Source organism: Natronolimnohabitans innermongolicus JCM 12255 (genome assembly GCF_000337215.1).
GTDB classification, from domain to species: Archaea; Halobacteriota; Halobacteria; order Halobacteriales; family Natrialbaceae; genus Natronolimnohabitans; species Natronolimnohabitans innermongolicus.
In genome coordinates, this window is record NZ_AOHZ01000084.1 from 115,343 (window position 1) to 158,986 (window position 43,644).

Consider the following 43,644-nt stretch of genomic DNA (forward strand, 5'->3'; position numbering starts at 1 on the left):
CTAGCCGCAACATCCGGTGACAGTGGTATTCACATAAAACTTTCCAAGTGTGATTGCACTAGTACAACTACACTTGTTATGTGATCTCGAGCGGACAGAATGGACTCTCGGAGCTGTCTACAAACACTTGCTCTGGCGTTTGTCATCGAGCGTTTGGTTCGGCCAATGAGCATCGAGACGGTTTGAAACAACTTTCCGACGCAGTATCGGCCACTCGCTGTGACTGGGGATTTATTGATTTGCCCGTCGTTCCCACAATAATGTCAGCTATATACCACCAATACGGGGGAGATCACGCGTTGGTCGGACCGGTCACTGTGACAGACCTCGGTTTCGGAGTGGAATTTCCCACGACATCTGCTCGGGAGACGCAGGGCGTCTCTTTGCTGGACGCGGGTTACGAGATAGACGAGGGAAGCGTCCATGAAGACTGATCTACAAGCGTTCACTCGGTCCCACCAGATCACACTCTTCTTCCTCTTTGCAATCGCGTTCACGTGGACGATCCACGGTCTCGAATTTATTGCCGGTCTACCAACCCCGTTTGGAGTGTTAGGACCGTTAGTCGCTGCGGCATTCCTCACGTGGGTGACCGGTGGAAGCCTCCGGCAGTGGGCAGGCCAGGTGCTCATCTGGCGGACCGGTCTGCGCTGGTACCTGATCGCAATCGTCGGACTCCCTGTCGTCCTCGTTGCCGGTTCGACGGTGTTGTACGTGATTCTGACCGGCGACCCGCCACGGCTGGAACTGCTTCCTGGGAGAACGGGATTAATCGCCGGGTACTTTTTGTTTCAGTTCTTCCTCATGGGTGGACTCGAAGAGTTCGGCTGGCGCGGGTTCGCGCTGCCACGACTCCAGGAACGATATACCGCTCTCATTGCAAGTGTCGTGATCGGTATCGTATGGGCGGTCTGGCACGCGCCGCTGTTTTTCGTCCCGGGTACCTTCTACTCGCAAATCCACCCGGCGTTGTATCTCTTCCAGACGATCGGAACGTCGGTGATGATCACGTGGGTGTACAACAGTACTGGCGGCAGCGTTTTGCTGGCGATGCTGTTCCACGCTGCCAGCAACGTGAGCATGCTGCTCTACCCCTATGAAATCGATATAGAGGTGATCGAAACTCCACTCGCGGTAGACGTGTCGATGACGATCGTCTATCTCGTCGTTGCAGCTTTGCTCGTGGTCGTCTACGGTGGCAGGAAGCTTTCGACCCGCGAGACGATTCCCGGCACGGAGCACACTGGGGGGGTTTCAGCAAACCAGTCCAATACCTCCGAGACAGGGTAACCGATGCGCATCACTGAACGACTCGCTACAATCGCACCGAACCCGACGAATCCCTATTTTTTCGTCGTCATCTATCTCGGCTGGGCGTGGTTCTTCTGGGGATTCATTATCCTGTCCGGAGAGAGCGTCTGGACGTTTCCGAACGTGTTGGTATTCTATATTGGTGGACTCAGTCCAACAGTGGGTGGTATCGTCCTGACCCACCGGGTCGGCGGATGGTCAGGACTTCATGATCTCTGGGACCGGAGCGTCAATACTCGCCGAATCAGCCCCAGGTGGTATTTGATCTGCATTTTCCTCCAGCCCGCGATTACGTTACTAGCGGCAGGTCTCGTACTACTGCTCGGCGCGTCGGATCAACCATTGAATCCCTCAATAGCCGTGGAATCACTAGCCTTGCTCCTGACTTTCACGCTCCTTGCAGGCATAGTCGAAGAGATCGGATTGTCCGGCTACTTCGTCCATCGACTGCTCGAGTTCCGGGTCGTCGTCGCAGTCGGCGTGATCACTGGGGTCGTGTGGGCAATCTGGCACGTTCCCCTGTGGCTGATGGAGGATTACTATGGCGCGGCCACGATCGATCCAAATCCGTTCTACTTCTTTGGCGGAATGGTGTTTGTGCAGATCATCTACGTGTGGATCTACCACAACACAACCAAAAGCGTTCTCGCAGCGATCATCTTTCACACGATGGTGAACGCCACCGGAGAGATTCTTGGACCTGCGGACGTGGTAGAACGGTACGTGTTCTATCTCACGATCGTTCTCTGCCTGCTGATACTGATAGACGAACGGTGGGTCACAGTAGCGGATGTTTACGACATCCTTAGTTACAGGTGACGGGACTGGGAATTATCGAGCGAGAGTGAGCAATTCATCGATATCGTTCGATTCTGGTTTAATAGAATCGCTGGATGAGTTGCTCAATCGGCCACGAAAGCATCCATAGGAGCCACGTCGCATCGACGAGTACAAACGCGAGGGGAAGGCTGGCCAGAATGACGATCGTGTCCGCGCTCTGACGGAGAAATTCTCGCCGAATGGGCACGTCTTCGATGAGTAGACCACGCCACCACGCGTACACCATCATTGCGTCTCTGACAACGAGGAGCATCGCCATCGTCCCACCGAACATGACCCACGCCCACGGATTTTCGGGAAATTGTCCAACCGCTTCGCTCACAAACGGGATGAGAATGATCGGGACAAGGTACAGGAAGTTCATCCCGATGAGCGTAGTGTCGATGCCACGAAAGTTTCGGAGCAACTTGTGGTGCTCCCACCAGTAGAGGGCGACAACGAAGATAGAAATCACAAACGCAACCGTTACGGGCACCAGATTCGGAAGTGCCTGCCCGAAGGATTCCTCACCCCCGCCAGTGTCGAGAACGAAATTCGTCCCGAGAAGCGTGAACGAAAAACCAAACACGGCGAGACTGAACCGTTCGACACTTGAGAACAGATCAGTCTCGACTGGAGAAAGATCGTCTGGAAAGTCCTGTCCGTCAGTCGTGGTGGTCTCGTTGTTAGTCATGTGTTTCAATCAACTTACGTATTCCTTCAACAATCTGGCTGATCAATTTAGCTATTAGACAGCGAACAATGGTCGCAGACGCTGAAAGCATACGCCGATCGCAAGTTCTGGAAGTGTCTTGCGAAACCGACTATCTCGTGCTCCATTCGCGCCCTGCGTCAGCACGATCACTAGAATGTGTCACTTCCTGCGGATTACAATAACGCCAGTGATTCAAATTCCTCGCCGTGTGCACGCCCCAGACCCCCTCACAAGTCAGTCCCGGATTTCGAGATCGGCGAAAACGGCGAACCCCGTGACAACAAGGTCAGGCTCGTCGTCCGCTGTTCGTTTGTCCGAGCTCACAGAACGGCGGTCGATAGTGTCCGCGAGGATGGTAAGAACCTCCAGTCGAACGTCCCACTCCTGTGGAACTCGGATCTCCGTATCACCGAACACCGTGACAGATTCGACGATTGCCGGTGTCGACTGGATGTTTCCGTCACGGAGGTCAAGACGAGCGTCACCGAACACAGAGACAAGCTCTGCTCCGGTAAAGTGGTCGGATGTCACCCGGCGCTCGTCCGTTCCGAAGACACCTACCGCGCGTATCTCGTCGGCACTGTAGTCTCCGGCAAGCCGCAAGCGTTGTCGCCGTCGTGACCGATTCACGACGATGAGAACACCGAGGAGGACGATAAACAGCGGCCACCACGTTCCGATAGCGTCGTCAGAAATGAACCCGAGGTTCCGTACGAAAAACGCCCCAGCGATAGCGATGACCATGACGGGACCGACGAGATTTCGGAACTCGCTGCGAACGAGCGCCCAGATACCCAACAGGACGAACAACAACGGCACCCACTCCCAGAGCGCCTGTATTTCGAGAACACCGGTCGTGGCGAGCAATAGCAAAATACCGATGAGAATGACGATGCCGCCAGTGGTGAGCCGTTCCCAAAGGTTTTGTGTCATTAGTGAACCCTTTCCAGAGGATTGGCAATAAAATCAATGATATATAATTTAATAGATATATCGCTCTATACGTGTCTCATCGAATCTCCGCAGGTACCGAAGTAAACAGGGATATTCATATCACGCCGCCATGATGAAAGGGACCGTCACAAGCACCAGTTTTGGAAACTCCCACGAAAACGATTCTCCTCGTTACATTCGCACTATCTATTCAGCACGTTTCGGCTGATGTAGAATTCTCGCTTGTCCCGATCGACCACCTCGAGCCAGCGGTCTTCGGTAGCGTGGATCTCGATTTGCCCGTCCTCGATGACGAACTCCCAGGGCTGGGAGTTGTGACTCGATGGGNCCTCGAGCCAGCGGTCTTCGGTAGCGTGGATCTCGATTTGCCCGTCCTCGATGACGAACTCCCAGGGCTGGGAGTTGTGACTCGATGGGGCGAGAATTGCGTGCTGGAAGAGGAATCGTGCACGCTCCGTGAGCGGCTCGTCAGCTGGAAAATCCTCGGGATCGACCCTCCAGACAACGGTTGTCATATCATAACGTTTCATACTGTATCACTCGATATCCTATTGAGACTGCCGCTACAATACCCGTATTCAGCCCCCCAACTATCGATTGGCACCGACACGAGATACGCGGTGTGAGTTCCACACAGGTTGTTCGAACTGCTCATCTTTTATCAACAGGGCGTGAGTCTATCGAAGAAACCGATCGTCAGCTTGTTTTGATTGAATCGTCGACTTCGAGGCGGTGAGCCACCCAGTATCCGCGTCAGATGGAACGTCAAAGTCGGGCACAAATGGCTTAATATCCAGCAATGGTGTCTGATCGACGACATCGATGCCATTGACAGTCACGTTTCTATCTGTGATGGATTCTATTTCGACAACAGAGAGTCCGATTGGATTTGGACGCTGCGGCGCTCGCGTCGCAAAGACGCCCCGCGGTTCGTCATCAAGGAATGGTTCAACCTCCAGAGGCGCAGCATCGTCAGACTCATGAAAGTGATACAGTAAGATACAGTGCGTGAATCCATCGAGGTCTTTTAACCCATCCGCGTACGCTTTCTCGAGTTCGACGATCCCCTCTACAGCGGCATCTCCGACCGGTTGAATCGGCATTCCATCTGGTGATTCGAAAGGCGTTCGGATTTTCCCAATCGACTCGTAATGAATTGACTTTCGGACACAACCGTAGCTGAGGCTTCGAGTGAGAAATCAATTCGTGACCGATACGCGCCCTCGGGCTTGTTTAGACGCGTGAGATCAGTGGTGTCAGATCCTCACGGCTTGCTCGATGTTTCTGACGGCCGCCTTTAGGACGAGCTCTCTGAACTGGCCAAACCACGTTCTAGCCCGCAACGTCTCGCCGAACCGATGTTTCAGTGCGACGAAGATCGCCTCGGCGATCGACCGTCGGTGATAGACGTTCTCGTCGTGGCGAGCGTTGTGCGCTTTGTCGAGTGCGTAGAACTCTCGATGTTTGATTACCGGTCGAATTCCAGCATCCCTGAGTTCGTGCCGCAGCGCGTCCCAGACGTAACTTTTGTCGGCGGTGATCGTGGTCGATCGGGTGAGGTTTCTCGTCAGTACCTGCCGTCCGACCTGGGTGTCGTGCGGTTGTTTCATCGAGAAATGGATATCGAGGATGACGCTGGTATCGCAATCGACGAGTGCTGTCGTCTTGATGTCGTCAAAGTTGTAGCCGACGCGGAGGACGTAGTGGCGGCTGGCTTGATGGCGTTTGAGGCCGGTCGCGTCGATAGCCTGAACGTCGCCGAGGTCGTGCAATGAGACAGACAGCCCCAGTAACACCCAGGATATCGAGCAACCGGCGGTATGGCTGGTTCAGATACTCTCGGAGGCAATGGATCGATATAATCACCCAGTCAGCGTAGCCGCCATCACCCTTCTTGATCGCCGGCGCTTGCTCGCCGATGACAGCGTTCTGGGACAAATCGACGCATCGGTCGGTGAAGCGGGCGAGTTGAGACGGCATACTCGCCGCTTCCTCACTCAACGCCACATAATCCCGATCGAGACGGCAACTGAGCGGCGTCTAAACACGGCCCGCGCTGTGTATTCAGCAGAAACTGAACGTTCTGCTCAGATTCTGTCAGAAACCGCCTGCTGCATACAGAGATTGGATGCAGCATCCAACTTGCGTGAACCACAAGCACAGTAGTGACATACCTAACATCCTAAAGCCCGTGCCGCACCGGGAAGCACGGAGTCGGCGAGACAGTTCGAGAAGCCGATAGACTGCATGTGTGCCTCCAACGGTGGAGGGTTTATCCGGACGAAGTGCATTTATGGAGTAATGAGTTCGGCACCGCTGACAGACACCCTTCAGGAGACACTCGCAATTTTCGAGGAAGGCGGGGCGCCTCGGACAACGTCCGAGGTGGCCGAACAGTTCGACCTCGGTCGGCGGAGCGCCTATGAGCGACTGGAGCGCCTCGTCGATCACGACCGACTCGAAACCAAGAAAGTCGGAGGAAACGGACGCGTCTGGTGGCGACCAGCTACGGACGAAAGAGCGACTACACGAGATGCGGTAGAAAGCGAATTCGACGAGGTTTACGATCGCATCTCGGACGGCTTCTACGCCCTCGACGAAGAGTTTCGCTTTCGCTATCTGAACGACCACGCAGCGGACGTACTGGGGCTGGACGAGACGGCAATTGGTGCGGATATTCGTGACGAGGTCGTCCTCACGGAGGCGTTCGAGACCGCGTTGAACGGCGCTCTCGAAACCAAGGAGGCCGTGATCTTCGAAGACTACTACCACCCGGTAGACAGGTGGTTCCACAACGCCATCTATCCCTCAGAATCAGGCCTGTCTGTCTACTTCTACGAAATTACCGAACAGAAGCGACGTGAACGAGAACTGACCCGCTACGAAACGATCGTCGAAACGAGCCCGATCGGTATCACGATCGTCGGCAGCGACGGTGAGATACAGTTCACCAACGACCGTGCCGAAGAGATCTTCGGGCGGAGCAGATCCCGAATCAACGCGCTTAGCTTCGACGATCCGAGGTGGGACGAAGTCGACGAGGACGGCGAACCGCTCTCGCGTGAGGAGTTGCCCTTCCTGCGGATCGTGGAGTCCGGAGAACTACTGCTCGATCAGGTCAGCGGCGTGTTACGTCCGGACGGGGAACGCGTCTGGATCTCCGTCAACGGGGCGCCGGTCTACGACGATCGTGGAGAGATCGAGAGCGTCGTGTTCAGTATCGAAGACATCACTAAACGCAGGGAACAACAACGCGCTCTCGAGGAGAGCGAACGTCGCTATCGGACGCTCGTCGATCACTTCCCGAACGGCGCGGTCGGCCTGTACGACGAGGATCTCACCTACGACATCGTCGGTGGTGAACTCCTCGAGGACCTCGGCTTCAACCCGGATGAGGTCGCGGGCACGACGATACACGATCGCTACCCCGACGAACTCGTCGACCGGATGGAACCGAACTTCCGCGATGTCTTCGACGGCGAGTCGAGTTCGTTCGACATCGATCTCGGCGACCGAGACCTGCTGGCGCACACGCTTCCTGTTCGGAACGCCGACGACGAGATCTACGCGGGGATGCTCGTCGTGCAAGATGTTACCGAACGATGGGAGTACCAGCGCCGGCTCGAGGAGTCGAACGAACGGTTAGAGCAGTTCGCCTACGCTGCCTCCCACGACCTCCAGGAGCCACTGCGGATGGTGAGGAGCTACCTCCAGTTGATCGAGAACCGGTATGGGAATGCGCTCGACGAAGACGGTGAAGAGTTCCTCGAGTACGCTGTCGACGGCGCCGAGCGGATGCGCCAGATGATCAACGGACTGCTCGAGTACTCGCGCGTCGACACGCGTGGCGATCCGTTCGAACCGGTCGATCTCAACGATGTCCTTGATGACGTTTGCGAAGACCTCCAAATGCGGATCGACGAGAGTAACGCCGAGATCACAACCGACGATCTCCCGTGTGTAGATGGCGACGACGGCCAGTTGCGCCGAGTCTTCCAAAACCTGTTGAGTAATGCGATCGAGTACAGTAGGGACGAACCGCCGCAGGTCGACGTTTCCGCCACGCGTGATGACGACCAATGGATCATTTCAGTGCAGGACAACGGTATTGGGATTGATTTAGATGAACAGGAGCGTATCTTCGAGGTATTCCAACGACTGCATACACACGAGGAACACTCGGGGACGGGCATCGGCCTCGCGCTCTCCCGGCGGATCGTCGAGCGCCACGGCGGCGAGATCTGGGTCGACTCTGAGCCCGGCGAGGGAGCGACGTTCTCGTTTACCCTGCCGGCTGTCGATACCTGAACAGTCTGTGCTGAATTTCCATCGTCGTTGATGCATATTCGGAGAGTGCTGTATTCGCGCCGTGTATGCAGCATCAGCTCAGCAGACTATCGTGACACTGTCAGTTCGGGGCTGGTGCATACAGAGCATCGATTCAGCAATCGCTCAGCGTTCGTTTCCATACTGCTCAGTCGTGCTGAGTCCGAATCCTGGCAACGCTAAGAGCGATAGTGGTAAGCACTCCAACACCGGCCGCCATCAGTAGTATTGTGGCTATTGGTGAAGTCGTCATATCAAGTGCATCGAGAAACCACAGCAACGCCAGCGCGGTTAGAGCAAATACGCCCGTTACGTCAGTAGCGTCAGAGGGTACGTCCTTATCGTCGTACCCCCGGGAATGGCGACGGTATCGGTAGGTCACGACCACAAGTGCCGCCAATCCAAACACGAATAACGCACCCGTTGCGGTCGGTGATTCGGTAATCATGGCAGTATTTTCAACATACAAGTTTTTGAAATAACCGAATCGAATGTATTACTTCTGGCTCTGCCTAACTTGGTGAATCACTATTAAGCCTCTGACGACATCACATGCACTCTCGCACAACACATTCCAGAACTCGCCTATGTGAGATACGCGCCCTGTATTCAGCAGAGACTGAACGTTCTACTCAGATTCTGTCAGAAACTCCGTGCTGCATACAGAGGATCAGTGCAGCACGACGACTCTATTTGTTCCACTCCGAAAGTAGTGAACCATCTGCTCACTACACGTGCCAACCTTTTGCTCTGCGTGCGGTCGCGAAGCGACCGCACTCGGCAAAACGTTGATGAAAAGCACTCCTCCCTCCCCTACGGGTCGGTCGCTCGCGGTGGGTGCACACTCGTTGCCCTGTACTGGTCGTTAGATTGCTTGGTCAAGATTGTGGACGATACACCCAAGAGCGAGTTCACGGAACTGCTTCCACCAGCGTCGTGAACGGACGAACGCGCCGTACTTCCGCTTGAGCGCTGAGTTGACTGTCTCGGATTGACTCCGTTGGCCGTAGAGGTCAGCGTCTAAGCGTGCGTTCCATGCCTTGTGGTGCGATGTGAACTCACGATGCTTGATTAGTGGGCAGATCTCGTGTTGACGGGCAAGCCGTCTGATTTTCTGGTCGTCATAGCCTTTGTCACCGAGCAGGATGTCGATAGCTTCTGGATTGCGCTTGATCAATGACGGAGCGATCTGGCTATCGTGTTTTCGTGTCGTCGTTACGTGGAGATCAAGGGCTGCGTTCACTTTGGAATCGACTAGCAGTGTTACTTTGAGTTGCTGAATCGTGAGTTTGGCTCGTTTCGTGTAGTGTTTCGAGCCGTAACTGCGGTCGAATCCCGAAGCATCGATTCCCGCAACGCCGTTGGTCGGGAGCAGTGAAATAGAGAGATTGAAAAGTACTCGCCAGACGGCCATATCGAGTCTATCAAACGCCTTGCACAGTGTTGATGGGGCAGGCAGTTCAGTGAGATCGATCGCGTTCCGAATACGGGGCATCTCGATGAGTTCGTCGAGAAGTGTTCGATACGTCGTATCCATTCGAACTTTGAGACAGAGGAGAACGATGTGCTGATGGGGCGTGTAGCGTTGCTTCGAGAACTTCGAGGAGTATCGGGCTACAGCATGTTGCGCTAACTGAAATGCTTCCTCGACAAACCGGAGCAACCGAGACTTTGGGAGGGTCTGCATCTACTCACACTACCGACTGAACCTGTAACTCACTAAGGATTTCAACAGAGCCTGTGCTGATGGAGCGTATACCGTTGCTTCGAGAACTTCGAGGAGTATCGAGCTACGGCACGTTGCGCTAACTGAAATGCTTCCTCGACAAATCGGAGCAACCGAGACTTTGGGAGGGTCTGCATCTACTCAAACTACTGACTGAACCTGTAACTCACTAAGGATTTCAACAGAGCCAACGAGAAATAATTACAGTCTATCCCCGTAGACTGAATCGAAGCGAGTGTACACCGCTGCAAATGCGATAAAGACAGCAATTGCTCCGACACCGACACCAATCCATTCTCCGTATGGTACACCGTATTCTAACAGACCGATAGCGAGCCGTTCTCCGACAAATGCCATCATCATGATGACGCCTAATCCGAGGAGAAAACTCACAACGAAGTTTCGTTCGATGATATTCTGTTCCATATATGATATTCCTCGTGAGGAGTAATAGGTTTTCCCCTCCTAACGCTCAGTTCGCATGTGTAGTGTGCAGTAGATTCACGTGGATACATCTCTAAAAAAGAGGGTTTCAACAGAGCCAAAGAGACGTTTCTCGAGACGACCGAACGGAGTTGCCTGACCGTCTACGAGTGGCACTCGCCGACTGACTGGCGGAGCGTAGTCGTGACAGGCGAGCTGAACGAACTCGGCGAGCGGATCGACTACGATGTCGAACAACTGTACTACGAGTACGCCGATTCCGGTATCTTCCCGGACCGATCACCCGGTTCGAAGCGTCGTCGTTGTCGATCACGACCCGTGCGGAGGGCGACGATCCCGTCGATTTCAGTCTCGACGGGCGAACTCCTCTCGGCGACCGACCTCGAGGTGTCGATTTGCGAGCGTATCCTCTCTGTACTGGTCGGACCCGACGATTCCGCGATCGATCGATGGCGGCGTCGCTACCGAGCCCAGTAACCGGAAAGGACCTGTTTGGAACCGACGGGTGAGACACCGCTCGCTTATTTGCCCCTCTCCGTCGTAGTGAACCGAGATTCGAGACACCAGTCTCGAGGAGACCACGTGACACAGGTATTCAGATCTCCAGCAGGATACGTACAGGGTCGAAACGTTATTAACGAACTCGGCGAGCACGCCGCAGACCTCGGGGACAGCGCCATTGTTCTTGGGGACGAATTCGTTCTGGACCTCGTCGGCGACCGGGTCCATGACAACCTCGAGTCTGCGGGATTCGACGTTGCACTCGAGGAGTTCAACGGCGAGTGCTCCGAGAAGGAAATCGAGCGCGTCGCCACCGTCCACGAGGAGTTCGGCGCCGATGTGATCGTCGGCGCTGGCGGCGGGAAGGCGATCGACACCGCGAGAGCCGCTCGCGAGCACACTGGTGGCGCGCTCGTGTCGCTGCCGACGATCGCTTCGACGGACGCCCCGACGAGTTCCGTCGCAGTCATCTACACTGAGGACGGCGAGTTCGTCGAGTTTCACGTCTACGAGCGCCATCCCGAACTCGTCATCGTCGACACCGAAATCGTCGCCCAGGCACCGACCCGGCTGTTCCGTGGCGGCATCGGTGACGCACTGGCGACCTGGTTCGAGGCCGACGCAGCACACCGGTCGGGCGCGACGACGATCTTCGACGCGCGATCGACGCGCACGGCCCAGCAGATTGCCAGGCTCGCCTACACCACGCTGCGGGAACACGGCCGCTCGGCGGTGGATGCGGTCGAGAACGACGCCGTCACCGACAGCGTCGAGGCCGTCGTCGAGGCGAACACCTTGCTCAGCGGGCTCGGCTTCGAAAGCGGCGGGCTGGCTGCCGCCCACGCGATCCACAACGGGCTCACGCAACTCGAGGCGACCCACGAGGCGACACACGGGGAGAAGGTCACCGTCGGCACGATATCGCAACTCGTCCTCGAGGGGCGCGACGACGCGTTCGTCGAAGAGGTAGCCGGCTTCGCCTCGTCGGTCGGACTGCCGACGACGCTCGGCGAAATCGGCCTCGAGGATCCCGACCCGGACGAACTCGAAGTCGTGGCGGAGGCGGCCTGCGCGGAGGACGAGACGATCCACAACGAACCGTTCCCCGTGTCGCCGGCGGACGTCCGCGACGCCATCGTCGGTGCCGACGCGATCGGTCGACGTCTCTCGGCAGACGGGGGCAGATGACAGGTCCGGCGATCGAGTGGTAAGCGACTCGAGCACCCGAACCAGCACTACTCGAGGGTCCGAGCCGTCATCACTGGAACCGTCGCGTTCGGAACCACTCGCTGGGAGACGCTGCCGACGACGAGGCGTTCGACGTCGGATTTGCTCTCGGTACCCATCACGACCAGGTCGACGTCGTCGCGGTCGGCGTACTCGAGGACGACGTCGGTCGGGTGGCCGGTTTCCACCACCGAGATGGCGTCGATCCCACGCACCTCGGCTCGCGTTGCGACCGCCGACGTCGTCTGTTCGCCGTGTTCTTGGAGCGCGTCCTGAAGCGGTTCGCCTTCGGGGTCCACCTGCGGCTCGACGGCGTACAGTGCGTGGAGCGTGGCGTCGCAGGCGTCGGCGACCGCGAGCGCGTGGTCCGTCGCCGCGGCCGAGCTACTCGAGCCGCCCGTGGCCAGACAGACCCCCTCGATCGAACGTCTCGACGTCGCGGATCGTTTCCCAGGCCGCCCCGTCCGGACGGTCGCGACGGCCTCGAGACCGGCCTCGCTGGCGTCCGTCGCGACCGCTTTCGAATCCTCCTCCCGCCGTTCCCGTTGCTCGTCGGTTCCCCCCCCTTGCGGATCGACGGCCGACAGGCTGTGGACCGACGCCTCGTACGTACGCGCGAGGTCGAGGCCGGCGTCGACCGCCGGTTCGACGCCCTCGCTCCCGTCGGTTGGAATCAGGATCGTGTCGCACATGGTTCCCTTCGGCTGGGAGAAACAGACGCCCTCGAGACGGATAGAGTACAACAGATACGGTTTGGTGTCCGTCAGTTCCGGCGCAACCGCAGGACCGGACGTGGTCGCGCCGGTACATCGGGACAGCATTCCGTATGAAACGGTTCATACACTGCTTGCAGCAAATCTGGCCAGGGCTGGCAGCTGTTGCAGGCCTGGCCCGTTGCGTCGGGATCGGTGTGCAATGACCTGCTGTGGCTACTGTAGCTCGTCGCCACGCGAACGGCCAGGGAGGCTCCGGTCGGCCACCGGTGTATCACTGAAGCCGAGAGTTGTCGTCGGTGAACAGACGCCTCGAGCGACGGGCGAAAGGACGATTTCCCCCTCCGTGGTAGGGCCCGTATGGTCGAGACGGAGTGGCCCGAACTCGAGGGAACAGAACTGGAGTACAGCGGACAGTCCTGGGAATGCACCGGCACCGTCGAAGTCGGAACCACTGGGAACCAGCTGTCGGTCGAGGCACGGGAAGGAAACGACGTCCGCGGACGCACAGCGATGCTCCAGTTCACGCTCGGCGACGGATCGCCATCGCTGAACCCGGGGAACCTGGGATCACACCACGCCGGTCTCGAGCCTGCGGGCGAGACGTACCGCCTGCGCGTCGCCGACGACCCTCGTACCTACCGGTACGAACTACAGGGGATCACGTACGAGTGAGGGCGGTCGCGAACGGCCGACGTCCAGCCCCGACCGGCAGAACAACGCAGTCACGGACACGGACCCACACCGCGGCGCGCTCCGTCGGGAGCGTCTCCGATGAGCCACCAGCCGCCAGCACGACTGCTGCAACGAGCGCTCCGACTACCGGTCGACGGACGACCGACGGATGCTCGACGTAGTCGCCATCCCGGAGCTGCTCGCCCAGGTGCTCGTTGCCATCGCCACCGGCGGGCTGATCGGCCTCGAGCGTGAGCGACAGCCAACCCGGAAGTTCGCGGGGCTGCGGACCCTGGCGCTGCTGTGTGGCGCCGGTCCGCTCGTCGTGTTCGTCGGCCAGCAGGAAGGACAGCCCGCTGCCGTCGCCATCTATCTCGCGCTGGCGGCGGCACTGGCAGTCGCAGTCGCGACGGTCCGGTACGCCACGAGCGAAGCGGAGGAGGAACTGGGGTTCACCACGTCGGTGACCGTCTTCCTCGTCGCTCTGCTCGGTATCCTCGTCGGCTACGGCCGGTACTTCGAGTCGACGTCGATCGCGATCGTCCTCGTCGTCATTTTGGCCGAGAAAGAACGGCTCCACGGCTACGTCAAGGGCATCACCGACGAGGAGTTGCGGGACTCGCTGACGCTGGGTGCGCTCGTGTTTATTCTCTACCCGATCGTCCCGGCGGAACCGGTCGACCCCTACGGGGTGTTGTCCCTGCAGGAGGTGTTGCTGTTTGGCATCTTCGTGTTGCTGATCGAGTTCACCGCGTACGTCTCGATGCGGAATCTCGGCGGCTCGAGGGGGCTCGCAGTGACCGGGACGCTCGCCGGCGGGGCGAACTCGTTCGCGACAGCGGGCGTTCTCGCCCGGTTCGCGTCCCAGTCCCGGGAGGCGCTGGATCCGACGTCGGCCGCGTTGCTGCTCGCGACGGTCTCGATGATCGTCCGGAACGCGGGGATCGCCGTCGTCCTCGCGACGGCCCTGTTCTGGGCGCTCTGGCAACCCGTCGCCGCGATGGCCGTCCTCGCCGTCGGCGTGGCCGCCGTGTTGTGGCATCGGGGCGACGTCGCCGCGGAGCTCGATCTCGAGCTCGAGTCGCCGCTCTCGCTGCGTTCGGCCCTCCAGTTCGCCACAGCCTACGCCGCGATCCTGGTCGCCTCGGTGGGTGCCCAGGCGTGGATCGGTGACCTCGGCCTGTACGCAACCGCGTTTGCGGGGGGACTCGTCTCTTCGGCCGCCGTCGCCGTCAGCGCGGCGACGGTGTTCAACGACGGCGGCGTCGGCGTCGAGCAGGCCGCAGGGATGGTCGTCCTTGGAATTGTCGCGAGTCTAACAGCGAAGATCATACTGGTCGAACTGCTCACGGACCGAATGCGATGGCGGGCCGCCGCCCCCATGGCGGCCATCGGCGTCGTTGGCGTCCTCGTCTTCGTTCTCACGTGAGGGCGCTCGAGAGTATCACTCCTCCATCTCGCCCACCGGTGGGTCACCGACGGATCAGGAGTCCCTGCCGGCCTCGGCTTCGGGGTCCGGCTGCGGACCGCCGCCGGTCTGTGCTTCGTGGGCGTCGCCCCAGCCACCACCGTCGACGACCTCGAACAGCTTCCGCCAGTTCTCGTCGGTCTCGCTTTCTGGGAGCTGGTCGCGAAGCTGCTGGAAGTCCGAGGCCGGGACCTCGGACTCGACGAGGCCGATGACGATTCGTGCGTGGTAGGCTGCCTCCGGGGGACCGGTTCGGGGTCCTTCGCGCTCGTCGACGCGGTCGAGAAACTCCTGCCAGTCGAACCGCTGGTCGTGCTCCTGGACGGCGCCCGTGAGGTACCACTTGCTCTCCACCGGGAGCGACGCGGCCAGGTCCTCGGCTGCGCCCTCCGGAATGCGCTCACCGAGTGTCATGAGCGTCGCGCGGATCGCCCGGACGGTCCGGCCGGTGTCCGGTAACTCGAGACGGTGCTGTATTTCGCCGGTGAACTCGGCGAAGTTCATCGCAGTCGCTCCGACGCCGGGTAGGTACGTCAAGCGACGTGGGACCGGTGAGGACGGCGACCAGTCGACGACGGTCGTGGTGGCCGCACTGTCACGCGCGGTCGCAACTGCGGTTCACAGTCTCGTCGAACAGGAGCTGCAGGCAGAGACGTCCTTCGCGACGAGTTTGCAACAGCGCGTCACCCTTCTCGAGGCGTGCTGATCGTCGCTATTCGACGTGATCGGCGAACCAGTCGGCAGCGACGTCGGCGACCTCCTCGAGTTCACCCTCTCCTTCGAAGCGGTGGCCCGCGCCTTCGACGACGTGGTGATCGTTCTCGCTGGTGAGTTGCTCGCGGGCTTCGCGGTTGAGCTCGAGCACCTGCGTATCGTCACCGCCGACGACGAACAGCGAGGGTGCTCGCACGTCGGCGAGTACCTCCGAGGCCATGTCGACGCGCCCGCCGCGGGAGACCACGGCGTCGACGTCGTCCTCGGGTCACGCGGCCCCGCGCAGAGCGGCCGCTGCGCCCGTGCTCGAGCCGAAATAGCCGACCGGGACGTCCCGCGTCTCCTCTCGGTTCCACAGCCACTCGGTGACCGCGACCAGCCGATCGGTCAGCAGCGGGATATCGAACCGATTCTCGCGGTGCTGGTCCTCGCGCTCGGTCAACAGGTCGAACAGCAGGGTACCGTGTCCGCGATCCCGGATGACCTCCGCGACGAAGTTGTTACGGGGACTCTTCCGGCTCGAGCCGCTGCCGTGGGCGAAGACGACGATCCCCGATGCATCCGGCGACGTCTCGAGTGCACCCTCGAGTTCGACGTCGTCGACCGGGATCGAGACGGGATCGTTCGGGTCCTGGGCCATGTGGCCTCCGACCACGCGAGACGTCTTGATGCCAGGTGGATGCTCCGAGTCCTGACCGCTACTGCGGATCTCGATCGCTACCGACGCTCGACCAGTGCGTCGGCCTTGCTTCGGACGCGGACCGGCTCGAGGCCTTCGGCGAACGACACTGCTTCCTCGAGTTTGGACTCGGTCTCGGCGTGGATCGTGTACAGCCGATCGCCGGGCTCGACCTCGTCGCCGACCGTTCGGTGGACGACCAGTCCGGCCCCACTGTCACGCGGCGCGCCCGCACGCCGTGCGAGATCGGAGAGTGTCCTGTTGTCGACGCGACTCGTAACTCCGGCCCGATCCACCCGGACGGTCGTCGACTCCTCGCCGGGTTCGAGGTCCGTCGACTCGACGTCCGGATCGCCGCCCTGAGCGGCGACGATCGATCGGAACTGCTCGAGTGCGCGGCCCGACTCGAGGATCTCGGTCGCGGCGGCGTCGACGTCACAGTGCTCGAGCAGCATCTCGGCGAGCCGCAACGACTTCAGCCGGAGCGACTCGGGGCCGTCCCCCTCGAGCACGGCGAGAACGTCACGTGCCTCGAGGACGGGCCCGACGCCGCGGCCGATCGGATCGGTCCCGTGGGTGATCGCACAGCTGACGTCCATCTCGAGGTAGTCGCCGACGCGCCTGAAGTCGTCCGCGAGTCCGCGGGCAGCGACCAGACTTTCGACTTTCGCCCCCTCGCCGTAGGGGATGTCGATCACGACGTGACTCGAGCCGGCGCTCTGTTTCTTCGAGAGCACCGAGGCCATCAGCAGTCCATCGGGATCGATCGACAAGGGGTTCTCCGCGCGGATGATCTCGTCGTCGACGGGTGAGAGGTCGACGCCGCCACCCCAGACGAGACAGCCGTTGGTTTCCTCGACGATACGCTCGATCTCCGCGATCGAGAACTCGACGTTACTGAGGACCTCCATCACGTCCGCGGTTCCGGCCGGAGAGGTCACCGCCCGCGAGGAGGTCTTGGGCATCGTCACGCCGGCCGCGGTGACGATCGCGACCATGATCGGCGTCACGCAGTTGCCCGCCACACCCCCGATCGAGTGTTTGTCCGCGACGACCGGCCGATCCCATTGTAGTCGCTGGCCGATGTCGCCCATCGCCTCCGTCAGGTGTTTCGTCTCGGCCAGCGAGAGGCCGTTCGTGTAGACCGCAGAAACGAACGCACTCAACTCGACGTCCGAGAGCCGGTGTTCGTGGATATCCCGGACGATCCGCTCGAGTTCCGCCCTCTCGAGTTCGACGTCGTCCAGTTTCTTCCGAACGCACCGGACCGACGGCGGCGTCCCCGCGAGCGTGACCCCGACGGCACCGTGTACGTGGTGAAGGGGTTCGGTCACACCGACGGTACCCGGCTCGACGAGTTCGTCGGTCCGCTTGACGATTCCGGTCATCGTCTCCCCCGCCCACGAGAGCAGGACGCGATCGAGCGGATGCGCCCCCAGTTCCTCCGCGTCGATCGTGTTCAGCAGGACCAGCGGCCGACTGGTGCCGATGTCGATCGAGGTGGCCTCGAGTTGCATTCGTTCGCCGAGAGTCACCGTGGGGACAAAAAGCGACCGACCGGGCGGCCTCGAGAGTATCGAACGGAGCCGGGTAGCGGTCTCTTCGCCGGGCCTACCTGTTATATGACCTCTCGTCGAGTGGATACCCTCGAACGGATGGCTCGTACATTTGCCGACCGAACGGACGCGGGCGAACAGCTCGGCGAGGAACTCCGCGAGCGGGGGATCGACGCGGATCTCGCCCTCGCGATTCCCCGGGGCGGACTGCCGCTCGGGCGCGCCGTCGCCGACGCGCTCGAGGCGCCGCTCGACGTCGTCGTCGCGAAGAAGATCGGCGCACCCGGAAATCCGGAGTACGCGATCGGTGCGGTCGCGAGCGACGGTAGCGTCTGGCGAAACGAGCAGGCGTTTCGCGGCGCCGCCGCCGACGAGGAGTACTTCCAGGAGCAACGCGAGACTGAGGCCGAAGCCGCCCGGAAGAAGGCCGAACGCTACCGGAGCGGGGGGTCCCCGCCCGACCTCGCGGGCAAGACAGTGGTCGTCGTGGACGACGGCGTCGCGACGGGCTCAACCGCCAGAGCCTGCCTCTCGCGTCTCGAGGCTTCGGACGCCGACCGGGTCGTCCTCGCGGTCCCGGTCGGTCCGCCGGACACGATCGCGGACCTCGAGGAGCAGGTCGACGAGGTCGTCTGTCTCGAGACGCCAGCCGGTTTCCATGGTGTCGGCCAGTTCTACCGAAATTTCACACAAGTTTCGGACGAAGAAGCGATGGGGTACCTCGAGGGGTGACGAGCCCCACCTACCCGATCCGGGATCGGCAACCGATTCCGATCCGTCGGTGTCGCGACGAGACCGCCCGGAGTCGGCTGGAGGGTCAGCGGAGGGCCGCGACGAGATCGGTCGCCGTTCGGACGGTCTGCGCTGGACGGTCTGCTATCCATCGGTGGCGGTGGGATCACGACGGAGGACGGTCCCACCGGTAAACAGGAACAGCAACCTGTATCAGTCCTCGTCGGTAGCGGTGGAGCCTTCCTCCAGTACAGTTACGTCGAACGTGTCGTGCCACAGGTAGCGTCGACCACCCCAGACGAACGTCGGACGTGCGATTCCCGCGAGGGCGAAAAGCGGAGCGAGAAGCAGTGACGGAACAGCAAACGCCCACGTTCGCCGATCGACGCCGAGCGAGCGGTACTGATCGCGTGCAATGTAGGTGACGCTGAAAGCGACGAGCAACGGGGCGACGATACCGGCCGCTGCGACCGCCAGGAACAGCCCCAGGATCGCGAGTGTCCGTCGCGGCGCGAACCGATAGAAAATCGTGACAAACCGCGTGATCCGCTCGTAGGTGACCCGGGGACCTCCGGGGACGCGCACCTCGTTGACGAGTTCCCGGGAGGCAACGACCTCGTCCGTGTACTCGGCCAGCAGGGCGTCGTCCGAGACCGTCCGCCGAAGGTCGGCGACGTAGCCCTCGAGGTCGATCTCGCGGCGGTCGAACGTCACGCCGCCGCCCCAGGTGACCCAGTTCGTGCGGTCGACGACGAACGAAGCGACGACGATACACAGCGGCTCGAGCAGTTTGAACGGGTATTCCTCGCTGAGAAACAGCGGAATTGCGGTCACCGTCCCGTGTTCTTCGCCGAGACGTTTGATCGTCGCCAGCCAGTCGTCGTCGCGCTCGACGTCGTCGTCGGTCAGGACGATCCGATCCTGGGAGGCGTGCTCGAGCGCGAGGGCAACAGCGTTTGCCTTCCCCGAGCAGCCCTCCGGCTCGCCGGCGACGAGCAGGTCGGCGTTCTCGGGAAGCTCCGTGCTTGCCACCGGATCGTCTTCGTGGTCACAGACGACCAGCAGTTCGTCCTCGGACTCGAGTTGGCGAGCCAGTTGCTCGCACGACCGCGTCCACTCGAACGTCGGCAAGATTATACTCGCCATCGACCCGCCGTACACCGGCTGTCGGGCTAACGATTGGGGGTACGTGTCAGAATCTGATACGGATCCCTGTACTGGCGTGCCAACGCGACCGGGGAACGGGCGGCGGTCGCGCCGAGCGTCGATACGCCACTCCGTCTCACTCGGTTTCGTACCACTGATCGAACCGCTCGGATAGCGAGTCGGAAACGTCCGTGAGATAGGCCGTCCCCCACAGGGTCACGATCACCGCGCCGACGGCGTTGAAGCTCAGGTCGACGATCGTATCGTTGATCGGGCATCCAGTCAGCGGACGGCGCCGAAACAAAAGTCGCCCAACCCAGCGACTTCGCCGTCGACGGCCAACCATACCAATTCCTCGGCGCCGACCATCGTGGCTGGAGCGATTCGATCGTCGAGCAGAAACAACTCGGCTGGGCTCCTGCCTTCGGCAAGGAACTGTTCTTCCATCTCGAGGAAGCAGGCTTCTCACATCACACGATGATCGCGACGGGGCTGTTCACGAAACCGCGTGATGCTTACGGAGAGAACAGCGACGGAGAGGGCTTCGTGGACTACAGCCGCATCGACGAGCCGGATACTCATGTAGCGGGCGGGGTTTCGGAGTTCGGTTCGGAGCAGAAACTCCGGTTCGTTGTAGAGAACCGCCGTCGGTACGAGCACCTCGGTCGTGGCGTTTTCGGTGAGCGCCCGCTCGTACTCGAACAGGGTCAGGGACATCGGCGTTCCGCCGGTGATCGAATAGGACCGAATCGCGTCGGCGATGTCGTAGTCGATGGCCTCTCGTGCCTGCCGGAACGAAAACGGTTGGAGATCGATCTGTCCCGTCTGCCGTCCGTACAGCGGACTCTTGTGAACCAGTACCTCCGACCCCATAGTGTTGATACTCGATCCACAGAGGACGAGCATCGAGTCGGTCGATCGAAGTTGTTCGTCGACGAACGACTGGACGTACGACGGGATCGAATCGTTCGCTTCGACGGGGTAGGGAAACTCGTCGATGACGACGATCCGTTTTTCGTCGGCGAGTTTCTCCCCGAGGTAGTCGAAAGCGCCGTCCCAGCCGTCGACGCGGGGTATCTTGTCGCCGAAGTGGTCGGAGATTTGTTCGACGAACTTTTCTCGCTGTCGGTGTCTGGCCTCTTTGGCTGCGAGGAAGTAGACGTGTGGCCGACCGCGACAGAACTCCGTGAGCAGTTCGATCTTTCTGACTCGGCGCCGTCTGTAGACGACCTATAGTAGTGTGAAACAATTCACACACCGATCGCGACGCCGTCCTGCGATTGGGTGTACATTGGCTTTCACTGATTACTATAGCAATCGTGACCGTCGGCGTCGTCTGCTATCTCCAGAGCCTCGAGTTCGCTGCGCCGATTGTAGGCGGTCATACGCTGGGTACTGATTATCGTGTTAATGACTCATGCATTGTGCTACGAGTCGCGCATCGAATTTGTCTCTCAGTTCTCATCGATGCTGAACGTAGTGTTCCATCTCGTGAGTGTCCGCAATTCTGTCCAGACCGTTCAATCCAATGCAATGTTTTACGATACTGGATACCATACTGGTCCTACATGTGTTCGCTCGAAGTCGATCCGCTGGATCCGCAGGTACTCGAGCGCAATTACGATTACGCGCAAAAGAACGTCCGTCTGCTCGCGATGTGGTACGGATGTGACACCGAGCGGATGGTTCATCTGCTAGCTGAGAACGGTATCGACCTCTCGAGGAACGATCGTCGACAGTTTGGAGCAGACTATCAGGCGTTTCGCCAGCAGTTTCACGGAGAGTGTTACTGATTAGGTTTCGACCAAGACACGAGCGTAGTGCATCTTGGTTCTACTTCTGGATTATTGAAGAGAGAGCCTGAGCCTTGCGTTCGTCTTTGGTAGTACTTTTCAAGTGGGATCCACGAGTACTCGCCCCTCTATTAATAGGTACCTATTCAAGCATTGAATGAACAGTCACAATCTCAGCAGTAGGTGCCTATTCTTCTCACCGAGTGATCGCCGTTCAAACGTACGCAGAGTACAGCGGATTGCTGAGAGGGAACCAGTCGCGGTCGGTTGCGTGTACGAGTTCTGTCGTCTGTCGACCGCTACCTAGTTTTTGAACGCTATCGACGCGTCTTGTTTCCGGGAGCCAATATTAATAGTCACCTCAGGCACAATATGTAGGGCTGGCCCGATAGCTGCATTAGTACGAGTACTCATTGCTGAATAGGTCCCTTTTGCAAAGTAGCTGCAATAGGTGCTGATGGTTTGATCCCTGAACTGACTTGTGTAGCTACTGGTGAAACAGCACCTATTGAAAAATAGTTACAATAGGTTGTTGAACTGGTCTGAGTGAGTCAGTCAGTGTTGTGATTCGCCAGTAGTTGCTTCTTGATGGCTAGGTACAGTAGGTAGAACTCTGTAAATAGATTCAATAGGTGAAGTAGGTTCCTTGGGTTAGTGTGCTGCTGTTTCTCTCTGCGAATAGCTACCTTTTGCAGATCGTGGTTAACTTGCTCCTATCAGAATTGCTGTAGACGTATGCCACGGCGCCAGTTTCACTCTTTGATCGTGAACGAGACTTCTTTTCTCGCGCTGATCCTCATCTGCAATCGCGACGACCACGGACAATAGGTGCCTGTCTTAGAATACCTGTTCTACCTATTGCAGCTACCCAACCTATTTTGTCTACAGTAGGTAGAATTAAGATGATTGGATCGCATGCAGTCACCAACGGCTGACATCAAAGTAATCGTGACAATAGGTGCCTACTGCACTCCTCTCGAAATTCCCATCCACCAATGAGTACATCAACGACCGACCCACGCGCTGTCAGCGTGGTCATCCTGAAAGGCGGTGTCGGCAAATCAACGACCTCGATGAATCTCGCGCGCCAGCTCGCCGAGCACGGCGAGACGCTGTACGCGGACCTCGATCCGAACGGCCACGCGACCAATGGCCTCGGTTTCGAGGAGGCGTACCAGGGTGACATCAACTTGGGCGACGTTATCCTCGAGGGCGACGCGACGCCCCACGATCTGATTCGACCGACCGATCACGAGTTCGATCTACTACCGTCTTCGAACACTCTCGAGGACGTCGAAAAGGATCTCGCGGGCGCGATGCAGGGCTCGGCCCGGATCAAGTCGAAGATCGTCGACCCGCTGCTCGGCGACGAGTACGACTACGTCGTCTTCGACTGCCCGGCGTACCCGGGGATGCTCAACAACAACGCGCTCGTCGCGACGGGTAACGTCATGATCCCGATCGAACCTGGCTCGAGCGCGATCGGTGGCTACAAGCGAACCATGGAGCGACTCATCGAACCGGCTCGGGAGTACATCGACGTCGACGTACTCGCGGTCGTCCCGAACAAACTCGGCGACCGGATCGACCAGCAGACCGAAGACCGCGAACTCCTCGAGAACCTGAACACCGCGACCTACGAGGTCAACCCAGGCCAACCCCTCCAGGAGGCGGTTCCGGAGTTCGCCCGGATCACCGGCGAGGAGTTCGACGCGATCGACACGGGCGAGCGGCGCCCTCCCAAGCCGGGAATTCGTCACCGGTCGGCGCTGTCGCGCTCGCTCCAGCATGAGCAGCCGCTCCAGGATTACGATCCGGAGAACGATCAGATCGCCTGTTACGAGGAACTCGCCGAGATCGTCGCGGCCGGAGGGATCGAGCGATGAGCAATCCGTTCGACGATCTCAAAGAAGACGGACTCGAGGAGGATCCCGAAGCGACCGAATCGGCGGATGACGACGGTGAAGCGGAACCTGAATTGGAACCGACCCCCGTCGACGCGGATGAGAACGCATCGGACGCTGAGCCGGAACCGACCACGGCTCCAGGTCCAGACTCGGACCTGGAACCGGAAACTGCCGGTTCGCCATCGGATAGCGACTCGAGTTCGATCGACGAGGAACCCGATGCCCGTCCGGACGAGCGCGACGTCGCGTCCGGGGAGTCGGATCCGGCGGAATCCGGACCGGCGTTCGAATACAGCGACGTCCAGCAGAAACCGTTCTACGCGCGCGAGGAGACGGTCAACCAGTTCGAGAACGCGATCCGGACGACGATCGTGCCGAACCTAGCCGAGGCGTCGGTCCTCGACGAGGAGACCCGCGAGATCCACGACGCGGTGCTTCGCCTCGCGAACGAAGAACCCGAACGCATCGCTGAACTCGTCCTCGAGGAGCGCCGGCAATCCGGCAAGCAGTAACGCCGGATCCGAATTCGTTCGGTGAGTCTCGGAAATCGAACTCGGCAACATGCCGTTCTCGGCGCCGATACCGCGACGGAGCGGGTGCTCTCCCGACTCGAGTGATCGACCACGCGAATATGTTCGTGAGATTTGGCTTCGCCGAGCGGCTGTTTCTTTCGCGTGTCGGAGTCAGGCAGCCCTAAACTGAGGCGGCGAGTCGATTCTGGAAGTTCGACTCGAGCCTCGTAGGTCGGCGACCACACCACTACCATGTTCTCGACAATCGATCCCCAACATGGTATTCCCCTGTCACAGGTTATGCTGACAACTCATCAAATCTACGGCGTTTGAACACCTGGTACTGTCTATAGTAGCCAGTGAAAGTCAGTGCACACCCGATCGCAGGACAGCGTCGCGATCGGTGTGTAAACCGTTTCACTGGCTACTATAGTTTAGCACCTCAACTGAGCACTCAGCTGAGACCTATCGGTTGAGTGATTGGTGTGGTCGTTGGATAGTGTCTAGTTAGGCCAGTTTGAGAAGCGAGCAGGTCGTGGAGTTAGTTTGGGATGGTGTTCACAGACTTGCTCAGCGAGTGCTACGCGGCGGAATTTGATGAATGTTGGGAGCGAGAGCGGACGGTGGCGGCCGATAGGGCGTTCACCGTCCGGTTTTACGCGACCGGTTGCTTGCTTCGCGATATGAGTGATTCTTCGCTCACTCGGTGTTAAACGCTCCCATCAATCAATTTGGACTGGATACCTCGGCTGGCTGACAGCGTTCCAGACCCGCTGACGTCCACGAGAACTACGCTCTCTTGCGGCCACTTGGAGCGTTTTGCGCTCCAATGGTCGTTGAATCGAAAATTTGCCTCGATACCAGAACGCGACGCGTTCTGCGGACGTCGCAGCCGTCGCTGGTCGCGGTTGGTGAAATTCCTTGCAGAATCAACGGCGCTCGAGTGTGCCTATTTAATACAATACCATTTGTTACAAACACTTCCTTAATATCATACCCTTTAGATGGCGAGCCACTGGTCTAGATACTGTGTTTCTGAATATTACTGCCGACAAATCTGGTCTTTCCGAGTCCGAGTTCCCGTCGGTAGTGATGATTATCTGACTTTCTCTCTCTCTCTCTCTCTTGATTAGGAATGGGAAGCTATCCCGACTATACCGATCTAGACACTTCGAGAAGTGGTTTCACACGCTCAAAATGTGGACCGATCGCTTCCACAGCTCGTGGGTTGGCAGTCAAGCGACCTTTGGGAGTGAATTGAACAGATTACACACTACTATATCATACAGTTGCCTAATAGTAATAGCTTTGGTAAAAATTGCCGGGGGTGTTAAACTATATCATGCTAGCACTGGCATACAATAACACACATCAGTTGTTTTTCGATACGCAAACCAGATGATATATTCCTGTACAAATCCTTGTAATTCATGTGCGACTGAACCTCTCGTCGTCCCGACTCGCCGTCGTGACGACCGGTGGCAAGAACGATACCGTAACCACGATCAGCGCGGCCTGTAGTGGTATCGCTGGTTTCGCGTCGTCGGCATCAGCAGTGGTCGGAGGCGTGACGGTGATACCGATGCCGATATCTACAGACACGACACGGACAATTGAGGCGGAGCTATCGAATTGCGGTAAGAACTCCGGTGCTGGTGTGAGCAGGTGCATAGGCCGGCACCATCATTGACAGCACATCGTCGTGTAAACCGGCGGCTCCTGACCTACGCACACATGGTGTGTTCCCGAGTTGTCGAAGTGACGAACTGCGAGATGAACACGAAATCATGACAGAACAATCACCGATACTCAACGCAAAGCACGTCGACCATTCCTACCGGGACGTCTCGCTCCTCGAGGATGTTTCACTATCGAGCCAGCCGGGTGAGGTGGTCGCGCTGATCGTCCCTAACGGGGCCGGGAAGTCGACGTTAATCGGCATCCTAACCGGGCTTTTCGAGCCGACCGGTGGTACGATCAACTACAACGGACCCGATGCTGTCCGACAGATTGGCTACCTTCCCCAACACCCAGCGTTTTGTTCGGGGTTTACAGTTTGTGAGATCCTTTCGTTTTACGCGTCACCCGTCGGTGGCGACGAGGTTGACACCTTAGCACACCTCCGACGTGTCGGTCTTGCGGACGCTGCCGACCGGAATGTCGATGACCTTCCAGGAGGAATGACACGCTTGGTCGGCATCGCCCAGGCGACGATTGGCGAGCCCCCGGTTGTAGTCTTGGACGAGCCAGGAAGCGGTCTAGACCCAGGAATGACGCGCAACGTTTACACTGTCGTTGAGTCAATCACCGAGACTGGCGCTGCGGTCATGTTGAGTTCACACGACCTCGCGCTTGTTGAACGCCACGCCGATAGAATCACTTTGGTTGATGAAAGCCGGGTCAACGAGGCCGGGGCGCCTACGGAGGTTTGTCAGCGACTCGAGGCTGACTCGCTATTCGAGGTTTTTGAAGCGTCGACAGCAGCCGAGGCCGGTACTGTTCGTGTCCAAGGCGATACAGCATGAGTGAGAAAACCGAAGCGGATGACGGGATGGCTACCGGCGCGACAGCAGACGCTAACGTTACTGTCGCTATTGATACTAAACAGACTCCCAGTGCAGTCCGTCTCTTGCAGATGATCGTCGCTCGTGAGGTTCGGACCGTCGTCCGAACCCGTACGTTCCTCCTATTCGGACTTACGCTTACCGCCGTCTTACTCGGTGTTGCCTGGGTCAGTGGCGGTCTGGATGCGGGATACGTCCCGACGACCGTCGACATGCTTACTCCCCTCGAGTTGCTCGTCCCGGTCATCGCTATCGCCTTCGGTTACCGGGCCGTCCTCGGTGACGAACGCCGTGGTGAATTAGATGTCCTCGAGACCTACCCGGTCAACGCCTGGCAGATCGTTTTGGGTGTCTACCTCGGGCGGGCCGCTGGCCTTGTTGTTACTGTGCTGGTACCGCTTTCAATCGTTGGCGCTGCGGTTGGACTGAGTGATACTGACGGGTCTTCGATATACGCGACCCACAGCGGCGTCGATTCGCCGATCTTGTTCGTCCGGTTGATTGTCCTCGCACTCCTGCTCGCGCTGGTTGTCCTCGCGGTTGCGATCGCGATCTCAGCGGTTGCAAGTGCCGCACGGAGTGCCTTGGCGCTCGCTGTTGTCGCACTTATCGTCTTGCTTGTTGGTCTCGACCTTCTGTTGGTCTACGGGCTGTCGACTGGTTTCGTCTCCGATTCGGCCTTGTTGCAGATAATCGCGATTAGTCCGATCAGTGCATTTCGGGGACTGGTCCTCGAGAGTGTTGTCATCGTCGCTGCGGGAACCGGACCACAGACCGCAGCGCCGGTCACGAGTATTCTCTCCCTCTTCGTCTGGGGGATTTCGTCCCTTGCGGTCGCTACTTGGAGTGTCAGGCGTTCCTGACATATCGTCTATATTTGGAAGTCGACATATAAGTAGACGGAGGGTGGAACCCGCTCGGGCCGTGGGTACTGTCTCCGTATCCGTCCGTCCTAAAGTACGCATAGATCGGAATACAGAATATTGCAGGTTGGTTTTCGCCGACTACTTCCTTGGGCTCATGGTATAGGCCTATTCCGGGTACTGTGTCGAGTCTTATTGCTGAGTACACCCAACAGATTGAGAATCCTTTGATTAATATCAAAGTCCTGACGCACATCCGTGAGACCATGGTGTCTGGTTGAATGATAAATCGACAGTTACGCGGTGAACGTTTGTACTCGCCGCTGCCTACAGTTGCCACTCACCATCGGTTTCCACTCGACCGAACGATAGTTGTGCGATCGACGTGAAACAGCCCGAGATGTTACTACACCAACCTGTCGCTCTCATCGTTGGTTTCGTCTACTATACCAGAATAAATACTGCAGATAGATTAGAAACGAGACACATGGTGTGGTCAAAATCGACTCGGCGGTCGTTCTTTCTGGTTGTTGGCGCAGCGAGTGGTGGCGCCCTCGCTGGCTGCCTTGCTGACGACGAGGAAAGGCTTCCAGACCCAATCGCAATTGAAGACGACCATAGTTGTCCAGTCTGTAACATGGTGATCGTCAACCATCCTGGACCGGCAGGACATGCCTTTTACCCCGACGATTCGGAACTCCCCGAGCCAGACATTCAAGATGGCGTCGTTCCGTACTGTGCGAGTACATGTGCCTACAACTATTACTTCGAATACGAGGAGCGCGGTGATGAGCCTCGAGTGATCTATCTAACGGATTACTCGAAAGTTGACTGGGAGGTCTACGAGGATGGTAATGAATACTATATTACGGCACATTTCGAGGAAGATGTCCACACGGATGCGCGAGACCTCACATTCGTTGTCGACAGTGAGGCATTAGGTGCTATGGGCCAGTCTGTGATCGGTTTTTCCGACACTGGAGACGCCGAGTCATTCGCCGAAGAGTACGGTGGTGATCTCTACGACCACGATTCGATTGACAGGGAACTGATCGAGAGTCTGGGATTCGTGTGATCACACAGGTATCGACCATGCAACGACACGTCATCCCAACAACTACGGAGAAATACGAACCATGCGAAACGTAACTCTCGCCCTGATCGCGATTTTACTTACTGTCGGCGTCCTCGTAGGTGTGGGTGTCTTCACCCTCGAGGTCGATGCGGACTCTCCTGGCCCAGTTGAGTTCAACGACACCGTGCTAATGGGTGTCTCTTTCGACGACGAGATCTCTGACCCGGACGTCGACCTGCCCCGGACGCAGGTATTTTACTCACAGTATCGCTACGTCGTCGGCTATCACGGTGCCGAGTGGTTCGTCAATGCACAGCGTCAGGAGGGCCACGAACAGCGATTTGGCTACCCACTCGCGGTGTACGTGACTGATTACAGTGGAACCGACCTCGAATTGTCCGACGAGGGCTATCCACGCCCCGATGGTGAAGTTACCTGGACCGATGCCGAATTAGCCTGGTTCGTCGTTGACAGCGACGCCCGGACGCCCGACGGCGAGACGGTCGTTCCGTTCTCGAGTCGCGACGATGCCGAAACGTACACGGCGGACTACGGCGGCTCTGTGGTGTCTTGGGATACCCTCCTCGAGTACGAGTTCGACCTCGATGACGCTGCAGCTGTCGGTAAGCGAGTTGACGAGCGCCAGGCCGATGCGGACCGCCTCGTCGAACAGCGCCGTACAGTCGCAGACCGACCTGTAGAGACAGTTGTCGGCGAAAACGAGACGATACAGGAGGCGATTTCCCGCACGCCGACGAATGCGACAGTTCTCGTTCCCGAGGGAACCTACGATGAACTGATCGAGGTCGACCGACCTGTTACCCTCCAAGGAGAGGGGGATGTGTCGATTCGAGGTGACGGTGAGAGTACCGTCATGACGATTCGTTCTCCGGATGCTGCCGTTCGGAATTTCGAGATTACGGATGTGGGTAACTCGACCAGTCCCGAGGAGCAAGCGTCTGTTACCGAGAACGGGACCGAAGATGGCGACGCCGTCCTCGAGATGGCGTACGCGGGCGGTGACGCCGGTGTCTACGTTGACGACGCACCGCGCGTTCTGGTCGAGGATGTCTCGATCGAGACACCTTCTAACGGCGTCATGCTCCGTGATAGTCCTGAGACGGTCGTTCGAAACGTCTCGGTCAAGGGTGGCGATGAGTGGGGAGATGCTTACATGGGCGTTATGTCGATGCGGTCCGGTGACAGCGTGATCGAAGAGTCGACATTCCGCGATGGCCGTGACGGTATCTATACCCACCGCTCACATGGAGTGGTCTTCCGGAACAACACTCTCGAGGGCAACCGGATCGGAGTCCATTTTATGTATACTGGGGAGTCGGTCATCGCTGATAACGTCGTCAGAGACGCTGAGGCGACGGGGATCCATGTCATGACCAACCCTCACCAGAACGCGGTCGTCGGGAACGATGTCCGTGACAGTCCCACTGGAATTCGAACCGAGGGTTGGAACTCGTACGTCGCACGAAACGTTGTTGTGGATACCGACCTCGGGATGACAACGGAAGCCGGAAATTCCATCTACGAACATAACGTTCTCGTGAGAAACGAAATCGGGATGCGTGCGAGCCACTTTCTGCCGGCTAATCGGGTCCTAGCGAACGACTTCGTAGATAACGACCTTCACACGCAGGCACGTCAGGGAACCTTACGCATTTGGACGCACGACGGTGTGGGTAACTACTGGCACGGTGCGGTCGGTGATGTAACTGATCGAACAGCCGATGACGGCGAGGTGGTGGTGTTCGATCGGCCCTACTCGGCGACGGATACCATTGATAGCCGACTCCACCGAGTCGGTGGCACACCCGCACTCGCACACGCACCCCAGTTCGATGAACTGGCTGCGTTCGAGGGTACCGTCTCGGGGATGCGCGACGCGAGCGTTGTCGATACGGCTCCACGCTGTGAACCGGCAAATCCTGATCTCCTTGCGGCGGCAGGCCTCGAACCGGCCGAGTACGTGTGCGGTGCGTCGACCTCCTGATGGAGTGTCTGCCGCTCTATAGTCCAGTTTCACTGTAACGAGTTATATACTGATCACGACGCTATTCTGTGACCTGATGTTACACACTGATCGCAACGCTGTCTGCCGATCAGGTGTGCAGTGACTATCAGTGGCTACTATAGGACAAGGGGGTGTTCGGTTTCCACCCGGATATCCTCTTTTTCAACACGAACGGTGATGGTGTCTTCGTCGTGTCCATCTGCTTTGACAGCGACAGTCACAGGTATCGTTTTATCGCTCGGATCCGGCCTGACTGTTATTCTCTCGGTGTTGAATTTCATTACTTTTCCACCCTTGAGAGTGGAGTCAATGGTGAGTGTGTTACTCGATTCTTCGAAACTGAGCGAGAGGACGGATTTGCTGTCGGCTGTGTCGATAGCAGCTGTGTGACCGACGCCGATCCTCGAGGCTCCGTCGGTTTCGATGACGGCGGCAAGCGAGGCGAGTCCAGCGAGGCTTGCAAACAGTCGACGGCGGCTCAGCTTCATCAGTATCACCCTACTGCCTTCAGTTGTGTTCGATCGATGGTCTGTCCTCGAACGGGTTTAGTAGAGACAAATATCATGAATAATATGTCGATGGTACCATAATAAAGCTATTCTGGTCTATTAGTCGAAATCTGAGCGTTCCCTTTTCACAATTGTACTAGCACATTCTACGAACGAACCAAAAGTTGTTAGATAACACAGTCAGTATATTTGACTGCACTATGTCGGAACAGGACACGTACCAGTCGAGTCCACAGCCCATTCTGGGAGCGTGTGGCCACGTAGACGGAGGAAACTAGTATGCAACGCCGAAAATTCATCTTTGGTTCGACCGCCGCAGGAGCCGGGTTGTTGTTTGGTACCGGCGCGTTCAGTGCGACCGGAACTGCGCACGGGGTTTCGATCCAGGCTGGTGATAGTGACCTCCACGTCGAATTTAACGACGAATACGAGGGTGATGCTGAGGCGTACGTCACCGAGGATCCCCTTGCGCTCGAGTTTGAGGTCGGAGACAACGAGTGGATCCGATTCGACGACCTTCTTCGCGTGACGAACACGGGGACACAGTCTGTCGTCGTCTATGTTGAGGACCAAGAGTGGCTCGGCGACGATGCGGACGCCGTGCTCGATTATCGGGTCGACGGTTCTGTGGTGGGTGAAGACAACGGCATCACTCTCGAGGACACGACAGGAGACAATAGCGAAACACTCACGATTCTTGTCGATGTGACTGGTCACGATACCGTCGAGGACGCTCTCTCCGACACGGACGGGGACGACATCTCTACCGTTCGGTTTGTAGCCGAATCCACGGATGCTGACAGTGGTACCGGTGAGGAAGAATCCGACGAGGGTGACGATGGTGAAGACGAGGATGAAAAACCGGGTGACGATGAAGACGGATATCACCTCAAGGTCGACGCCGCTGACAGCGTCACAGTCGGTTCGGACACCACCTTCGATGTCACTGCGACGGTCGAGGACGCCGGTCACGGTGGCGGTGAGGCGACGGTTACACTCGACATCGAAGGTGACCAGCTGGATCCGCACGAGGAGACGATCACCGTGTCGGAAGATGGCGAGTCGGATGCCACCTTCGAGATACAGACGGTGTACGATGACCTCGAGGAGGACAACACTGAGTTCGGCCGCCACGGCGACTTCCGGTTCGACGGGACTGACTGGACGGTGACGATCGACTACGCCGGTGAGACCGATGACGTTGGAGGGACACTCGAGGTCGAGGATGCGGCGATCGAGTGGTATAGTCCAGATGGCGACAAGAAGTGTCCGGTCTGTAATATGATGACTGAGATGTTCGATGGCTGGCACGCCCAGGTGACCCACGTCGACGGGACGCGAACCGAGTTCTGTTCGACCGGCTGTGTCGTCAGCTACGTCGTCGACTATCANTGGCACGCCCAGGTGACCCACGTCGACGGGACGCGAACCGAGTTCTGTTCGACCGGCTGTGTCGTCAGCTACGTCGTCGACTATCAGCAATACGACGGGCTCCACATGGATCTCCCCGAGGCCGAAATCGAAGGCGTCTGGGTCGTCGACTTCACCGAGCGACAGACCACCAGTGGCACGGACCTCATCGACGCACACGACGCCTATTTCGTACTCGACTACGGGACAGGGAATAAATTCGCCACCCCGATGAGTGGCAGTCCGCCAGCGTTCGCCAGCAAAAGTGATGCCGAAGCCTACGTCAACGGGGAACTGGACGAACTCGAGGATGTCGACATGAGCAACGTTTCCGAGGACGATATCGTCACGATCGACGAATTCGACGACGAAATCGCAAACGAATACAGGGGTCAGTACTTCGACAGCTAGCTATCGTCGGCTACTGTGAACCAAACAGACGAAATACGGTGTCCAACACGACACAGTCCCGATCCTGAAATTGTTTTGTTAGCAATACCATGGATGACTTATCCCGGCGAACGGTTATCGCGAGCTGTACTGCTACCGTCGTTTCGACCATATCTGGGTGTCTCGACGAAGCCGATCACGATCCCGTCAGTGAGACGGTCGAATTACTGTCTGTCGACGCCGCCGACAGCGTTACCGTCGGTTCGGACAACACCTTCGACATCACTGCAACGGTCGCAGACGGTGGGCAGGGTGGTGGAGAGGCAGCGGTCACACTCGACATCGAGGGTGACCAACTGGGTCCACATGAAGAGACGGTCACCGTGCCGGAAGATGGCGAGGCAGAGGCCACCTTCGGAGTACAGACGGTGTACGACGACTTCGAGGAGGACAACACTGAGTTCGGCCGCCACGGCGACTTCCGATTCGACGGGACCGACTGGACGGTGACGGTCGACTACGCCGGTGAGACCGAGGACGTTGGAGGGACACTTGAACTCGAGGATGCGGCGATCGAGTGGTACGACCCGGACAGCGCCAATATCTGTCCGGTCTGTAATATGATGACTGAGATGTTTGACGGCTGGCACGCCCAGGTGACCCACGTCGACGGGACGCGAACCGAGTTCTGTTCGACCGGCTGTGTCGTCAGCTACGTCGTCGACTATCANTGGCACGCCCAGGTGACCCACGTCGACGGGACGCGAACCGAGTTCTGTTCGACCGGCTGTGTCGTCAGCTACGTCGTCGACTATCAGCAGTACGACGGACTCCACATGGATCTCCCCGAGGCCGAAATCGAGGGTGTCTGGGTCGTCGACTTCACCGAGCGGCCGACTGAAAGTGGCACGGACCTCATCGACGCACACGACGCCTACTTCGTACTCGACTATCAGACCGGAGATAAATTCGACACCCCGATGAGTGGCAGCCCGCCAGCGTTCGCCACCGAACGCGATGCTGAAGCCTACGTCAACGGGGAACTGGACGAACTTGAGAACGTCGATATGAGCAACGTCTCTGTGGGAGACATTGTTACGATCGATGAGTTCGATGACGAAATCGCAAACGAATACCGGGAAAAATACCACGATGAGTTCTAACCACAAAAATACTGTGTTGTACTTATGAATCGGAGAGCACTCCTGTCCATCGCTGGAATCGCGGCAGCGACGTCTGTGGCCGGGTGTCTCGTGGAGGATGACCAAGGAGACGAGCCAGTTGACGGAAAAGAGCAGGTTCCTGATATTTCTGTGCCGGGTACGGTGACGATGCTCGAGGCTCCGAGGACAATGACGGTCCGTGACGACGCCGAGTTCTCCCTCGAGATACGACATGATGGCAAGGAAGACCACGAGACAGCGATCACTGTCACGCTTGGTGCCGAGGAACGAACCGAGAGAGTATCGATTACTGGCGGGGAGACGGAACGCCTCTTCGTGACGATTCCCGGAACCTACGACACCGTCGAGACGGGTGGTGTCTCGCTCGGTGACAATGAGTGGACGGTCTCGTCGGCGACGATTGAGGACGAGACACATGGTACGCTCACCGTTCAAGATGCACCAGTCGAGTGGTACCAGCCGGACAGCGAGAAGGCCTGTCCGGTCTGTAATATGCTAACGGCGATGTACGAGCCCTGGGCTGCTCAGGCAACCCACCAAGATGGCACTCGAATCGAGTTCTGTTCGATCGGGTGTGCCGTCGAGTACTGGCTGCAACCGACCGTGCACGACTCCTATATGTACGACGGGAAACATAGAGGTACTTTGGAGAGCGAGCTGGTAACCATCTGGGCACCCGACTTCACCGATGTCGATCTTGAGCCAGTCGACGGGAGTTCTGCGGACCATCCTGGCTGGGACGAGTTTATTGACATGCGCGAGGGCTACTTTGTCCTCGACGGTCGGACCTTTCAGAAGTTCACGACTCCGATGCCGGGCGGGAGCCCACCCTGCTTCGCAGAGTACGCTGACGCGCTTGCGTACGTCGAGGGTGACTTAGCGGGAGTCCCCGACGACGTCGATATGGGAAACGTCTCCGAGGACGACATCGTCCTCCTCAAGGAACTCGCCGATTCCGAGGCCGGAAAACTGTTCCGTTCGGATTATCAGCAACGGTGACTGTCGTGACGAGATCTGAGATCCCCTGCGCATGATGACCAGTCCACTCCGCCGATTCGGCCAGTTTGCCGTGTTGATCGTGATCTGTTCGCTCGCGATCGGACAGCTACTTGGACAGCCGATTTTGCTCGGCTATGTAACGTCTGGAAGCATGGAGCCGACGATCGGCGCTGGAGACGGGTTCGTTGCTGTTCCCGCGGTATTGACTAATGACGTCGACACAGGTGATGTCGTCGTCTACGAGTCACCTGCCGGTGACGGACTGGTCACCCACCGTATTGTCGACGAGACCGAAGAGGGGTACGTTACTCGCGGTGACGCGAATCCTGTGACCGACCAAGCCCAGGGTGATCCGCCACTCGAGGGGGACGATGTCCTCGCTACGGCCCCACAGATCGGTGGGACGATCCTCACGATTCCCGGACTGGGAATCGCGGCGACAAACGCAGGGGCGGTGGCCGAGACTGCCCAGTTGTGGTTGATCGATCTCACCGGACTCGATCAGCTTCGTGGAACGACGGCGCTCCCGGTCGCACTCCTGGTCCTCTCACTCGTCGGCTACGCGCTCGAGACGGCCCGTGACCGTTCCTCACCGGAGAGAGACAGATCTGGCGACACTGTGGCTGCCCCTTCTAGACTGGCCCTCGGGCTTGCCCTGTTTGTCGTGGTCGTCGCGTCGGCAGCGATGCTCGTTCCAGCGGGCGGGGAGACGCTTACGGTTGTCAGCTCCGATCCGGCACCGGACGCCGAACTCGTCACCGAACCCGGCGGGACGGCCCGAACGTCCTACCACATCTCTAACGATGGGTTCACGCCAATCGTCACATATCTCGAACCCGTTGACGGTGGTGTTTCCATTACGCGCGATGTGGTGTCCGTTTCGGGACGTAATAGTGAGGCTGTTGGAGTTACAGTTGAGGCTCCCAAAGCCACTGGACACTACGATCGAACGGTCATCGAGCGCCGGTATCTCCAGGTTCTTCCGCGAGGTGTGATTGATACGTTATACGCGATTCATCCGTGGGCCCCGTTCGTCGTGATCGTCACCATACTTGGTAGTGTGGTGTACGCATTCGGCCGCCGCTTCGCTGGCTACCAGAATGTTCGAACAACTCGAAAGCAGAACGTTCGCGAATACGTGGGTAATCGATAAGACATCTATGAGTAACAGTGACGATAGTAACCGAGATGCTGACGAACTGTGGACGAACGAGACGATCTTACGCGCGCGAGTTTTCCTCATTGACCGCCGGAAACTCGCTGTCGTGGTGGCCGTTTGTCTTCTCTGTCTTGGTGGCTGGATGATGTATGCGGGGTACGCCGCTTCTAGTGAACCGACAGAACAACGGACGACAGAAATATGGTCGATGACTGGCACTGTTTCCCATGGTGCGACCATTGCCGAACCGACGACGGTCTACGGAGACGATGATAACGCCGAAGTGACTGATCAACCTGTTTACTACAGGTCAATCTCTCCGACTGCCAACGGTAAGGTCGCTGTTGAGTACGACGCAGAGCAGGCATCCGACGTCGAACTCGTGATCGATCTCGAGGTCGTCACACGGGCAGTCGACGGCGGGACCGTCTACTGGGACGTCTCTGAGCCACTCAACCGTACTGAGCGAGATGATGTCGAACCTGGTAATACCGTCGCTGCCACGTTCGAACTCAACGTTTCTCGGATTGAAGAGCGAATCGACGCGATCGAAGAAGAACTCGATGCGAGTCCTGGTGACACCGAGACGTACGTCGATGCGACCATTTCACTCGATGGTACGATCGAGGGCGAGCAGATATCGACTACTCGCCAGCAACGGATCGATCTCTCAGTCGACGAGTCAACGTATAGCTTCGACGATAACGGCTCGTTCACTGAGAAAGAAACCGACACTGAAACGGTCACTACTACCGAGTCAAAAAGGCCGATCTACACGGCCGGTGGCCCACTCCTGTTTATGCTCGGCGTCGTCGGTTGCGGTGTCACCTTGTGGACTATTCGTCGTCCACCATCCGAAATCCAACACCGCTGGATCGACTATCGTAACGCCCGCGAGGAGTTTGATGCAGTGATCGTGCGAGCAAATCTACCACTGGTTGAGGACCGAGTTATTATTGAGGTTCTTTCACTCGAGGAACTTGCAACTCTCGCTATTGACGTTAATTCGACTGTACTCGAGGAACAAGACGATAATCGGTATACTGTCTACCATCAACACTGTACGTACGTGTATGAGCCACCACAAGAGCCGTGGAACCAATCTAACTCGGACTCAGACGCGGTTTCGAACTCAGAAACGGACACGATGTTGGTCGAGTGGGACCAACACGAATCTGACACAGACACCATGGACGAACCGTAGAGTGGCACCGGAGCGGGGCGCTTTCCTCGTCGGCACCGCATTACGATACTATAGCAACACCTGTATTTAACTAATATCCACAGGAATGTTCAATTCTGTCGATAAGTGGTGAAAACCGCTGTTCAGAGCAACTGAATCGGCTGGGTCGTGGTCATAGGACAAATCACGAGTTGCGGTATCGGCACAGCTGACGGCTGAATCCCATAACAGTTATCGATACTATTCTCTGCATAATTATAACCCGGATATTACTACTGGGCTTATCTAAAGGCGGATGACTATAGTGCCAACTGAAACGAGGCACGCACTGCTCGGACAGCTCACGGGTCGTCTTCCGCGGTGCTCACTTCGTGGCGCGCCGCGCGTCTGCCGGGCGCGCAGGTGAGCAGTGACGGGCAGTGGCTCCGATACATGTCTTCAGATCGATAGAGGAAGTGGGAGCTGGGAGTCTGAAGTCGATGAACGTTCCCATAGTCAGTACGAAGAGGACGAACGCTACCGGGAACAAGAGGCGCTTTTGCGTCGGAGGCCAAGACGAATTGCAGAGACGGCGATGGGATCTGCGGGAGGTGACTCTCGATCTGAGCCTTGCGCTCGTGTTTTCGCTGGCCCTACAGTCATGTGTGTGGTGCTGATACTGCCGGACAACACGCGTTGCCGATGGTCACGACGTCACGGTCTGCTCCGACGGTGACGGCCGAATTCGAGCGACTGACTTCGAACCGTTCTGTCCGGCAGGATCAGTAGCAGCATGCAACGCAGAGGCTTATCCGTCCGTCCCCAGACTGTACCCGTATGGATGGTTCCGACACCGACGCGGCGCTCGAGTTTCACGGTGCCGATACCGGAACCCAAACGGACGCGCGCTCTCGGATCCGCGACTGGCTGTTGCTCGAAGGTGACCGACGTACCATCGCAGCAGGTCTCTGTCTCGCCGTCTTCGTCTCTTCGGTGCTCCTGAACGAAGCGGGCGTAATCGCGTTCACCAACGACGACTCGATGACACGACTCGCCAACGGGATGATCGCGGGAACGCTCTCCGTCGTCACGCTCGTCGTTACGATCAGTCAGGCGATCCTCTCCCGCGAGTTCGTGAGCGCCGACGACGCTCGCGAGAAACTTCAGGGCGTGCTCGACGTCCGCGAGAACGTCGCGACGCGGGCGAGCGTTCCGGCGAGTCCGGCGTCCCCGTCGCGACTGCTCGAGTTGCTCGTCGATACGGTCGACGAGCACGCAACAGCCCTCGAGGACGCTACGTCGACAAGCGATAGTCCTGAGCGTCGAGAGCTGCTCCGCCAGTACACGAGCGCTCTCGACGAACAGACGGCGCGAACCCGGCGACAACTCGAGCGGACGTCGTTCGGAACGTTCACGGCGGTGTCGGCGGCGATCGACTACGACGCGCACTCGCAACTCTATCTCGCTCGACAGCTCAGGAGCAGGGAAACCGATTCGGGCTCGACGGAGACGACCGCGGCGCTCGACGGGTTGATCGACTCGCTGGAACTGTTCGTCGTCGCGGAGGGTCACTTCAAGACGACGTACCTGCAGCGTGAACTGACCCGATTCTCGCGGCTGACGATCTACTGCGGTATCCCGGCGGTTCTGGCCGCGTTGCTGGTCGGATTGATCTACGCCGACGCCGGCGGGCTGACGATTGGTGCGACCGCCGTTCCGTACGTCGTCAGCGCGCTGCTCGCCGTCGTCATCTCGCCGATCGCCTTGCTGGCGTCCTATCTGCTCCGCAGTGCGGCCGTTACTCGCCGAACGGCGTCCGTCGGTCCGATGCTTCCGTCGAAGGAACCCGACGCTGGTCCGTTCGACGTTACTGACGGCGAGTGACCGACAGCGCAGTCGCCTCGTTCGCGATCCGTTATCTCAGATTTATTCCCCTTCCTGACCGTGCAGTCAGTAACCTTTATGCCGATTGCTGACTGACCATTCAGTCAAGGACGCGAACGAATAATTACAATCATACGAATGTATGACTGTCCGTGTGACACGGGCCGATCGCTCGTCTGGTCGACGAAGACCGCAGGGTCGCCGCAGCGTCGTGGCTGTCTCTCACCCCTTGATTCGGCTCACCGTCGGCTCAGGTTGGTGGGGACGGACGGCATTCGTCGTTCCAGTTTTGACAGCTGATTCGACCAGGTTGCGAAGGAACAAGACTTACTACTGACTAACCATTCAGTTAGTGTATGGCCCAGCAACAAACGCCGAAAAATCCGTGGCTCGCGGCCGGGTTGACGCTTCTCGTGACGGGGCTCGGACAGCTGTATCTCCGGCGATGGATGCGCGCAGCGGCGTGGATCGCACTCCTTGCGCTCACGGGCTGGCTGTTCGTTCCGGGGACGGCACTCGCGGATCCCGCGGCCGCCTCGTTCGTGGATCTCGCGCCGCTGTTCATCGTAACGGGACTGAGCGGTTTCGACGCGTACGCCGTCGCTCGCACCCACAATCTCTCCCTCGAGGTCCGGGCGGAAGAGCGCTGTTCGTCCTGTCGAGGCGAGCTGGAGCAAGGGCTGTCGTTCTGTCCCTGGTGTGCCGAGGACCTGTCGCAGACGTCGCCGCCCGAAGGCGATTCGACGGCCGACGCAGCAACGACGACGGACGACCGTTGACCAGTGTCAGTCGCGGTAGACTTTTGTCGATGATGCGGCGATAGTGACGGTTGTTGCTATCGAAGCGCGTATCAGGCGGATTGTTCGGGGAACTCGACTCGAAGCTCCTCCTCGAGAAACGCCGCTAACTGTCGTCGCACCTGCGTCGCCGATCGATCCGGACAGCAGTCGGCGAGCGCCTCGATCTGTCGGCGACAGGCAGCTCTCGACCCCGTCGTCTGTCGTTCGTCGGCTCGCTTCTCGCCCGTTTCCGTTCGGACCCACAGCCGGTAGCCGAGCTCGGTTCCGTGCTCGGCCAGCCGTCGGCACAGGTCGTCGTCGAGTCCGACCTCGAGGGCCGCGAGTTCGGCCGCGCCACCGGTGAGCGCGCCGAGTCGCCGTCGAACGTCGGGAGCGGCGTCGAGCGGGTCGACGTCGTCCTCGGAGACGATCGCGCGCCCTTCCTGGGCCCGCCTGGTCGTCCGAACGAGAACCGCGAAACATCGCCTGACGTGCTCGCTCGAGCCGCCGGCCGAAAGCAGGGTTTCGAACGCCGTCGACTCGAGTAGATCGCCGCGGAGGACGTCGCGCGTCGGATCGTACTCACCGTCGTGCGATCGGTCGCGCCGGATCGCCTCCCGGTGAACGTGGGTCTGGAGCGACGCGAGCTCGAGGGCGGCGGCGATCGGGACCGCCCGGTCGGTCGACCGGGGCTCGCTGCTCAGACCGTCGACGAGTGCCAGAAAGACGTGTCCGTGCGTACGCGGGCGACCGACTGTCACCGGGCCATCGCGATACTGGTCGAACTCGGTCGTCGCTGGGAGCTGATTCTGCAGTGCGTCCTCGATCTTCGTTCGCCGCTGACTGATCGTCTCTCTCATGGCTGTGTCTGCCGGGCGCTGCGATCGTCCCGCAGTCGAGTACCGATGGTCGCCGATTCGCAATCCCGTTATCGTTCGATCAGGTAGCAGTAGTATGAAGTCTTTTGCTTTTTCGTTCGACCACCGTTCGTCGGTCGTCGTTCGTCTCTCCGATTTGGGAGTGAGTCGAGTCCGTCTCATCCTGCATATTGCTGCAGTGGAACACCGACGTGGTATACGCTATCCAAAAAATAATAAATATGGTAGTTACCCGATAATGTATGAATTCAACTCCACTCTTCGGTCAAATAACCACTACCTATTCATCGTCGGTACTGGGATACGAAACCCTCAAAATACCCCGATAAAGGCTAGAAAATTGGCATCTGCATTTACTACCTCAGTCGTGCTGTTCTACGGCGAGACACCTGCTATTTTCTCGTCTGCACACGGAATCGGGAGTATTGAGGTGTAAGATGGTCGATCAGGACGGCCTACGCAGTTGCACCGATTCAAAACAATAAAAAATTCATCTATCTAAATAGACTTACACTAGAGAGTGATATGTGATGCTTCGACCCGGTGATTATCCGATTAATCTATTTACCGATCTCATCGGGGGTCGAATTTAGCAACGGTTAAGTTGGTCCGCGATAACAGTTGACGTGCTGGTCAACGCCAGCGCTTGCAGCACGGTCAGCTACTATCCAGTGACCGTCGACTGCCGAACATTGGCGCAACGCCGGCGCACACACGCCGGCAATGGCGCCCGAGGCGCACCTGCCCGAGGCGCACCTGCTATTTGTCCGTCGTCCGCTCGTTCTCGAGCCGTCGGTGACCGTCCTCGATTCGCACTCGAGCGAAACCGTAGCCTTCCCCCTCTCTCAGCGCTGGTAGCGTGAAAATGGTAACGAGAGCAGCGATGATCGACCGATAGAATCGATTACGAGAGAGTGACGACGGGTCCCGTCTACTGCGGTTCGAAGCGATAGAAGACGCGTTCTTCGTCGGTCGGGCCGTCGATCTCGACGACCTTCAGCGAGACCGGGTCGCCGATCTCGAGGTCGCCGTACGAGGCGTCGTCGATTCGGGCGGAGAGCGTGACCGGGCCGAGGTCGACGGCGGCGACGACGAACGGGACCTCGTGTTCGCTCAGCCCCAGCGGCGCGCCGCCTCGGACTTCGGAGAAGGCGAACAGCTCGCCCTCGTGGGGGAGGTCGACGTACTCGAGGTCGTCGCCGGTGCACTCGGGACAGACGATTCGGGGCGGGAAGTGCAGTTCGTCGCAGTCTCGACACTGCGTCGTCGTCAGACGTCCGTCCCGGAGATTGTCGTAGAACTCGTGGATCCGGGTCTGGTCTTCGGTCTGGAGTTCGTAGAAGTCGAGCAGCCGCGGAAGCTCGACCTCGTCGGGAACCGAGACGCGCTCGCGGTCGGTGTCGCCGTCGTTAGTGTCTGAATCAGTCATCGTGGATCACGGTCTAAGACCATCACGCTGTGGACCGAGCCGCTGCCGCTCAAATTGTGGATGAGGCCGGTCGTGGGGTCGTCTANCCTGCCGATCGCGCTCGACGTCGCCCTGGAACTGGCGGGTGACCTCGAGGGCCTGGGAGACGCCGGTGGCGCCCAGCGGGTGGCCACAGCCGAGCAGGCCGCCGCGTGGGTTGACGGCGACGTCGCCGTCGATGTGGCTGCGGCCATCCTCGATGAACTGGCCGCCTTCGCCGCGTTCGCAAAAGCCCAGTTCCTCGTACTCGATGATCTCGCTGATCGAGAAGCAGTCGTGAATTTCGGCGATATCGATCTCCTCGAGGGGATCCTCGATGCCGGCCTGCTCGTAGGCGTTTTGCGACGCCTTGCGGGCCTGTGGCCAGCCGCTAAAGGAGGGCAGGTTGTTGATCGAGTTGCCGGCCATCGAGGACTGGCCGCTGCCGGTGATCCAGGCGGCGGTGTCGGTGACCTCGCGCGCCTTCTCCTCGCTCATGAGGATCACGCCGGCCGCGCCGTCCGTGATGCCGCTGCAGTCGTAGAGGTTCAGCGGTGGAGCGATCTCCGGCGACTCGAGGACGTCCCCGGGCTCGATTTCGGACTGGAACTGCGCGAAGTCGGTCTTCGCGGCGTTGCTCTTGTTCTTGGCGGCGACCAGCGAGAGCTGTTCGCGGGTCGTACCGTGTTCGTGCATGTGGCGCTGGGCGTACCACGCGAAAAACGGCGGTGCCGCCAGCCCGTTGACGCCGTCGAACTCGCGGTCGAGAACGTTCGCCATCGAGGACTGCATCTCGGGCATGTACTCGCGCCCGAGGTTCATCTTCTCGACGCCGAGGACGAGCGCGGTGTCGAGCTGTCCCGCAGCGATGGCGAGCCAGGCGTACCGCAGCGCGGCCTGGCCGCTGGCGCAGGCCAGTTCGGTCCGGGCGGTCATCTCCGTGACTTCGATGCCGAGCAGTTCGGCCACGAGCGGCGCGACGTGGGTCTGGTTGACGAACCGTTCGGGCTGGACCGCGCCGACGAAGAGGCCTTCGACGTCCTCCGGGCCGACGTCGGGTACGGCGTCGAACGTCGCCTTCCCGCCCTCCTGGGCGAGGTCCTTCCAGGTCGCATCCCGTTCGCCCCAGTTGGCGTGTCCGCCGCCGACGATCGCGACGTTACGCGTCGTAGCTGGCACGGTTACTCACCCTGGAAGTCGGGTTCGCGGTTCTGTCTGAACGCCGTGACGCCCTCGAGCATGTCGTCGGTGGTTGCGAGCACCGCGAAGGCCTGTTTCTCCATCCCGAGCGCGGCCTCGAGGCTGGCCTCCTGGCCGTCCTGGATGACCTGTTTGGCGGCCTTGAGTGCGACCGGCGGGCCGGAGACGAGGTCGTCGACGATGTCGCCGACGAGGTC

Annotated in this window: 38 protein-coding genes and 7 pseudogenes; 23 read left to right on the top strand and 22 right to left on the bottom strand. The window is 58.9% G+C overall.

Annotated features, from left to right (window positions below; all coding sequences use genetic code 11):
• Positions 1–423: 423 nt before the first annotated feature.
• Positions 424–1,290 (top strand): CPBP family intramembrane glutamic endopeptidase, encoded by an 867-nt coding sequence (locus C493_RS18060; RefSeq protein ID WP_007260932.1) that lies wholly within the window; start codon positions 424–426, stop codon positions 1,288–1,290.
• A gap of 3 nt (positions 1,291–1,293) precedes the next feature.
• Entirely contained in the window at positions 1,294–2,130 is an 837-nt protein-coding gene (locus C493_RS18065) for a CPBP family intramembrane glutamic endopeptidase (RefSeq protein ID WP_007260933.1), read from the top strand.
• 58 nt (positions 2,131–2,188) lie between these two features.
• Here the strand turns inward: C493_RS18065 and C493_RS18070 are convergent, their stop codons facing one another.
• The 4 genes and pseudogenes from C493_RS18070 to C493_RS18090 form a co-directional block, all read right to left on the bottom strand.
• Positions 2,189–2,824 carry a TMEM175 family protein gene (locus tag C493_RS18070; protein ID WP_007260934.1) on the bottom strand — a complete coding sequence of 212 codons (636 nt, stop codon included), beginning with the start codon at positions 2,822–2,824 and terminating at the stop codon, positions 2,189–2,191.
• Between the two features lie 255 nt (positions 2,825–3,079).
• Positions 3,080–3,778: a LiaF transmembrane domain-containing protein gene (locus C493_RS18075; protein WP_007260935.1), complete on the bottom strand. Its 699-nt coding sequence runs from the start codon at positions 3,776–3,778 to the stop codon at positions 3,080–3,082.
• 698 nt (positions 3,779–4,476) lie between these two features.
• Entirely contained in the window at positions 4,477–4,956 is a 480-nt protein-coding gene (tsaA, locus tag C493_RS18085; RefSeq protein ID WP_049889466.1) for a tRNA (N6-threonylcarbamoyladenosine(37)-N6)-methyltransferase TrmO, read from the bottom strand.
• Positions 4,957–5,055: 99 nt separating this feature from the next.
• Positions 5,056–5,779 (bottom strand): annotated as a pseudogene (locus tag C493_RS18090) (IS5 family transposase).
• 321 nt (positions 5,780–6,100) lie between these two features.
• Between C493_RS18090 and C493_RS18095 the strand changes: the two are divergent.
• Positions 6,101–8,107 (top strand): PAS domain-containing sensor histidine kinase, encoded by a 2,007-nt coding sequence (locus C493_RS18095; RefSeq protein WP_007260939.1) that lies wholly within the window; start codon positions 6,101–6,103, stop codon positions 8,105–8,107.
• A gap of 166 nt (positions 8,108–8,273) precedes the next feature.
• Here the strand turns inward: C493_RS18095 and C493_RS18100 are convergent, their stop codons facing one another.
• The 4 genes and pseudogenes from C493_RS18100 to C493_RS18110 all read right to left on the bottom strand — a co-directional run bounded on the left by C493_RS18100 (position 8,274) and on the right by C493_RS18110 (position 10,277).
• A complete protein-coding gene (locus C493_RS18100) occupies positions 8,274–8,573 on the bottom strand; it encodes a hypothetical protein (protein ID WP_049889469.1) in 300 nt (99 codons plus the stop codon).
• 417 nt (positions 8,574–8,990) lie between these two features.
• On the bottom strand, positions 8,991–9,812 hold the full coding sequence (locus C493_RS18105; RefSeq protein WP_007260940.1) for an IS5 family transposase: 822 nt from the start codon (positions 9,810–9,812) through the stop codon (positions 8,991–8,993).
• A gap of 53 nt (positions 9,813–9,865) precedes the next feature.
• Positions 9,866–9,988: pseudogene (locus C493_RS22820) on the bottom strand (IS5/IS1182 family transposase); the annotation flags it as partial.
• 64 nt (positions 9,989–10,052) lie between these two features.
• Complete coding sequence (locus C493_RS18110; RefSeq protein WP_007260941.1) at positions 10,053–10,277, bottom strand: hypothetical protein; 225 nt, start codon at positions 10,275–10,277, stop codon at positions 10,053–10,055.
• Between the two features lie 600 nt (positions 10,278–10,877).
• Here C493_RS18110 and C493_RS18120 point away from each other — a divergent pair.
• On the top strand, positions 10,878–11,984 hold the full coding sequence (locus C493_RS18120; protein ID WP_007260943.1) for a glycerol dehydrogenase: 1,107 nt from the start codon (positions 10,878–10,880) through the stop codon (positions 11,982–11,984).
• Between the two features lie 47 nt (positions 11,985–12,031).
• On the opposite strand, the gene C493_RS18125 is transcribed toward C493_RS18120, so the two are convergent.
• On the bottom strand, positions 12,032–12,715 hold the full coding sequence (locus C493_RS18125) for a universal stress protein (protein ID WP_007260944.1): 684 nt from the start codon (positions 12,713–12,715) through the stop codon (positions 12,032–12,034).
• Positions 12,716–13,096: 381 nt separating this feature from the next.
• Between C493_RS18125 and C493_RS18130 the strand changes: the two genes are divergently transcribed.
• Together C493_RS18130 and C493_RS18135 are read left to right on the top strand one after the other, a co-directional pair.
• Positions 13,097–13,411, top strand: a complete 315-nt coding sequence (locus tag C493_RS18130; protein WP_007260945.1) for a hypothetical protein — start codon at positions 13,097–13,099, stop codon at positions 13,409–13,411.
• A gap of 169 nt (positions 13,412–13,580) precedes the next feature.
• On the top strand, positions 13,581–14,840 hold the full coding sequence (locus tag C493_RS18135) for an MgtC/SapB family protein (protein ID WP_007260946.1): 1,260 nt from the start codon (positions 13,581–13,583) through the stop codon (positions 14,838–14,840).
• 54 nt (positions 14,841–14,894) lie between these two features.
• Here the strand turns inward: C493_RS18135 and C493_RS18140 are convergent, their stop codons facing one another.
• The 3 genes and pseudogenes from C493_RS18140 to C493_RS18155 all read right to left on the bottom strand — a co-directional run bounded on the left by C493_RS18140 (position 14,895) and on the right by C493_RS18155 (position 17,789).
• Complete coding sequence (locus tag C493_RS18140; RefSeq protein WP_007260947.1) at positions 14,895–15,383, bottom strand: DUF2267 domain-containing protein; 489 nt, start codon at positions 15,381–15,383, stop codon at positions 14,895–14,897.
• A gap of 208 nt (positions 15,384–15,591) precedes the next feature.
• A pseudogene (locus C493_RS18150) lies at positions 15,592–16,233 on the bottom strand (dienelactone hydrolase family protein).
• A 77-nt stretch (positions 16,234–16,310) separates the two neighbouring features.
• Positions 16,311–17,789: an AMP phosphorylase gene (locus C493_RS18155; RefSeq protein ID WP_007260948.1), complete on the bottom strand. Its 1,479-nt coding sequence runs from the start codon at positions 17,787–17,789 to the stop codon at positions 16,311–16,313.
• A gap of 138 nt (positions 17,790–17,927) precedes the next feature.
• Between C493_RS18155 and C493_RS18160 the strand changes: the two genes are divergently transcribed.
• Positions 17,928–18,560 (top strand): phosphoribosyltransferase, encoded by a 633-nt coding sequence (locus C493_RS18160; RefSeq protein WP_007260949.1) that lies wholly within the window; start codon positions 17,928–17,930, stop codon positions 18,558–18,560.
• Positions 18,561–18,773: 213 nt separating this feature from the next.
• Here the strand turns inward: C493_RS18160 and C493_RS18165 are convergent, their stop codons facing one another.
• From C493_RS18165 to C493_RS18170, 4 genes and pseudogenes are all read right to left on the bottom strand, one after another.
• Positions 18,774–19,706, bottom strand: a complete 933-nt coding sequence (locus C493_RS18165) for a glycosyltransferase (protein ID WP_007260950.1) — start codon at positions 19,704–19,706, stop codon at positions 18,774–18,776.
• A 136-nt stretch (positions 19,707–19,842) separates the two neighbouring features.
• Positions 19,843–20,010, bottom strand: coding sequence for a hypothetical protein (locus C493_RS23265; protein WP_007260951.1), 168 nt, complete (start codon positions 20,008–20,010; stop codon positions 19,843–19,845).
• On the bottom strand, positions 19,989–20,153 hold the full coding sequence (locus tag C493_RS23155) for a hypothetical protein (protein WP_161606914.1): 165 nt from the start codon (positions 20,151–20,153) through the stop codon (positions 19,989–19,991). The genes C493_RS23265 and C493_RS23155 overlap by 22 nt, the downstream gene beginning before the upstream one ends.
• A gap of 126 nt (positions 20,154–20,279) precedes the next feature.
• Positions 20,280–20,906: pseudogene (locus C493_RS18170) on the bottom strand (AAA family ATPase); the annotation flags it as partial.
• Positions 20,907–21,274: 368 nt separating this feature from the next.
• Here C493_RS18170 and C493_RS18175 point away from each other — a divergent pair.
• The 8 genes and pseudogenes from C493_RS18175 (at position 21,275) to C493_RS18210 (ending at position 30,425) form a co-directional block, all read left to right on the top strand.
• Positions 21,275–21,499: a hypothetical protein gene (locus C493_RS18175; RefSeq protein WP_007260954.1), complete on the top strand. Its 225-nt coding sequence runs from the start codon at positions 21,275–21,277 to the stop codon at positions 21,497–21,499.
• Between the two features lie 995 nt (positions 21,500–22,494).
• On the top strand, positions 22,495–23,385 hold the full coding sequence (locus tag C493_RS18180; protein ID WP_193787912.1) for a ParA family protein: 891 nt from the start codon (positions 22,495–22,497) through the stop codon (positions 23,383–23,385).
• Positions 23,382–23,918, top strand: coding sequence for a hypothetical protein (locus tag C493_RS18185; RefSeq protein WP_007260956.1), 537 nt, complete (start codon positions 23,382–23,384; stop codon positions 23,916–23,918). Before C493_RS18180 ends, C493_RS18185 begins: the two co-directional genes overlap by 4 nt.
• Before the next feature lie 551 nt (positions 23,919–24,469).
• Positions 24,470–24,700 (top strand): annotated as a pseudogene (locus C493_RS23920) (IS6 family transposase); the annotation flags it as partial.
• Positions 24,701–25,705: 1,005 nt separating this feature from the next.
• Complete coding sequence (locus C493_RS18195) at positions 25,706–26,443, top strand: ABC transporter ATP-binding protein (RefSeq protein ID WP_007260958.1); 738 nt, start codon at positions 25,706–25,708, stop codon at positions 26,441–26,443.
• Positions 26,440–27,345 carry an ABC transporter permease gene (locus tag C493_RS18200; protein ID WP_007260959.1) on the top strand — a complete coding sequence of 302 codons (906 nt, stop codon included), beginning with the start codon at positions 26,440–26,442 and terminating at the stop codon, positions 27,343–27,345. The genes C493_RS18195 and C493_RS18200 overlap by 4 nt, the downstream gene beginning before the upstream one ends.
• Before the next feature lie 385 nt (positions 27,346–27,730).
• On the top strand, positions 27,731–28,420 hold the full coding sequence (locus C493_RS18205; protein WP_206537599.1) for a nitrous oxide reductase accessory protein NosL: 690 nt from the start codon (positions 27,731–27,733) through the stop codon (positions 28,418–28,420).
• Between the two features lie 61 nt (positions 28,421–28,481).
• Complete coding sequence (locus C493_RS18210) at positions 28,482–30,425, top strand: NosD domain-containing protein (RefSeq protein ID WP_007260961.1); 1,944 nt, start codon at positions 28,482–28,484, stop codon at positions 30,423–30,425.
• Between the two features lie 137 nt (positions 30,426–30,562).
• Here C493_RS18210 and C493_RS18215 read toward each other — a convergent pair whose 3' ends face one another.
• Complete coding sequence (locus tag C493_RS18215) at positions 30,563–30,934, bottom strand: hypothetical protein (protein WP_049889475.1); 372 nt, start codon at positions 30,932–30,934, stop codon at positions 30,563–30,565.
• Positions 30,935–31,153: 219 nt separating this feature from the next.
• Positions 31,154–31,984, bottom strand: a complete 831-nt coding sequence (locus tag C493_RS23930; protein ID WP_241430918.1) for a hypothetical protein — start codon at positions 31,982–31,984, stop codon at positions 31,154–31,156.
• Positions 31,985–32,122: 138 nt separating this feature from the next.
• Here C493_RS23930 and C493_RS23935 point away from each other — a divergent pair, with 138 nt between their 5' ends.
• The 7 genes from C493_RS23935 to C493_RS18250 all read left to right on the top strand — a co-directional run bounded on the left by C493_RS23935 (position 32,123) and on the right by C493_RS18250 (position 39,922).
• Positions 32,123–32,776 carry a nitrous oxide reductase accessory protein NosL gene (locus tag C493_RS23935; protein ID WP_449289431.1) on the top strand — a complete coding sequence of 218 codons (654 nt, stop codon included), beginning with the start codon at positions 32,123–32,125 and terminating at the stop codon, positions 32,774–32,776.
• A 611-nt stretch (positions 32,777–33,387) separates the two neighbouring features.
• Positions 33,388–33,918, top strand: coding sequence for a nitrous oxide reductase accessory protein NosL (locus C493_RS24315; RefSeq protein WP_449289432.1), 531 nt, complete (start codon positions 33,388–33,390; stop codon positions 33,916–33,918).
• A gap of 90 nt (positions 33,919–34,008) precedes the next feature.
• Positions 34,009–34,938, top strand: a complete 930-nt coding sequence (locus C493_RS18230) for a nitrous oxide reductase accessory protein NosL (RefSeq protein ID WP_161606915.1) — start codon at positions 34,009–34,011, stop codon at positions 34,936–34,938.
• Between the two features lie 34 nt (positions 34,939–34,972).
• Positions 34,973–36,091 (top strand): signal peptidase I, encoded by a 1,119-nt coding sequence (locus tag C493_RS18235; protein ID WP_241430920.1) that lies wholly within the window; start codon positions 34,973–34,975, stop codon positions 36,089–36,091.
• Positions 36,092–36,098: 7 nt separating this feature from the next.
• A complete protein-coding gene (locus C493_RS18240; protein WP_007260967.1) occupies positions 36,099–37,301 on the top strand; it encodes a DUF5305 domain-containing protein in 1,203 nt (400 codons plus the stop codon).
• A 795-nt stretch (positions 37,302–38,096) separates the two neighbouring features.
• Positions 38,097–39,143, top strand: a complete 1,047-nt coding sequence (locus C493_RS18245; RefSeq protein WP_007260968.1) for a hypothetical protein — start codon at positions 38,097–38,099, stop codon at positions 39,141–39,143.
• A 356-nt stretch (positions 39,144–39,499) separates the two neighbouring features.
• Entirely contained in the window at positions 39,500–39,922 is a 423-nt protein-coding gene (locus tag C493_RS18250; protein WP_007260969.1) for a DUF7575 domain-containing protein, read from the top strand.
• A gap of 71 nt (positions 39,923–39,993) precedes the next feature.
• Here C493_RS18250 and C493_RS18255 read toward each other — a convergent pair whose 3' ends face one another.
• Positions 39,994–40,782, bottom strand: coding sequence for a polyprenyl synthetase family protein (locus C493_RS18255; RefSeq protein WP_007260970.1), 789 nt, complete (start codon positions 40,780–40,782; stop codon positions 39,994–39,996).
• Positions 40,783–41,523: 741 nt separating this feature from the next.
• Here C493_RS18255 and C493_RS24095 point away from each other — a divergent pair.
• Complete coding sequence (locus C493_RS24095; protein WP_275039841.1) at positions 41,524–41,658, top strand: hypothetical protein; 135 nt, start codon at positions 41,524–41,526, stop codon at positions 41,656–41,658.
• A 73-nt stretch (positions 41,659–41,731) separates the two neighbouring features.
• Here the strand turns inward: C493_RS24095 and C493_RS18260 are convergent, their stop codons facing one another.
• From C493_RS18260 to C493_RS18270, 3 genes and pseudogenes are all read right to left on the bottom strand, one after another.
• The gene (locus tag C493_RS18260) at positions 41,732–42,229 is read right to left on the bottom strand and encodes a Zn-ribbon domain-containing OB-fold protein (protein ID WP_007260971.1); all 498 of its coding nucleotides are present in this window, start codon (positions 42,227–42,229) and stop codon (positions 41,732–41,734) included.
• Positions 42,226–43,426 (bottom strand): annotated as a pseudogene (locus tag C493_RS18265) (thiolase C-terminal domain-containing protein). The gene C493_RS18260 and the pseudogene C493_RS18265 overlap by 4 nt, the downstream one beginning before the upstream one ends.
• A 2-nt stretch (positions 43,427–43,428) precedes the next feature.
• Positions 43,429–43,644: pseudogene (locus tag C493_RS18270) on the bottom strand (3-hydroxybutyryl-CoA dehydrogenase); the annotation flags it as partial.

What these genes read in the sequence shown, in the direction of transcription:
- C493_RS18060 (WP_007260932.1), top strand. Translation starts at nt 424, where the DNA reads ATGAAGACTGATCTACAAGCGTTCACTCGGTCCCACCAGATCACACTC.
- C493_RS18065 (WP_007260933.1), top strand. Translation starts at nt 1,294, where the DNA reads ATGCGCATCACTGAACGACTCGCTACAATCGCACCGAACCCGACGAAT.
- C493_RS18070 (WP_007260934.1), bottom strand. Translation starts at nt 2,824, where the DNA reads ATGACTAACAACGAGACCACCACGACTGACGGACAGGACTTTCCAGAC.
- C493_RS18075 (WP_007260935.1), bottom strand. Translation starts at nt 3,778, where the DNA reads ATGACACAAAACCTTTGGGAACGGCTCACCACTGGCGGCATCGTCATT.
- C493_RS18095 (WP_007260939.1), top strand. Translation starts at nt 6,101, where the DNA reads ATGAGTTCGGCACCGCTGACAGACACCCTTCAGGAGACACTCGCAATT.
- C493_RS18100 (WP_049889469.1), bottom strand. Translation starts at nt 8,573, where the DNA reads ATGATTACCGAATCACCGACCGCAACGGGTGCGTTATTCGTGTTTGGA.
- C493_RS18105 (WP_007260940.1), bottom strand. Translation starts at nt 9,812, where the DNA reads ATGCAGACCCTCCCAAAGTCTCGGTTGCTCCGGTTTGTCGAGGAAGCA.
- C493_RS18110 (WP_007260941.1), bottom strand. Translation starts at nt 10,277, where the DNA reads ATGGAACAGAATATCATCGAACGAAACTTCGTTGTGAGTTTTCTCCTC.
- C493_RS18125 (WP_007260944.1), bottom strand. Translation starts at nt 12,715, where the DNA reads ATGTGCGACACGATCCTGATTCCAACCGACGGGAGCGAGGGCGTCGAA.
- C493_RS18130 (WP_007260945.1), top strand. Translation starts at nt 13,097, where the DNA reads ATGGTCGAGACGGAGTGGCCCGAACTCGAGGGAACAGAACTGGAGTAC.
- C493_RS18135 (WP_007260946.1), top strand. Translation starts at nt 13,581, where the DNA reads ATGCTCGACGTAGTCGCCATCCCGGAGCTGCTCGCCCAGGTGCTCGTT.
- C493_RS18140 (WP_007260947.1), bottom strand. Translation starts at nt 15,383, where the DNA reads ATGAACTTCGCCGAGTTCACCGGCGAAATACAGCACCGTCTCGAGTTA.
- C493_RS18155 (WP_007260948.1), bottom strand. Translation starts at nt 17,789, where the DNA reads ATGCAACTCGAGGCCACCTCGATCGACATCGGCACCAGTCGGCCGCTG.
- C493_RS18160 (WP_007260949.1), top strand. Translation starts at nt 17,928, where the DNA reads ATGGCTCGTACATTTGCCGACCGAACGGACGCGGGCGAACAGCTCGGC.
- C493_RS18165 (WP_007260950.1), bottom strand. Translation starts at nt 19,706, where the DNA reads ATGGCGAGTATAATCTTGCCGACGTTCGAGTGGACGCGGTCGTGCGAG.
- C493_RS23155 (WP_161606914.1), bottom strand. Translation starts at nt 20,153, where the DNA reads ATGGAAGAACAGTTCCTTGCCGAAGGCAGGAGCCCAGCCGAGTTGTTT.
- C493_RS18175 (WP_007260954.1), top strand. Translation starts at nt 21,275, where the DNA reads ATGTGTTCGCTCGAAGTCGATCCGCTGGATCCGCAGGTACTCGAGCGC.
- C493_RS18180 (WP_193787912.1), top strand. Translation starts at nt 22,495, where the DNA reads ATGAGTACATCAACGACCGACCCACGCGCTGTCAGCGTGGTCATCCTG.
- C493_RS18185 (WP_007260956.1), top strand. Translation starts at nt 23,382, where the DNA reads ATGAGCAATCCGTTCGACGATCTCAAAGAAGACGGACTCGAGGAGGAT.
- C493_RS18195 (WP_007260958.1), top strand. Translation starts at nt 25,706, where the DNA reads ATGACAGAACAATCACCGATACTCAACGCAAAGCACGTCGACCATTCC.
- C493_RS18200 (WP_007260959.1), top strand. Translation starts at nt 26,440, where the DNA reads ATGAGTGAGAAAACCGAAGCGGATGACGGGATGGCTACCGGCGCGACA.
- C493_RS18210 (WP_007260961.1), top strand. Translation starts at nt 28,482, where the DNA reads ATGCGAAACGTAACTCTCGCCCTGATCGCGATTTTACTTACTGTCGGC.
- C493_RS18215 (WP_049889475.1), bottom strand. Translation starts at nt 30,934, where the DNA reads ATGAAGCTGAGCCGCCGTCGACTGTTTGCAAGCCTCGCTGGACTCGCC.
- C493_RS18235 (WP_241430920.1), top strand. Translation starts at nt 34,973, where the DNA reads ATGACCAGTCCACTCCGCCGATTCGGCCAGTTTGCCGTGTTGATCGTG.
- C493_RS18240 (WP_007260967.1), top strand. Translation starts at nt 36,099, where the DNA reads ATGAGTAACAGTGACGATAGTAACCGAGATGCTGACGAACTGTGGACG.
- C493_RS18245 (WP_007260968.1), top strand. Translation starts at nt 38,097, where the DNA reads ATGGATGGTTCCGACACCGACGCGGCGCTCGAGTTTCACGGTGCCGAT.
- C493_RS18250 (WP_007260969.1), top strand. Translation starts at nt 39,500, where the DNA reads ATGGCCCAGCAACAAACGCCGAAAAATCCGTGGCTCGCGGCCGGGTTG.
- C493_RS18255 (WP_007260970.1), bottom strand. Translation starts at nt 40,782, where the DNA reads ATGAGAGAGACGATCAGTCAGCGGCGAACGAAGATCGAGGACGCACTG.
- C493_RS24095 (WP_275039841.1), top strand. Translation starts at nt 41,524, where the DNA reads ATGGCGCCCGAGGCGCACCTGCCCGAGGCGCACCTGCTATTTGTCCGT.
- C493_RS18260 (WP_007260971.1), bottom strand. Translation starts at nt 42,229, where the DNA reads ATGACTGATTCAGACACTAACGACGGCGACACCGACCGCGAGCGCGTC.